38 protein-coding genes, 1 rRNA gene and 1 riboswitch (1 of these 40 running past the window's edge) are annotated in these 54453 nt (G+C 48.5%); of the genes, 9 read left to right on the forward strand and 30 right to left on the reverse strand.

The features are described 5' to 3' along the window. The 4 genes from BN1360_RS02270 to BN1360_RS02285 all read right to left on the reverse strand — a co-directional run. Positions 1-1157 carry the 5' portion of a Tm-1-like ATP-binding domain-containing protein gene (locus BN1360_RS02270; RefSeq protein ID WP_068778288.1) on the reverse strand. 58 nt of this gene lie to the left of the window's left edge, so only the first 1157 of its 1215 coding nucleotides appear in the window; the start codon lies at positions 1155-1157; its stop codon lies off the left edge, out of view. A 127-nt stretch (positions 1158-1284) separates the two neighbouring features. Continuing rightward, the gene (locus BN1360_RS02275) at positions 1285-2490 is read right to left on the reverse strand and encodes a phosphoenolpyruvate hydrolase family protein (protein ID WP_068778289.1); all 1206 of its coding nucleotides are present in this window, start codon (positions 2488-2490) and stop codon (positions 1285-1287) included. Positions 2491-2678: 188 nt separating this feature from the next. Next, positions 2679-3590 carry a carbohydrate deacetylase gene (locus BN1360_RS02280; protein WP_068778290.1) on the reverse strand — a complete coding sequence of 304 codons (912 nt, stop codon included), beginning with the start codon at positions 3588-3590 and terminating at the stop codon, positions 2679-2681. A gap of 84 nt (positions 3591-3674) precedes the next feature. Next, positions 3675-4889 (reverse strand): MFS transporter, encoded by a 1215-nt coding sequence (locus BN1360_RS02285; protein ID WP_068778291.1) that lies wholly within the window; start codon positions 4887-4889, stop codon positions 3675-3677. Positions 4890-5029: 140 nt separating this feature from the next. Here BN1360_RS02285 and BN1360_RS02290 point away from each other — a divergent pair, with 140 nt between their 5' ends. Continuing rightward, entirely contained in the window at positions 5030-5941 is a 912-nt protein-coding gene (locus BN1360_RS02290; protein ID WP_068778292.1) for a LysR family transcriptional regulator, read from the forward strand. A 12-nt stretch (positions 5942-5953) separates the two neighbouring features. Further along, positions 5954-7081 (forward strand): VanZ family protein, encoded by a 1128-nt coding sequence (locus tag BN1360_RS02295; protein WP_068778293.1) that lies wholly within the window; start codon positions 5954-5956, stop codon positions 7079-7081. Between the two features lie 159 nt (positions 7082-7240). Here the strand turns inward: BN1360_RS02295 and BN1360_RS02300 are convergent, their stop codons facing one another. From BN1360_RS02300 to BN1360_RS02310, 3 genes are all read right to left on the reverse strand, one after another. Further along, complete coding sequence (locus BN1360_RS02300; RefSeq protein ID WP_068778294.1) at positions 7241-8014, reverse strand: exodeoxyribonuclease III; 774 nt, start codon at positions 8012-8014, stop codon at positions 7241-7243. Positions 8015-8168: 154 nt separating this feature from the next. Then, the gene (locus tag BN1360_RS02305; RefSeq protein ID WP_068778295.1) at positions 8169-8504 is read right to left on the reverse strand and encodes an antibiotic biosynthesis monooxygenase; all 336 of its coding nucleotides are present in this window, start codon (positions 8502-8504) and stop codon (positions 8169-8171) included. Positions 8505-8596: 92 nt separating this feature from the next. Further along, positions 8597-9823 (reverse strand): purple acid phosphatase family protein, encoded by a 1227-nt coding sequence (locus tag BN1360_RS02310; protein WP_068778296.1) that lies wholly within the window; start codon positions 9821-9823, stop codon positions 8597-8599. A gap of 197 nt (positions 9824-10020) precedes the next feature. Here BN1360_RS02310 and BN1360_RS02315 point away from each other — a divergent pair, with 197 nt between their 5' ends. The 4 genes from BN1360_RS02315 to BN1360_RS02330 all read left to right on the forward strand — a co-directional run bounded on the left by BN1360_RS02315 (position 10021) and on the right by BN1360_RS02330 (position 13792). Next, positions 10021-10734: a polyphosphate polymerase domain-containing protein gene (locus BN1360_RS02315; protein WP_068778297.1), complete on the forward strand. Its 714-nt coding sequence runs from the start codon at positions 10021-10023 to the stop codon at positions 10732-10734. A gap of 1 nt (position 10735) precedes the next feature. Next, on the forward strand, positions 10736-11431 hold the full coding sequence (locus BN1360_RS02320; protein WP_068778298.1) for a DUF4956 domain-containing protein: 696 nt from the start codon (positions 10736-10738) through the stop codon (positions 11429-11431). 21 nt (positions 11432-11452) lie between these two features. Further along, entirely contained in the window at positions 11453-13420 is a 1968-nt protein-coding gene (locus tag BN1360_RS02325) for a CotH kinase family protein (protein WP_068778299.1), read from the forward strand. A 114-nt stretch (positions 13421-13534) separates the two neighbouring features. After that, positions 13535-13792: a GlsB/YeaQ/YmgE family stress response membrane protein gene (locus BN1360_RS02330; protein ID WP_068778300.1), complete on the forward strand. Its 258-nt coding sequence runs from the start codon at positions 13535-13537 to the stop codon at positions 13790-13792. Between the two features lie 86 nt (positions 13793-13878). On the opposite strand, the gene BN1360_RS02335 is transcribed toward BN1360_RS02330, so the two are convergent. From BN1360_RS02335 to BN1360_RS02425, 20 genes are all read right to left on the reverse strand, one after another. Further along, on the reverse strand, positions 13879-15495 hold the full coding sequence (locus BN1360_RS02335; protein ID WP_068778301.1) for a response regulator: 1617 nt from the start codon (positions 15493-15495) through the stop codon (positions 13879-13881). Positions 15496-15696: 201 nt separating this feature from the next. Further along, positions 15697-17043, reverse strand: coding sequence for an ABC transporter substrate-binding protein (locus tag BN1360_RS02340; RefSeq protein WP_068778302.1), 1347 nt, complete (start codon positions 17041-17043; stop codon positions 15697-15699). Between the two features lie 12 nt (positions 17044-17055). Further along, positions 17056-18777: a cache domain-containing sensor histidine kinase gene (locus BN1360_RS02345; protein WP_068778303.1), complete on the reverse strand. Its 1722-nt coding sequence runs from the start codon at positions 18775-18777 to the stop codon at positions 17056-17058. Between the two features lie 172 nt (positions 18778-18949). After that, positions 18950-20545 carry an FAD-dependent oxidoreductase gene (locus tag BN1360_RS02350; protein ID WP_068778304.1) on the reverse strand — a complete coding sequence of 532 codons (1596 nt, stop codon included), beginning with the start codon at positions 20543-20545 and terminating at the stop codon, positions 18950-18952. Between the two features lie 129 nt (positions 20546-20674). After that, positions 20675-22204, reverse strand: a complete 1530-nt coding sequence (locus BN1360_RS02355; RefSeq protein WP_068778305.1) for a DUF4127 family protein — start codon at positions 22202-22204, stop codon at positions 20675-20677. Positions 22205-22219: 15 nt separating this feature from the next. Continuing rightward, the gene (locus BN1360_RS02360) at positions 22220-23059 is read right to left on the reverse strand and encodes a carbohydrate ABC transporter permease (protein ID WP_068778306.1); all 840 of its coding nucleotides are present in this window, start codon (positions 23057-23059) and stop codon (positions 22220-22222) included. Positions 23060-23062: 3 nt separating this feature from the next. Next, on the reverse strand, positions 23063-23962 hold the full coding sequence (locus BN1360_RS02365; protein WP_068778307.1) for a carbohydrate ABC transporter permease: 900 nt from the start codon (positions 23960-23962) through the stop codon (positions 23063-23065). 84 nt (positions 23963-24046) lie between these two features. Next, positions 24047-25351, reverse strand: a complete 1305-nt coding sequence (locus BN1360_RS02370; protein WP_068778308.1) for an ABC transporter substrate-binding protein — start codon at positions 25349-25351, stop codon at positions 24047-24049. A gap of 364 nt (positions 25352-25715) precedes the next feature. Continuing rightward, positions 25716-26576, reverse strand: a complete 861-nt coding sequence (locus tag BN1360_RS02375; RefSeq protein WP_229520762.1) for a MurR/RpiR family transcriptional regulator — start codon at positions 26574-26576, stop codon at positions 25716-25718. A gap of 210 nt (positions 26577-26786) precedes the next feature. Then, complete coding sequence (locus BN1360_RS02380; RefSeq protein WP_068778310.1) at positions 26787-27959, reverse strand: GNAT family N-acetyltransferase; 1173 nt, start codon at positions 27957-27959, stop codon at positions 26787-26789. A gap of 92 nt (positions 27960-28051) precedes the next feature. Further along, positions 28052-29683, reverse strand: a complete 1632-nt coding sequence (locus tag BN1360_RS02385; RefSeq protein WP_068778311.1) for a formate--tetrahydrofolate ligase — start codon at positions 29681-29683, stop codon at positions 28052-28054. Positions 29684-30009: 326 nt separating this feature from the next. Next, the gene (locus BN1360_RS02390) at positions 30010-30498 is read right to left on the reverse strand and encodes a zinc ribbon domain-containing protein (RefSeq protein ID WP_068778312.1); all 489 of its coding nucleotides are present in this window, start codon (positions 30496-30498) and stop codon (positions 30010-30012) included. A 193-nt stretch (positions 30499-30691) separates the two neighbouring features. Continuing rightward, a complete protein-coding gene (locus tag BN1360_RS02395; protein WP_069188271.1) occupies positions 30692-31654 on the reverse strand; it encodes an EamA family transporter in 963 nt (320 codons plus the stop codon). A gap of 78 nt (positions 31655-31732) precedes the next feature. After that, positions 31733-31849: riboswitch (purine riboswitch) on the reverse strand. Positions 31850-31928: 79 nt separating this feature from the next. Further along, complete coding sequence (locus tag BN1360_RS02400) at positions 31929-34085, reverse strand: glycoside hydrolase family 88/105 protein (RefSeq protein WP_068778314.1); 2157 nt, start codon at positions 34083-34085, stop codon at positions 31929-31931. A gap of 213 nt (positions 34086-34298) precedes the next feature. Then, entirely contained in the window at positions 34299-35822 is a 1524-nt protein-coding gene (locus BN1360_RS02405; protein ID WP_068778315.1) for an extracellular solute-binding protein, read from the reverse strand. Between the two features lie 81 nt (positions 35823-35903). Then, positions 35904-36791 carry a carbohydrate ABC transporter permease gene (locus BN1360_RS02410; protein WP_068778316.1) on the reverse strand — a complete coding sequence of 296 codons (888 nt, stop codon included), beginning with the start codon at positions 36789-36791 and terminating at the stop codon, positions 35904-35906. A 25-nt stretch (positions 36792-36816) separates the two neighbouring features. Then, the gene (locus tag BN1360_RS02415; protein ID WP_082789904.1) at positions 36817-37794 is read right to left on the reverse strand and encodes an ABC transporter permease; all 978 of its coding nucleotides are present in this window, start codon (positions 37792-37794) and stop codon (positions 36817-36819) included. A 32-nt stretch (positions 37795-37826) separates the two neighbouring features. Then, positions 37827-37997: a hypothetical protein gene (locus BN1360_RS25810; RefSeq protein ID WP_157259334.1), complete on the reverse strand. Its 171-nt coding sequence runs from the start codon at positions 37995-37997 to the stop codon at positions 37827-37829. Then, entirely contained in the window at positions 37994-39811 is a 1818-nt protein-coding gene (locus BN1360_RS02420) for a sensor histidine kinase (protein WP_068778317.1), read from the reverse strand. Before BN1360_RS02420 ends, BN1360_RS25810 begins: the two co-directional genes overlap by 4 nt. After that, positions 39804-41438, reverse strand: a complete 1635-nt coding sequence (locus tag BN1360_RS02425; RefSeq protein ID WP_068778318.1) for a response regulator — start codon at positions 41436-41438, stop codon at positions 39804-39806. The genes BN1360_RS02420 and BN1360_RS02425 overlap by 8 nt, the downstream gene beginning before the upstream one ends. A gap of 376 nt (positions 41439-41814) precedes the next feature. Between BN1360_RS02425 and BN1360_RS02430 the strand changes: the two genes are divergently transcribed. Together BN1360_RS02430 and BN1360_RS02435 are read left to right on the forward strand one after the other, a co-directional pair. Next, on the forward strand, positions 41815-43038 hold the full coding sequence (locus tag BN1360_RS02430) for an enolase C-terminal domain-like protein (protein ID WP_068778319.1): 1224 nt from the start codon (positions 41815-41817) through the stop codon (positions 43036-43038). A 25-nt stretch (positions 43039-43063) separates the two neighbouring features. Beyond that, a complete protein-coding gene (locus tag BN1360_RS02435) occupies positions 43064-43897 on the forward strand; it encodes an NAD-dependent epimerase/dehydratase family protein (protein WP_068778320.1) in 834 nt (277 codons plus the stop codon). A gap of 117 nt (positions 43898-44014) precedes the next feature. On the opposite strand, the gene BN1360_RS02440 is transcribed toward BN1360_RS02435, so the two are convergent. Further along, on the reverse strand, positions 44015-45337 hold the full coding sequence (locus tag BN1360_RS02440) for a family 43 glycosylhydrolase (RefSeq protein WP_068778321.1): 1323 nt from the start codon (positions 45335-45337) through the stop codon (positions 44015-44017). Between the two features lie 294 nt (positions 45338-45631). After that, on the reverse strand, positions 45632-53017 hold the full coding sequence (locus tag BN1360_RS02445) for an endo-alpha-N-acetylgalactosaminidase family protein (protein ID WP_068778322.1): 7386 nt from the start codon (positions 53015-53017) through the stop codon (positions 45632-45634). A gap of 413 nt (positions 53018-53430) precedes the next feature. On the opposite strand from BN1360_RS02445, the gene BN1360_RS02450 reads away from it, so the two are divergent. Continuing rightward, complete coding sequence (locus BN1360_RS02450; RefSeq protein ID WP_068778323.1) at positions 53431-54291, forward strand: AraC family transcriptional regulator; 861 nt, start codon at positions 53431-53433, stop codon at positions 54289-54291. A gap of 43 nt (positions 54292-54334) precedes the next feature. On the opposite strand, the gene rrf is transcribed toward BN1360_RS02450, so the two are convergent. Then, positions 54335-54451, reverse strand: a 5S ribosomal RNA gene (gene rrf / locus BN1360_RS02455). Between the last annotated feature and the right edge of the window lie 2 nt (positions 54452-54453).

Consider the following 54453-nt stretch of genomic DNA (forward strand, 5'->3'; position numbering starts at 1 on the left):
TGATCATTGATATTCGCATCCAGTTCAATGAGTTCAACCTTATCGCGATCGATACGCTGCCGCAGCGTGTTGAACAGCATCTCATCCTCGGCGGCTCCGCTAAATGCTCCCCCTTCGGTATCCAGCATCGAGACCCCTTTGAGCGGAAGCATTAATGCGGTTGGGCCTTCGGTCATGTTCAGCTTATCGGCAATAATCTCACCCAACTGGCGATTCTCCTCCACCGTCGTCCGCATCAGAGTAACCGATGGATTATGCTTGTACAGGTTGCGAGCCTTGAACTGCTCCGGCACCGTATCATACGGTCCGAAGTTCACCATATCAAGGGCACCGGTCGATACGACCTGCGGTACCTTACAGCGTCCGGCCGCCTCCAGTCGATGCGGGCCTGCAGCTAACACCCCGCCGACCAGTTCATCGCACCATTCAGTCGTGGTAAGATCCAGAACTCCGTCGATAAACCCGCCCTCAATCAGGCTCTCCATCGTTTGTCCGCCCGTTCCGGTAGCATGGAAGACAAGTACCTCATAGCCTTGTTCCTCTAAATACTCACGCGCATAGTCCACGCATGGCGTCGTGACACCAAACATCGTCGCTGCAATCAGCGGCTTTTTATCCTGCGGTGGAGCCGATTCGAACTGGACCATGCCTGCGATCGCATGCACGGCATTCGTAAATATTTGGGTTGAGAAGGAATTCAGCCCGGATACATCCACGATGGACGGGAACATCATAATATCGCTCGTCCCCACATAAGGGGCTGTATTCCCCGACGCAACGGTCGATACCATCAGCTTCGGCACACCGATCGGCAATGCTCTCATCCCCGCGGTTACAATCGATGTTCCACCCGTTCCGCCGAAGGATAAAATACCGTCAAATTTGCCTTCTGCGTAGAGCTTCGGGATCAACTGCTCCATTCCCTGAGCTAGCGCCTCCGTACCGATCGAGCGATCCTTCTTCCCGGCAATTTCATCGATGTTCATGCCCGCTGCCGCCGCGACGTCCCTATTCGAGACATCCGGGGCAAATAGCGGAGCAAACACGCCACAGTGAATCGTATAGGCTTTCAACCCCAGACCTTCAATCACTGATCTCACATACAAAAACTCTTTGCCTTTGGAATCAAATGTTCCCGCAATAGCTATCGTCTTCACCGTATGCCCTCCTTCAATCATTCGATTCAGGTTCCAGCGAAATTGAACCGCAGGCGATCGCCTTGAACCTCTATGTTTTCATAATACAGCGCTTTCAAAGGAAAGTAATCGTACGCTTGTATGATGTTCATGTATATTTGTCTGATGCTTGTTTGCGGAAGGATTGCGGCGTCATGCCGATATACTTCTTAAAGGTCTTGCTAAAATGAACATAATCCGGGTATCCCACCAGTTCGGCGATACTCGTTAGAGACAGCTTGGTATGCCTTATTATATCCTGAGCTTTATGGATACGATACTTGGCCAAGTACTCCGGAAAGGTACACCCTACCTCCTTATTAAACAGCGCGCTAAGATGCGTCCGCGATACATGAATCTGATCCGCAAGATCCGTTAGCGAAATGTTGTTCATATAATTTTGGGCGATATGCTCTTTTACAATGGCAACATAATCATATGGTTCATCAAAAAGTGTCAGCTTACTCATCAGCCGCTGGTCCTGTTCCAATTCCCCCGTCACCTTGAAGCGATATGTGGTATCTACAATAGCTTCCTCTGTCGGAATCCGTTCAAAGCTTGAGCCCCCGACATACCCCATCGCCGATGTATTATCATACATATACTGCACATCAATGGGGGTATGCACAGGGCCTCCATAGATGAGTTTGATCGGGCTTCGTCCCGAGGCATCACATACCGCGAATATTTGCCTGGCCAGCTCCGCGCTGGTCTCCAGCGACAGAACCTTCTTCGTTCCCATCAAACCTCCCGCAGTCACCCCCAGATGAGCACAGATCACATCCGCCCCGGCATCAAGCATAAATGCCGCTTGTTCTGCATTAAATACGAAAGCCATCGTGAACATATTCTGCTGATGTGCGATGCGGATCGCCTCAACTTCCTGCAAATAAGAGATCCCTTCCTCCTCCAGCGCCTCACGAAATTGTCCGTCGATCAAACCAAGGGTGGGGTAATTGATCATTCCGGCAAAGCCACTGCGGCGAATCGTTTCTAGATATGAAGGCAGGTCGATGGTCGGATCGCTTGCACATAAGCCGAATACTACAGGCTTGTCTCTAACAACAGACAAAATCTCTCGTGAACCAAATTCCATCACCATCTCATTAGAGTTGGCAAACGGCATCAGACCCGCGATAGAACCTAGGCCCATCTGTCTGAAGCGTCCCGAGTTCAACGCCAGGATCAGATCAGCCCCGCCTTTTACCGCATATTTTGCAGAGATTCCCGCTCCCGCAGCCACGCCGATAATATGCTCATTCGCATGAATCTGCGCATGCATATGCTCTACAATTCGCTCTCGATTGATTGTCATATTACTCCACCTTTTCCTGACCTCGAACATCCGCCCTGAATGTCCCTTCGTTCTTCTATATTATTTATTATAAAGAAAAATCCTTACTGAGGCATTGTTCCCTCCCCGCACACTTTTCTCACATCCTTTGAGATCAAAAAAATAACCCCCCGATGCCAGGAGGTTATCCTTCTTATATGCCATATTCCCTATTTATTATAGCGGAATGGGACCTTCTTCTCGTTAATCGATCTTTTCCTTTTTTCTCTGGATTGGCGCTGCAGCACCGCATAAGGCTGGGAAGGAAGCAGCCTGCGCGTCCTAGCCGACTTTGAACGATAGCGAGCTCGTGAACGCGCGGAAGGCTTGCGCCGCTGCAACACCCTGTAATTTATCGGCGATACTCCGATCGCGGCCAGAGTATTAGCGACTTCCGGACTTGTGAACAGAGCGAGCTCCTGCTTACGGATATCAGCCCATGGAGAAGGCTCCATCAAAACCTCGTCTTCATACCCCGGATGGCACATAATCTCCGTAATTCCTCCCCGGAGTGACAGTAAGTGCTGCCGCAGACGTTCTCTTCCCTTATCATCACCATAGGTATCCAGCATAATAAAATCAGTCATTTTTGGAGCAGGTACTCCGCTCAATGGATGCGCTACCTGCGATCGTCGCAGTGGAACGCCTTCATTGTAAGCCTTTCGCGCCATTACTTTGTATATTTCTGCATGATCCTGATGCAGCAAATGATGTGAATCAAGATGTGTCGGCCTAAGACCGGTACTAGTGAAGCGATCCCATTGTGCTGCAAGCTCTTTGTGTACATCTCTCCAGTCCCAGCCCTGCGGGGCGGCCCCACTGCGAAATGTCCCGTCTTCCTTGACTAATGAAGGGATACTGGCCGGGTCGGACACTGGCCGACCCATGGTCAAATTGAAATGTAAGCCTACGCTTAAATCCGGATATTGATGAGCCAATTGTACAGCTTCTGGGAACCCAGGCATATTCACCATTAAAGAGGTACTCGTGATCCCGCCGGCATTGAAGGCATCGATAATCCCCCGATTCACGCCCGCAGACATGCCAAAATCATCTGCATTTATAATAACCTGTCGATTCATCTACAACATCCCTCTTCTTGAATTGACCCTGATATATCAATAAATGCGGGATGAAGTCCTAATGAAAGGTACAGATGCGTAAGTTTATCGGATACTGCCCCCATGTGCATATTGCGTCCGGCGAGAGCCAGCAGCAAGCCAAGAGATAAGCACCGCCAGAACAAGCAGTACGCTGGCATAAGCGATCATACCGTTCCAGCCAAAGCGGTGGAAGAACAAACCGCCGGACCAACCGACCAGACTTGATCCTCCGTAGTAGAATAAAAGATAGAGCGCAGAAGCCTGAGCCTTATACTCTCGGCCCGCGGCAATACCGACCCAGCCGCTGGCCACGGAATGACCGGCAAAGAAGCCAAACGCTACAATGGCTACCCCTGCTATTTTCAGGAACAGGATGGAGCTTAGGGTTAGAAGCACACCGATCAATAGAATGCCGATCGCTAGAGCGATGACATGTTGTCTGGAATAACGGTCGGCCAACTTGCCGAACAGGACCGAGCTGCATGTCCCGAGCAGATTGACAACGAACAGGAAGCCGAACACGGTCTGACTCAAATTATACGGCTTACTGGTGAGCGGATAACCGATGTAATTCAAGATCATAATATAGACGCCCATGAGCAAGAAGGCTGTAAGAAACAGACCTAACAAGTTGCGCTGCGAGAAATTATGCTTCAGATTCGCCTCCCATTGCTGCAGACTTGTCTTCCCGGGTGTAAAATTACGAGACGAAGGCAAACTGTACCAGAAAATAAGACTGAACAGCAGGCTGAGCACTCCAAGAATCGTCAAGGCAATCTGCCAGTTGAACAGGTCGGTTAAAGCCCCGATCACAATTCGGCCAACCAGGCCGCCGATCGACGTACCTGCGACATAAATTCCGATCACTCGCCCTATAGCCTTGGGATGGAATTCCTCGTTAAGGAAAGCCATTGCTATTGAAGGGAAGCCGGAAACGCTGATTCCTATCAGAAAACGGATGACAAGAAATAGCGAGAATTGAGGCGTAAATGCTGACAATATGGCTAATACCGAGGTACTGAGCAGCGACAGACTCATTAACAGCTTGCGATCAACACGGTCGGATATCGTTGAGATAATAATGAGGCCGATGGCTAGGCCGATCGTGGCTAGCGATACCGAGGCTCCCGCCGTCGCCGGAGAAATATGATATTCCTTGGAAAATAAGCTGATTAACGGCTGCGGACTATACAAAACCGCAAACGTAACAATACTGCCGAGCAGCATGCTAAGAGAAGTTCTCCGATGCTCAGAACTCCCTAATTCAATGGTATTCATTTCTCTCTCTCCAATCCAATACTTATCTATATATTTGTTTATTGGCTACATATAAGTATAGGACGGGGTAAAAGTATAGTATAATGCATTATTAGTAACACTTTTATATAGTGGATGTAATAAGCAGGAGGAGAGTTATTGTGGAGTGGCAGCAGCTTGAATATTTCCAGACTGTAGCACGGATGCAGAATATCACTTCCGCGGCTCGGGCTATGAATATTACACAGCCGGCATTAAGCAGATCTATTGCCCGACTGGAGTCCGAATTAAATGTGCCTTTATTCGAGCGGAAGGGCCGATCGATTGTGCTGAATCGATATGGGGAGCTATTCCTTGCTCGAGTGGAGAGAATAATGGAGGAATACCAGGCAGGGCGCCGTGAGATTGAACAGCTGCTTGACCCCGAGCGAGGCGAAGTATCGCTGGGTTTCCTGCACACGCTCGGTATCCGCTGGATTCCTGACCTGATTGGCAAATTCCGCGAGAGTTATCCGAGTGTCCGTTTCCAGCTTCATCAGAACAGCAACCTTAATTTGCTGCATCAGCTCCATTCGGGAGAGATCGATCTATGTATGTCCTCCCCGCAGGAGACGCCTCTGAATATTCATTGGACAAAGCTATGGACGGAGGAGCTATTCCTCGCGGTCCCCGTTCACCATCGGCTCGCCGGGGTAAAATCCGTTGCCCTGGAGGAACTGCAGGATGAGATGTTGATTTCCTACAAAGAAGGGTACGGACTCCGACACATTATGGATGAACTTCTGCACCAGGCGGGCATCTCGCCCAAAATTTTGTTTGAGGGGGAAGAGATCCATACGATAGCGGGACTGGTCTGTGCCGGACTGGGGATCGCCATCCTTCCGAAGACGGAAGGCATCAATGAGGACGGCCTGGTCTGGGTAACAATTACAGATCCGGACTGTAATCGGGAGATCGGGATCGCTTGGGTGGAAGGGAAGTTCCTCTCCCCGGCAGCAAACCTGTTCAAACAATTCGTGATCCATACGGCCAATCAATATCATAAGCAAAGAGCAATAACCAAACCTAACTAAGGGTGACCACATATGCTGCAATCTTATTTATTCCCAATTAAATATGCTTTTTTCTCTTTTCCTTTCGCTGCCTTCTTATTTACGATGCCGTTCCTGATTGTGCAGTATCGCAAATACGGCTATATCAACAAATTCAGGTCCTTCCTGCTCTATTTGTTCCTGCTGTATTTAATGAATGCTTATTTCCTTGTAATCCTGCCCTTGCCCGCTTCCAGACACAATCTGCCCATGGCTTCAGGGGGCATACAATGGATGCCGCTCAATTTCATTCACGATATTGTGAAGGAGACCGGGGTCGTCATCAGCAGCCCGTCATCTTACCTGCATCTGCTTAAGGAACGTGCTTTTCTTCAAGTTCTGTTCAATATTTTTCTAACCGTGCCCTTTGGCATCATGCTCCGATATTACTACCGTCTCGGATGGCTGCGCTGTATTCTATATACCTTCCTGCTGTCCCTGTTTTTTGAGCTTACGCAATTGACGGGCTTATATGGGATCTATCAGCATCCTTACCGTGTATTCGATGTAGACGATCTATTGATGAACACGCTCGGAGGAATCTTCGGAGTTCTAATCGCCGACTGGACCTCAAGTCTGCTGCCTAATGTGGAACATCTGGATGCCAACGTAAATCCGGCGGCCAATCGTGTCACGTATTTAAGGCGTGGGATCGCCTACATTATCGACTTCTGGATCTGGACTATCCTTGAAGTGATCCTCGATCAGGCATTCAATCTGTCTCTGTCATTCTTCCTGTCAACCGGCCTTTACTTCATGCTGCTTCCTTACTTGACAGGCGGCTATACGTTTGGCAAATGGATTGTACGCATCAAGTTGACTCGAACCGGACCGAAGCAGAGGGTATCCCTACTGTCGCTCGTTCTACGCTACGGAATCCTATATTGGTTAATCTACGGCATACATCAATTTGTTCCAAAATGGACCCATGATCTGCATCCATTTATCTCGGTAGCAGTTACGCTGTCTATCTTCGCGCTTGATGTAGCCCTCTTTATTCATGTTATCATCTACATGATCCGCAAGGAGCCGCAGCTCTTCTACGAGAAGCTCAGCAGAACCAAGCATGTCGTCGCCTGGGAGCCCCGAGACAAGCATGTACCAGAAGCGGGCAACCAGTGAAATAGAAGCCCGTCCAAACAAACGGTCTCTATGACCTTTTGTCTGGACGGGCTTCTTAGGTTGATATCCATCCAATTGAATCCGCTAGATAAAGCTCTGGGACTCTACTTTTACGCTTCAACTCAGATAATAATTAAGAACTATATCCTTATTGTATTATCAAGCAGATTCAGCTTCGCTCATTTCTAAGCAAAGCTTCACCGGGCAGTGATCACTGCCCATCACATGGCAATCGATGTCAGCATCCTTCAAATATGGAGTGATCCTGGCCGAGGTCAGGAAGTAATCAATTCTCCATCCAACATTCCGTTCCCGAACCTTTGGCATGTATGACCACCAGCTATAGACCTGTTCCCGGTCAGGATAGAAATGACGGAAGGAGTCCACGAACCCCGCGCCAAGCAGCTCGGTCATTTTGCCCCGCTCCTCCAGGGTAAAGCCGGAATTGCCCAGATTCGACTTTGGATTTTTCAGATCGATCTCCTGATGAGCCACATTCATATCCCCGCATACGATGACCGATTTCCTACCATCCAGCTCCAATAAATAGCTGCGGAAGCGATCCTCCCATTCCAGGCGGTATTCCAGCCGGGTCAAATCACGCTTGGCATTTGGAGTGTACACGTTAACCAGATAGAAATTATCGAACTCCAATGTAATTATTCGCCCTTCTGGCTCATCATTTTCCTCTATCCCGTACCATACCGACAGCGGCTTAATTCTTGTGAATATACCCGTGCCGGAGTACCCTTTCTTCTCCGCATAATTCCAGTACTGTTCATACTCTTCGCCCAGCTCCAGTTCTATTTGCCCTTCCTGCAGCTTCGTCTCCTGAACGCAGAAAATGTCCGCATCCACCTCTTTAAAATAATCATAAAATCCTTTATTTACGCATGCTCTAAGACCGTTCACATTCCAAGATACCAGTTTCATAATGTTCTCCTTGCTAGAATATAAGATAGTCTGATTTTATCATATAATCTGTCGCCGGCATCAGTTGACCTTGCTGTAACCTATTCCCACCATCGCGTCAAATAAAAAAACAGCACCCCCACCACAGCGGCACTGTCTCCTTATTATTCATATATTAATGATTGGCGTTAAAGGCTTTCCCTTTCTTCACCACATCAGCGTTATATAAATTTACAGTGGTACTAATGATATAGGAAGGAGGCTGCTGACCTTTCTTCTGACGGTGGCCTTCAATATGCGCGGGGCTCTTCTCCCAATTCTTCCAGGCTTCTTCCGATTCCCACCGGATAACAGTGACTACTTCTTCCTGTTCCTTGCTCTTCTTATTCACCATCACGCTAATATCAATCAGGCCTTCCATTTCATCCATCGGACCAGGCTTGCTGAACCGTTCAATGACTTTATCGCTGTTTCCCTTTTCGATAAGCATCGTTCTTGTCATGATAAACAATGGCAGTACCTCCGAATTAAATAAATATTTTTAATAATTATATTTATATTAGTCGATAATGATTATCATTGTCAACATATCCTCTTTTACTTCTATTTACGTTGTCCAAGCTCAAACCTGTCCAATCGTTGTCCTTCTATATCGTAGGCCTCGTAAGTAAGCGAGCTTTTCGTCACTGTTATAGCGGCGTACATCTGCTTGAAATTTTGAAAATGGACCGCATGATAAAATTGATCCTGCTTCTTCTCATTGAACTTCTGCCCCGATGCATTTGTCGTTACATATACGGTTCCTTCTCCTTCGTTAACGACCTTCCCGTCCTTGATCGGATAGGAGCGGGAGTATTCATGATTATGCCCCTGAAGCACCAGATCGACGTTATAATCGTCGAACACCTTGGCCCAGGCTTCAATCTTCTTGTATCGATTCCCTCCATACACCGGCCGATGAATTGCAACAATTGTCCAGCGTTTGCTGTTGTGACTCAGATCTTCACGCAACCACTTCGTCTGTTCGTCAATATTGGATTCCGTATTCAGCACTACGAAATGCGCTTCGCCATAGTCATAGGAGTAAACTGTCCCCGGCAGCGAACCCTCCGCCCCTTGCTCCGGCAAATTAAAGTGGGCCAGATACTGCGGTGCTTCACCGTCCACCTGCTCATGATTGCCTGTAACTGGCATCAACGGAATAGACGGCATCCACTGGTCCGCCGTGGCGAAGAAATCATTCCAGGCCTGTTCATCCTCTGTATTTTCGGTCAGGTCGCCATTATGAACGATGAAACTCGCCTGCGGAAAATGAATCAGTGCGGCTTCCAGCGTCCTGCCCCATAGCTCAAAATCCGTTCTCGTTATCCCTTGGGAATCAGTAACGTTAATGAATGTAAATTCCTCCACCTCCTCCGCCTCGGTAGTGAAGGTATACGCCTTGCTCCAGCCGCCCTTACTCCCGTTACCCACCCGGTAAATATAGGAGTGACCCGGTTTAAGCCCACTGACTTCCACTTTATGAGAACGAATCCTTTGCCCATCGCCGATATCGATGACCATCGATTCAGCCTGATAAGCAAGTGCACCCTCTCCCTTCAAGGCTGAACCATCCGTACCTTCGGCAATTTGCAGCAGTGCCTCTGTACTATCATCCTCTGTATACCAGGTAAAGGCCCTTGAGGTTCCAGGGTCCCCCTTAAAAGTAGTAACCAATGACTTAGGCTGTGCCGCATGGACATGCTCCAGCCGGATAATCCCCGCAGCACCGGCCAATATCAGCAGGCATACTGCGGCCAGAAGCCATTTATCACGTCTATGTTCCTTCATCCGCTTTCCTCCTCGTTTGCCAATTCTAGAAGTACATGCAAGAGCTTCTCCCTAAATTTTTTGCCATTGTCTTACATTTGTCAACGCAATGTAAACAACTTTCAGTCAACGTTCAGGATACGTTAAGTCAAAAATCAGGATAGGTTGCTAGGATGATGTTTGTACAATCAAGCTCAGGAAAAGAGGTGTCAGAACTAATGAACGCTAAACTTAAATACCGCCATGAACTGAAATATGTAGTTAATCGCCAGCAGTATTTTATTATACGGCAGCGGCTAAGAAGCCTGATCAAGCTGGACGAGCATGCCGGACGAAGCGGGGAATATCATATTCGCAGCCTTTACTTCGATGATATGGACAATACCGCTCTCTACGAGAAATTAAGCGGTGTCCGCGACCGGAACAAGTATCGGATCCGCATATACAATAAGAGCGACAGCCTGATCTGCTTCGAGAAGAAGATTAAGTTCAATAATTATGTCGCGAAAATGAAAGAACCGCTGAGTCGCGATCAGTACAACTCTATTCTTGCCGGCAACTACGAAGTGCTTCATCAACTTGACAAGCCATTCATGATGGAATTATACCAACAGTTAACCCAAAACCTGCTGCGTCCAAAAGTAATCGTTGACTATGTGCGCGAACCTTATATTTGCCGCAGCGGGAATGTCCGCATCACCTTCGATAAGGAGCTCCGCACAGGCCTGAACTGTATCGACATGTTTGATCCGGGCCTGTCCCCGGTGCTGGCCATAGACGACAATCTGATTATTCTTGAGGTCAAATATGATGAATACTTGCCGGAATATATCAGAGCCGCCATTCAGTTAGACGGCCTGATCCAGCAATCCACCTCAAAATATGTTATTTGCAACAAATATCTGAAAATGAATTCATGGGAGGATCATTAAGATGAACAATACAGAATCCACAACATTCAGCGATATTATTAAGAAATCGGTACTAAGCAATTTTTCCTCTTCCGACATCAGCATAACGAAAATTATTATTGCACTGGCTATCGCTTTTGCAATTGGATTGTTTATTTATACCCTGTACAAACGGATTTTTAGCGGGGTACTCTACTCCAAAAGCTTCAACGTCTCATTGATCGGTATGACCATGGTCACGTCCATGATCATTATCGCCGTTAATTCCAATCTCGTCCTGTCACTAGGCATGGTCGGTGCGCTATCCATCGTTCGTTTCAGAACGCCGATCAAAGACCCTACCGATCTTATATTTCTGTTCTGGGCCGCAGCTGCCGGGATTGTCACCGGTGCCGGCTTCTACACCTTAGCAATGATTGGCTCTGTCATCATCGGATTGGTACTGTTTCTGTTTATCAAGAATTCGTCGGTTGAGAATCCTTACCTGTTAGTTGTCAATTGTGACGGTGACGAGAGCGAACAACGGCTTCAGGAGCAGATTGGCAGCCTGGTAAAACGCTACAATGTAAAGCAAAAGACGGTGTCTCAAGACAATATCGAAGTCACTTTGGAAATTCGCCTGCGTAAAGGAGAGGGGAGCTTCATCAATCAAATTTCCGCGCTTCAGGGCGTCCGGAATGCCGTGCTGATCAGCTACAACGGCGACTATGTATCTTAAAACGCGGGGGTGTAACAGAAGATGAAGACTAAATTCTCCAGGTTTCTTCTATGTCTTTGCTCGTTCATCTTGATCTTCGCGATGACCGCCTGCGATACCAACAGCAGTCCAACCATCTCCAATGACACGGAGAAGACAGGAAACACCTCCTCGCCGGTGACTGACAGGCTGGATGAGGAAGTGTTTCCAAAGGACAAAGTAGTAGATGTGAAAATAACGATAGATGAAGATGATTTTCAGGATATGTTGGATCATGCCAGCGACGAGGAGATGAAGACAGCGTCCGTCGATTACAACGGCAAACATTTTGACAATATCGGGATACGTACCAAAGGGAACCTCACCTTGCGCAGTGTTGTGCAGATGGAGGATTCCGACCGCTACAGCTTTAAGCTATCTTTTGATGAATATATAAATCAGACGCTGGATGGCATCAGCAAAATTAATCTGAATAACAATTATAGCGATGCTTCCTACATGCGTGAATTTCTGGCGTATGAACTGGCGGAGCAAATGGGCTTGCCTACCCCTAAATACTCATACGTGAATGTCTATATCAATGACGAGCTCTGGGGCTTCTATCTGGCCGTGGAGCAGATCGGGGATGCTTATCTGGAGCGGCATTTCGGCAACTCCTATGGCGCCCTCTATAAAGGCGAAATGACCGGCAGCGGCAGCGAATTGTCCTGGCTCGGGGATGACCCGAACAGTTACACCGGACTGGTACAGAAATCGAAGACAGCTAATGGAAATATTCTGATCGATATGCTGAATGAGCTTAACAACGGCTCCGATTATGAGAAATATATCGATGTGACAGAAGCATTGAAGTACATTGCGTTGAATGTTGCTACCAACAATTCGGACAGCTATATCGGCGCTAACAAGCAAAATTATTACCTTTATGAAGATGAAGGGGTATTCTCCATCCTGCCCTGGGACTACAACATGGCGTTCGGGGGCATGGGCGGAGGGATGGGAGGCGGTATGAATATAGACATGGGCGGATTCAAGCGCAATACAGATGCCGATGCTCCAGATGCCGATACCCCTGCCAATATTCCGGATGGCGATGTTCCAGGCGGTGATCTGCCAAATAATCCGGATGCCGACATTGAGAATAATGCGGATGCCGCAAAAGGGAACAATACTGGCAATGGCAAGCTGCTGATTGATGAACCCACTCAGGGAGCGGTGGCGGAACGGCCGCTGATCGCCAAGCTGATCGCCGTCGATAAATACAAGGAGGAGTACCACGAGATTTTGAAGGAAGCGACCGAAGGCTATCTTGCCAACGATGCCTTCACAGCGCGGGTTAATCAATTGTCCGAGATGATCAGTTCATATGTTAAAGCAGATCCTACTGCGTTCTATACCTATGAGCAGTATGAACAAGCTTTGCCCCAGTTGATTAACAGCAACTCCTCCCAAGTCGAGAATATAACGCAACAGCTGGACGGGACGATCCCTTCTTCAGGCGACGGTTCCGGCAGCGGCGGAGGTATGGGCGGTGGCATGGGAGGCAGAGGCGGCATGGGCGGTGGCAGACCTACCATGGGTCAAGGCGGTAATGTTCAGGGCGAGCAAGCCCAGCCAATCGCACCGAACGGCGATGTAAACGCCGCCCCAACCCCGTCAGAAGAGACGAATAAGCAAGCTAGACAGAAACAAGGTACGGATGGCAGTCCAACACAGCAGACCACAAATAGCGAGCCTCAGCAGAGTGCTGATCATGGACAGCAGAGCCAAACCGACCAGGTTCAGCCGGATGAGACAAACGCTCCAACGGACCTTCCGGCGTGGAATGGAGAACGGGGACAAGCCGGAATCGAGGGCGGCTTCCCTGGTGGCTTCGGAGAAAGGGGCGGGTTCGGTCAAGGAACAGCGCAAACTGACGGAAGCTCAGGCGAGGCCATAACAGCTGCTATCTCATTAGTCATTCTCGCGCTGGGCTGTATATTCGTAGCACGTTTCCATCGCCGACGCTAAGCCTATTTGCAGTATATTTTTACGAATTGGCACCTTTTTTAGAATATAGGTTTAAAACACCTTGCTTTGGTAAATAGTAAATGCAAACCTACTAAAAAGCAGAGGTGTTCATGAATGGGGTTTTTATGGTCATTAATCATCGGTGGTGTTCTCGGCTGGCTGGCCGGATTAATTCTTGGTAAAGATGTTCCCGGTGGTATCATCGGCAACATTATCGCCGGATTTATCGGGGCCTGGCTCGGCAGCTTCATGTTAGGCAATTGGGGACCTGTCCTTGGCGGTTTCTACTTTGTACCTGCCCTGATTGGGGCGATCGTGCTTGTCCTTATCGTCAGCCTGATTATGCGTTCCATGCGGAAGAACCGTACCTAATTCTCGGGACGGACTTTCCAAAGACCAAAAAAGGCCAGCCCGGAATTGTTCTGGCTGGCCTTTTTTCACGTAAACAGAAGCCGCAATTATACGTTGTTACCGCTCCCTGTCTCAAGGCTCTCTTCACGATACTCTGTAGGTGTTCTTCCCGTGACCTTTTTAAATACCTGCGTAAAATAACGCGGGTCCTGATAGCCAACTAACGGAGCCACCTGATAGACTTTGACATGACTGTTCTTCAATATATATTGAGCCTTCTCAATCCGGTAATTCGTCAAATACTCCAGGAAAGTATAACCTGTCTCCTGCTTGAACAGCATACAGAAGTGGCTGATGCTCAGTCCGGCGATCTCGGACACTTCTTCTACGCTGAGGTCCTTATGATAATTATTGTCGATATAAGACTTCGACTTCGTAATGATCACGTGAACATTTTCTTTGGATTCATTCTGCTCTCCCTCGCGAATCCACTTCCCGAAGCTGTTCTTCAATAACTGAATCATCTCCCGAAGTGCGGCAAGAGAATGCAGCTCCTGCAGCAGACCCTCCAGAGACCATTCAGGAATCAGATTCATATGCTCAAATTCTCTGTATAGCACAACAGTCAGTTCGACAATACTCCGTTCGGCCAGTTCCTTAGAGAAGGTCTTGTCCTCAATGTACGCCCGGGTCTTATCCAGCAAATCCATAAGCTTATCATGGTTCAGCGTGCGAATGCATTCCAGCATGGAGGACTCCAGATGCTTCGGATATTTCGGGTCGCCTGCCTCGCCGGTTCCCTGAAGCGAATCGATAAATACGCCTTCTTCATCACTATAGAAGCGCTGGTACAGCGCTTTGGCCGCGCTCTGGTATGCCTGGCTTAATCGCTCAATCCCGGTAACAGGCTGGCTGAAGCCAATGGAGCAGGGCAATTTGGTATTTAATTTGAGCTGCTGAATAATATCGATCCCCAGCCGTTCCTTCTCTTTATTCATTGAAGCCGGAAAGAGCAGAACCCATTCTCCGCTATGAAAAGGAAATACCGTGAGCGCCCCTTGGGACAGCGACCACTCACTAAGTATATTGCGGATGGCAAATAGCCATAACCTTCGTTCCTCAAGCGACCACACTTGGTTCAGCTTCAAATAATGATCCAGCTGCACGACCGCCATAAAATATTCTTCGTCCAATTCGCTGTTCTCCAGCCAGCGCATATGCTGCAGCGGGCTCTGACTGTGGTTGCCCTCAATCACCTCTGCAAACATCCGTTCACGGGCTAACAGCGATAACACTTGCACCGAATGCAGCAGCTTGTCATTTTCCATCTGCTTATCCAAGGTTTTCTTGGCGCGAAGGATCATCTCAATCAGCTCATCATGATCGATCGGCTTCAGCAGATAATCAAATGCCCCTTCCCGCAGAGCCTCCCGGGCATATTCAAACTCTCCGTAACCGCTAATAAAAATAAATAATCGCTTGGCGTCTTCGGCCAGCACTCTCTTCATCAGCGTGATCCCGTCTATGCCTGGCATCCTTATATCACTAATAATCATATGGGGAGCAAGCTCGCGTACGAGTTGCAGCGCCTCTTCTCCATTCCGCGCTTCTCCGACAATTTCGAGTTCCAGTTCATTCCAGGGAATCGCTACCTTCAAGCTGCGTAAAATAATCGGCTCATCGTCCACAAGAATAACCCGATATTTCCCCTCTCTCTGTTCCACCCTACACACCTGCCTCCAGATTTTTTGAGAAGTAGTTCAAAAAGTCCCTCTTTGATAAGAAATCTGCATCGATGCCATTTAAGGATGGGCGGCCACGGTCCAAAGGTTGGTTTGGCTGCGGTATAGAATTTCATTAAATGCTGATCCCTTATAAATTCTTTTTAGCTTCGGGGCCAAATATCGGACATTTTGAACAAACTCTTAATTCGGTGAAATACTTTTTCGCTGCTTCCAATACTGATCTGAAGTTTGTTGAATTTGCTCCAACGCTTCATTCGGAGAAGCCTGATCCAGAATCATCCCTTCGATCACTTGCAGGAAGGTCTTGCTGACCTCCGGCGATAGGGCATTATCATAAGGTACAAAGGTTTGTTTGCTTCCCTCCATCAGTTTGACAACCTGGGCGAATACCGGGCCAGTTTGCTCGGAATCGAAGGAGATTCTCATAGAAGGAATTCGCAGGCCCTCATATACTACTCTGCTCTGGACTTCCTGGGTATAGAACATTTTAAGCAATTCCAGCGCTGCCTCTCGTTTGCTGCCTTCAAGAGTGGAGGAAAGCCCGATGCCAATCGTATAACCCCCCGCCATCGAACGCGGCTGATCCGCGCGAAGCGACGGAAACGGGATAACTCCCACTTGATTCTGGAAATCTTCCGTTTCCTTTTTGCTATGGAATAGATTAATGTCCCAGTTCCCGTTCAGATACATCGCCGCTCGGCTGCTCGTAAAGGAATCGATCGCTTCCTCGGTCGACAGATCATTGGCCGGCGCGGTGAAGGCCCCTTCTCGAACCCACTTCTTGAAATGCCTAAAGGCTTGTAAATATACGATATTATTGAAGCTCCTGTCCGGCTCTCCCTGGGCCAGCTGCTGGATCAGCGTCGGTCCGGCATACCGGTCCATAAGATAATGGACATAAATCGCCGCGGGCCATCTCTCTTCGTTGCCCAGGGCAAACGGCGTATATCCATAATTCTTCAAGGTCTTGATCGCGGAGTCCAATTCATTTAACGTTCTTGGTGGATTAATGCCAAGCTTCTCGAAGATAAGCTTATTATAATAGAGCGGTTCAGCGTTTCCTTCAATCGGCAAACCGTATACATGATTGTCGAAGGTCCATAATTGAAGATCTTGGAACTCATCTCCGAGCCCATTTTCCTGCACGAATTCCGTTAAATCCATCAGCCGGTTAGAACGGACATAAGGCTCAATTTCTGCTCCGCCAAACAATACGAACATATCGGGCGGCGTCCCCGTTACCATTTCACTCTTCAGCTTCTGTTCACGGTGTACGGTCTGGTCCATCCCTTCGAAGTTAATCTTAACGTTAGGATGGGAGGCCTGATAGGACTCAACGACATCTTCAAAAATATTCAGCATTTGCCGATCATGCTCCTTGATCCAGAAATGGCGGAAGGTCAACGTTATTTTCTCGGTCTGGGGCTCCTCAATGGGTTCGCTTCCATTAGCGATAATGATGAACACCGATACGCCCAGTACTAATCCATACAAAACGATCCAGCCCCAATTCAGTAACCACTTCATTTCTCTCCCCCCTTAAGGCACCATTTTAGGAATACGGATTCGGATGATGGACCCAAACCCGGGGGAGGAACAAATCATAATGCCATAATATCCGCCGAACTGCAGATGAAGCCGCTCGTGGACATTTTTCAACCCTACGCCGTTCTCCCGATATTTCTTCAGAGTGCTCCAATCCTTACTCCATAGGCTTAGCAAAGTAAACTGATCAAAGCCCGGACCATTATCTCTGACATCAATAACAATATCATTCCCATACTCTCCGGCCGTGATCGAGATTATTCCGTTCCCCTCCATCGGTTCTATCGCATGGTATAAGGCATTCTCTACGATAGGCTGAACGATCAGCTTCTGCGTTTTATAGAACTTCAGTTCCTCCGGCACTTCAATTTGATAGGAGAATTTGTCCTCAAATCGGAACTTCTGGATGTCCATGTAATGGCGAACATGCTCCATCTCCATCGCTAACGGAATCATCTCCTGGTTCTCGCTAATGCTTATGCGCAGCAGTTTCCCTAGCGACACGACCATTTTGCTGATATTCCGGTTCCCCTCCAGCACGGCCATCGAATTGATTGATTCCAGCGAGTTATATATAAAATGCGGATTGATCTGCGCCACAAGCGCCTGCAGTTCAACCTCTTTCTTGCGATTCTGCTCCTTCTGCACCTGCTCAATCAGTTCAACGATCTGTTTGCTCATTCGATTGAACCCATCGATAAGCAGATCACGTTCGTCCTCCGCCTTAACCGTGGTCATAATCGGCACGAAAATACCTTGCTGAACCCGCTTCATTCCGTTCACAGCGCTAATGATGCTGCCGACCAGGCGGCGGACAAAGAAACGGTCGAACAGAAAGGCGGAGATCAGCGAGACTAAGACAAGAATGACCGCGATATTGCGGATCGAGACGGATTCCGAAGCAATCATGCGGCTGGGAGTAATGGCCGCCAAATACCAATCCTTATTATAGGAAGGCAAATATGTAATCAGCGATTTCTCGCCAAGATAGTTATCGACGTAATACCCCCGTTCATTGTCATAGCCGTCCGCCAGGAACGGAAACTCCGTCGCTTCTCCAATATGATTGCCCGACTTGTCGAACACAATCTTCCCCTGCTTGTTCACCAGCAGGATATCTCCCTGCTTCAATGTCGCCGCATCCCAAAATACCTGATCGAGCAGATCCGGCTTCACATAGATAACGACAGCTCCGATATCCTCAAGCGAATAATAATCTTTGACTATCCTGGCCTGAATCAGAACCGGATTGCCCGCAGCAGCGGACCCATTCTCGCCCGGACCAACCCAGATAGGCCGCCCCTCAGCCTGTTTCATGGCCTCGAACCAGCTTTGGGCGCTCAATTCCCCGGAGGACATCGCTTCATTATACTGATACAGCAGCTTATTCTTGGAGTAGAGCCCGAAGGAAGTAATCATCGGATGGTTGATCAGGTTGTTAATATCCTGCTTCTGCTCATACGTAATTGCAAAATCCGGCTGCTTCAGCGTCTTCTGTATTGCCGGTTGTGTAATCGCCGAATTGGAGATCGTCGTAAGTTCGCTGAGTGCAAACCTCAGCTTCCGGTCGGTCTCCAGCAGAGATACCCAATAGAAGTTACTCGATTTCTTCTCCATAGTATGAGAGAAGCTGTAATACGAAATCGATCCCATCAGGATTACAGGGATAAACACAAGAAGAATAATAGCCAGCAGGATTTTACGACGGAGCTTCATTTGCGCCCTCCCCCCAGAAATCTACTAACTCTATTATTCTTCGTTACTGAGTTATTTTCCTTGCAGCTGTAGAGAATATCAGCTCTTAATGATTCCCTGGATCAGAATTGGAGACAGCCACCCCTTATTAACAAGAGTGGCTGTCTGCTGGTATTATTCTGTTCTATCGATATTAAAGCACCAGATCGTCAGGCCAGTGGATTTGTACACCTTGCTTTTGAATCAGCGCTTGATAAGCCTGAAGATGCTGCGAATTGGCGTGCACCTCATGCGGCGTCACTTGATTCTGAAGCGCATAGGCCGCTAGATAACCCACCGATTCCCCGATATTCCATTCCGTCGGATGGAGACGGTAGCATCCGTTCGTAATTTGGGTTGTGCCGATGTTTTTGCAGGCGGGAAGCAAGTTTTTGACCCGGATCGGCAGCAGTGCCCCAAGCGGGATCTCATATGGATAGTTCGGAATATAGAACGTCCGGTTCGTGACGGTCGTCAGGTGTACATCCAGATGATAACTGCCGACACCAACGCTATCACTATACCGACGAATCCCTTGGTCCCCGCGAATTTCCTTGCTGACATCCTGCTCCGTAATCGTGTACATAGCTTGAATCCGGCGCGACTCGCGGATATACGGGTATTTGGCCAGTCCGTCCTCTGTACCCAGTACGTCCGTACGCAAGCGAATGCCTGGATATCCACGCCCTCCGTCCGGGCGCGGCGTCTCGGTCTGAAGCCAGTAGATCAGGGAGAGGCTTAACTGTCTGGCATTGGCCAGATGCTCCTGCCGCTCTGCTTCAGGAACATCAATAATCGAACCTAAAAAATAATCGTTCTGCGGCCAATTGATCAAGGTGATATCACTTTCATATAGCCCTGGTTCAAATAAAGCCGGGTCGATGACACGACGATACGTCCACAACGACAGCAGCTCCCGCCCGGAAGCATCCTTGCGTTCGCCTGGGAATAGAGCAAACTCCTTCATTTTCTCCGCGTCATCCGTATCGTTTGCATACCAGCTTAACAGTGGAATATTCGTATGCTTCGGCACGAACTCGCGCCAGAAATCATATTGCTCAGGCTTCTCGATCGTGAAATCGCCGCCTTCTATATAATCGAGCGCAAACACATGGGTAATCGATTGTATATCAAGCGGATTCGCCTCTTCCAACGCATGCGGCTCCCCTGTCTCATGCCTGGACTCCGCACCGACTACATATTCAACACCCGCCAGCGGCAGTACATCTCCACATTCGGTGGCATCAAGGAAGTAGGCTCCTCTGAGAATAACGTCTTCCCTTGAACTTATATGCGTGACGGTTACACTCTCTATCTGATCTCCGTTCGCTGAGGCTGCCGTCGGCCGAAAATGATACATCACCGTAATCCGGCCGCTGTTCACATACGGGGCCAGCATATCCTCGATGACACGCAGCGCCACCTTCGGCTCATGACATAAGCGGCTCACCCAGCCGTTGCCGGGGTTAAGCAGCTCATTATTCTTCGTTTCTTCCGTCATCGGATAGTTGTCTCTATAATACGCACGCACCCGGTCTCGAAACTCGCGATACGTCTCTGTGCAGCCGAACTCCTCGATCCATTGATGTTCATCCGGCGGAACCGCCTGACTTGTCAACTGGCCGCCAAGCCAATCCGTCTCTTCCGTCATAATCACACGTACGCCCGTCTTGGCTGCAGCCAATGCGGCCATACATCCGCCCACACCGCCGCCAAGGACGACGACGTCTGTCATTCGTTCGTTACCCATCTCCCGCAGGCTCCTTCTCCGGCGCATTCAACACGTCCTAAGCTATTCTTGCGCCTTTTCTGTTATTTGCAAATTTGCAGATCCTCGCAGCATTAGCGAAGCTCGAACCCTTGTCGTACTTTATTGTTCTTATTGGATCTCACGAACATGAGTCTTCAACCCGACCTCAAACATCCGACTCCAAGGCATGTAGCAATCGTCAATTACGATCTCGTATTTCCCGTCCGGATCTCGCAAACGTTCCTCTATGAACTGGCTCAATTCCGCTCTGACCCGCTCGGCAATTTGCCCCCGCTGTCCGTCGACTGAAAAGTAATTGAATCCCATACCGGGCAGCACCCGATCGCTTACCTCCCTGCGGACAGAAGCGCAATAACCTCCATCCTCGACATATCGTAATGACAGGAAATCGCGATGCTTCGGTGTATTGCCATACACGGCATAGATCATGCCTTGGGCAATGCAGGTCCCGAGCGTGTTGCCACTAGTGTTCCAGCCTGCATAACCCGCCAGCTCGAACAACAGCTTCTTGTCGCGAAGCAGCTGCAGCAATTCAAGATCCGCCCCGTTGGCATAGGCCACATCGGCGATAACACAAGGCTTGCCGAGGCGACGGACGATATCATCGGCCATCTCGATCAGTTCAACCAGATTCCGGTATACCTGGTACCCCAAATAAGGCTGCCCTTGATCATTCGACTCCATCATGCTCTCGCCCGGTGTGTTGACGCACAGGGCCATATCAGCTTCCGCCAGGGAAGGCGCCATCATCCCTCCAGCCGCCATGATCTGATATTTAACCGATTCATATAACACTCGGTCTTCATATAGAGGGATCACTAACGGCCCTTGCACACTGGCAAAGTGAACATGCACCCGCGGCTTGCGCTGCTCAAAATGGTTGATCATACGGGCCAGCAGCGTGCATCCCACTTCGTCGGCTCCGGGATACATATAGACGGATAGCTGCTGCTGACACTTCTTGACATGCTCACGAATATGCTGCTGGTCGATCGCGGTCAGGCCATAAGGGGCCGAGTCATCCTGCGGGATGATCATAAAGTCAACGGCCCCGTCCTGCACCAATTCGATCGCCCGTTTATTGGCTGCCAAATTGACAGCACGGCGTTCTGTGTAATCCTGCCAGATAGATTCAGGCAAAGCCATCTCAATCTGCTGCAGCTCATGCTGCTCTTCTTCCGCAGCAATGCCCAGCTCCAACCGATGGCGAATATATCCGCGCCGGAAAATCTCCCTGCCCCAATGCTCATAGTAATCCGGTTCCTCATCACTGCTGGAATAGCGTGGGCAGCGCATAATGAGTTGATAAGCAAATACATGCAATGTCGGGTTAATCCGCTTCAATTGACGGAGCTTCTCCAGTTGCTCCCCGCATTGTGCCTCCGTCATCTCATGCAGTCGCGAGGGGATAATCCCTCCGTATAGCAAGGTGTCCAAAGCCACTATCGCTCCGTCTGCATCACGCGCTTGCTCGAATAACCAGGCCCATAGCTGTTCGACATCTCCAGGGCGCTTCTTCAGCCCCATCAAGCTCAAATCCGGGCGAACGACATGGTATTCCGTTCCCGCGGCAAGAAGTTCCGGAAATTCGTAATTGCACGGACGTTCGTCCAGGGGAATATATATTATTTTTCTCATGTAACAAGCTTCCTCCTATCCTTTAACTGCTCCGGATACCCCTTCCATGTAATAGCGCTGGGTGAACAGGAACACGATGATAATCGGTACAACCGAAATGACGGTCCCGGCGGCAATCCAGCCAAAATTATAGGAAAATTGGCCATTTAAAAAGCTGAGCGCGGACGCGATCGGATACTGCTTCGTATCATTAAGCACAATCATCGGCCAGAGGAAACTATTCCACATCCCCATGAACTCCAATAATCCAATTACGGCGATCGCCGGCTTCACAATCGGTAACGCTAATTGCAGCCAAATCCGAAATTCGCTTGCACCGTCCACTTTACCGGAGTCGCGCAGCTCATGCGGCATGCCCATAAACGCTTGCCTCATCAGGAATACGTTGAACACGGTAATCGCTGAAGGAAGTACGACGGCAATAAACCCGCCCATTAAGCCTAAGGCCTTTACCGTCAAATAGTTAACTACCATCCCGGCTGCAGCGGGAATAATCATCGTTGCTACCAGCAGCGTAAAGATTAAATCCCGGCCTTTGAAACGGAATACCGCAAGCGGATAGGCTGTAAGACAAGAAAAGAAGATGTTCATGACAACGCCCATCAGGGCAATGATCAAGGTATTCGTTAAATATCTTGGAAAGTCCATGTAGTTCCACACTTGGACGTAATTATCAAAGTCGATAAAAGTCGGGAAGATCGCCGGCGGAAAGCTGAATACATTCTTGCCGGGCATAAGCGACACACTGAAGATCCACAGGAACGGTCCCATCATAAAAATGGCAAACAGGAGCAAGGCTCCATATAACAATAATAATTTCAAAACACGAAATGGTTTTTTTCTCATATCATGCATCCATTAATATGGATTGACACCGCCCTTCCGGTTGAATCTGAAGATGACAATACTAAGTGCGGCTATAATGACGCTGACAATTAGGCCAAGTGCCGAGGAGTAGCCAAAATTAAATTGCTGGAAGCCTTGCTGATAAATATACAAGCTCGATGTTAAAGTGGAATCCCCCGGTCCTCCCATCGTCAGGATAAACACTTCATCAAACACTCGGATTGCCGCCATTAGTGAGATAAGCGTGCAGAAAAAGACATACGGCTTCAACAGCGGGATTGTAATTTTACGAATCGTCTGAGCGCGGTTCGCGCCATCAATCATCGCCGCCTCTGTCAGATCCTTCGGAATGGATTGCAATCCGGCCAAATAAATCATCATATAGTAGCCGAGGCCCTTCCACATCGTAATGAACATCAGGGTCCAGAGTGCGGTATCTTTATTGGACAGCCAGGTAATTCGCTCTTTCATTAACCCTAAATTGGACAACACATAGTTAATGACCCCGTTCTGGTTGAGCAGCCAGCCCCAAATCAGCGCTACCGCCACCATGGAAGTGACTACGGGGATGTAATAAGCCGTACGAAATAATTTAATTCCTCTGACATTGCTATTTACTAGTATCGCCATAAGAATAGAGAAAATCTGGATAAAAGGAACAACAATTACATATAGCAGGGAGTTGACCAACGATGTAATGAAGCTCCTATCCTGCAATGCTTTGACGAAGTTATCCAAGCCGACAAATTCAGTCTTGCCTATAACGGAGTAATTCGTCAGGGCCAGGGGTACGCTGTAAATAATCGGCCAAAAGACAAAAAGGGCCAGCAGGATCAAACCTGGTGTCATGAAGAACCAAGCCACTGACGCTTCCGACTTGCCGAATCTAGTAAAGAAAGATGTTTTTTTCATAATAGTGCTCCTCCACCACCTTTATAAAAGATAGTTCTATATCTATAAGAATCGGGCAGGACGAGCCTGCCCCACCTGCCCCATTTAGTTGCCCAAAATTTTATTTACGTCGTTCTCTGCCTCAGCCAATTTCTTCTTCACATCAGCACCGTTCAAATAGATTTCCTGCAATGCTTTAGTGATGGTCTGATTAACATCTTTGGCACTCTCCACACCGATGTAGAAATCTTCTGCTTTATCAAGGCTGACTGCGGATACCGTCTTAGCGACCCCTTCCAATGTTCCGTCATTTTCCGAGAAGAACGGATCTTTGGCGCTTTCTACTGTGGAAGGCAATGTATTAGCAATCTTGGAGAATTCCAGCTGATTGGCCGCATTCGTGACGAATACAGCGAAGTCGACCGCTTCTTTCTTATGAGAGGTTGCTGTAGGCACGACGATGTTCATCGTGTTGGAATAGCGGATGCCCGCTTTGCCAACCGGACTTGGAACAGCAAGCATTTTGTTGTATACATCCGGCGCAGCCGTCTTGATCTTGTTAATAAATGGCGAGCTGGATAACGACATAGCTACTTGCTCACTCGCGAAGTATTGCACTTGTTTATCGTAGTTGATAATGTCTTTTGGAATAACGCCGTCTTTCAGCAACTGTAAATTCTCATTGACATACTCTTCCACTTCCGGTGTATTAAAAGCTGCCTTCTTATAATCCTCAGTCAGGAACGGCAGGTTTTCCTCTAACAAAGTCCGTGCTTCCATCGTGAAAATATAGCCGTAGGCGCCGGTCTTTTCCTTGATCTGACGACCCCATTCGTTCAATTCCTGCTTTGTCTTCGGCGGATTTTCCGGATTCAGCCCCGCTTTTTCCACCAGATCCTTATTCATGAACAGGACAGGCAATCCAGTGTACCAAGGAAGCGCGAACGCTTTGCCGTCCATTTCCGTGGAGGAGTAGATCCCCGGGAAATAAGCTGCTTTCTGGTCTGCTGTCAGCTCTTGGTTGAAGTCAACCAAAGCATCCTTGGTTCCCATCTGATTGGCCAGCTCCGTATTCAGGTTCACCACGTCTGGCGCATCGCCGCCAGCAATATTCGTCATGAGCTTGTTCAGTACAGCATCGTAAGGATAATCCTTCCAATCGATCTTGACATTTGGATTCTGCGCTTCATAATCCGCAATCAATTTGTTGAAGTAATCATTAAAGGTCGGCTGCAGCGAGATTGTCCAGAACTCTACAGTGACTTGCTTTTCTGGCTTTGCACCGTCGCTATTGCCGTTCGGAGCCGCCTCCTTATTGCCGGACGAACCCGAACCGCACGCCGCCAATAGACCCGCCATCAACACGGACGCCAACAATAATGAAATCAACCTTCTTCCTTTGAAACTCATGTCCTAACACCCTCTCATCTTTATAATCTATCTTTCTATAGTGGAAGAGAAGAGATGACCTTGAATCCATCAACCCGGTTTTCGTGAAGCGCTTACAAAACGAGCTTGAAAAGCTAGCCCACTTCGTAGACGTTCGGTGAATCTTTCCGGATGGATCGGTCACAATGGAGAGATCTCCTCTCTTGCAAATTCATTGTAACACGCTTTGGAGAAATTCTCCACTATTTATTAAATAATAAAAGATTATTTCTTTTTAGTTGGTAATATGCTTTTCTTTTTCATAAAAAAAGGGATCGGCAGCAAAAAAAGAGCCTAAAAAGGCTCTCTGTACAAGTCATCTTTTGCAATTAAATGCAGCGTCGCTCTAATACAATTTCTCGGAAATAGCTCGGGCTGTTACTTCTCTGGTTCTCAGCGCCTCGTCCTTCATTTGCAGGGAGACGGCCACATTCAGAATATCGATGACAGCCAACTGCGAGATTTTCGCGGAAAGAGAGCTGCCTTGCAGCGGATTCTCTCTGGCGATCATCAGCAAGCTGATATCCGCTACTTTCGTAATTGGCGAACGGGCGTTGCTTGTGATGGCGATGACGGTTGCCCCCGTCTTTTTAGCCAAGGTCAGATTTTCAATTGTATCCTTCGTGCTTCCGGAGATCGAAATGCCAACCGCCACATCCTCTTTGGTCATTAGGGCTGCTTCCATAGCCTGAAAGTGAGTATCCGCTTTGGCGCTGCTTAGTTTGCCAATTCGTGAGAAGCTATGTGCCGCTTGCATCGCTGTCAATCCAGACGAACCAACGCCAAAGAAATAAATACAGCGGGCCCGAAGCAGCGCATGGATCGCTTTGCCCAACTGATCGGAAACGGCCAGTTCTCTTGTCTGCTCCAAGGTGCGGATATGATTGGCTATTATTTTCTCATTTAGCGCGGTCGAATCGTCCTCTTCTGTTATCTCTTGATGCAAATTATCGATCGGCTTCACCAGATCCTGTGCCAATGACAATTTGAAATCCTGGAATCCTTGAAACTTTAACTTCCGGCATAAGCGCAGCACCGTTGTTTCTCCTACATCGGCTTTTTCCGCCAGCTCGGTCACAGAATGATAAATAATATCGGAGGCGTTATCCAGAATATATTGCGCCACTTTTTGCTCCGCCTTGGTAAGCCCGTTCAAATTACTGTGTATATTTAGGAGCGTCTTCCCCATCCCTGGTATGGTTGACAAGTGCCTTATCCCCTTTCAATCAGCCAATTATTGAACTTTATCTTCTTTTTTACTCGTTCGGAAGATTGATTTCTTCTATTTTATCCGAGATTGAGTTGAATAGGCAAGGACAAGACCAGGTTATCGCACCCTTTGGAATCACAATCAACCTCAGTCCGGACAAAAACAGCCACCCCTTTCTTAAATAGAAAAGGATGGCTGCCTATGACATTAAAATGAGTCCATCAGATAGGTCGTCCCATGCGGAATGATGCGCTCCAGTGCAGCAGCGGCTGACTCCTCTCCGGCCAATCGGCCGTAACGGTACATTTCTTGCGGACGTCTATATCCTATAAGCATCGTCGTCAAGGTCTGGATGTCACAAGTGAGCTCGGCTTCGGCCGAAGCTTCATCAAGCTTGCTTAGCTGCCCTCTTCCCTCAGGCGCTACATATAGCTGCCAGACCCCATGATTCCATGACGCTGTCGTATCTTCAATCCGCAGCTTCAGGGTCGTTCCTGCCTGCGCTGCCTGGAATGAATATTCATTAATAAACGGAGCGGCATCGACAATCCGGGCCATGAAATAAGGAATAATCTCCTGATTGAAGCGCGGGTTATCAACCAGGAATGGCAAGAAATCATCCATCGGGACGAATTTGATTACCGCTTGGTTCACCATGGAATCGTGGTTAGCGAAGTAAGTCCACAATGCTTCACGGGCCATCTCGTTATGGTAAACAAACTCCTCGATGGTTAACTCGCGGTTCGCAACATTGTACAGAGCGTACCCTTGCGGAGTGCCATCCTCCGAGAAATAGACAACATCATGTCCATTCTCATCCAAGACCGACCTCTCCCACCAATCGCGATCACGCAGCAACGTACCATTATATCGCTGCGCAAATGGCCTGTATATTTGATCCAACAGGGCAATATCCCTCAGATCCCTTCTGACTCTGCCAACAAAGTTCTTGCGGGCCGGAAATTGATTTACCGGAATCGTATAATTCCGATGCTCGGTCATAAGCTCCCAGCCGAACTTACGATAATAAGCGAAGGAGAAGGGATTCAGACAGGAGATCGTCTGGCCCTGATCTTTCATGACGTTTAACGCCTGGGTAAGCAAACCGCGCACCAAGCCACTGCGGCGATTCTCCGGCCAGGAGGAGACTCCGGCGATGCCGCCCATATCAAAGGGCTTGCCCTGAATATAGATTTGCAGCGGCAGAAGCATAAGCTTCGCCAGCAGCTGCCCGTTCTCAAAGGCTCCCCAAGCCTGCTCCGGCTTGAAGCGGGTTCTTCGTTCAGTCCGTTCCACAGGAGACAGCTTGTACTGAAACGCATATTCTCCCAGATCTGCGCTCAGATCGAATTCTTCTGCAACCAATTGTCTGATTTCCATAGGATATTCCCCCATTTCGTGTCCCAATTGTTATAGTCGGACACCCTATAGGTATAAGAGTACCTTGGAAATCCAGATTGTTCCACCTATATTTACACTAATCCATTTACTTTTCCCGACTCATCCAGATAGATTCGCTCGGCTGCCGGAACCTTTGGCAATCCGGGCATCGTTACGATGTTCCCGGTATGAACGACCACAAAGCCAGCTCCCGCCGATAGTGTAATATCTTTGACCTGTATGGTAAAGCCTTCCGGCGCACCAAGCAATGCAGGCTGATCGGAGAAGGAGTACGGTGTTTTCGCCATACATACCGGCATATTTCCATATCCGAGCTGCTCGATCTGCTCCAGCTTCTTAAGTGCGGATGGAGTCAGGTGCGCGCCGGCACCGCGGTAGATTTGACGGATGATCGTCTCCATTTTAGCCATTAGGCTGCTGTCCTTCGGATATAGAGGGGTAAAGCTTACCGGCTCATGCTGCAAAATATCCCGCAATGTCTCGGCCATCCGCCGACCACCGGCGCCACCTTCTGCCCATACATCCGATACCTCCGCTTTCACTCCAAGACGGCGGCAGTGATCAACAACCAAGGCTACTTCTTCGTCATGATCATGCGCGAAATGGTTAATGGCAACCATAACCGGTACCCTGAATTTGCGGATATTCTCAATATGCCGCTCCATATTGGCGAGTCCTGCCTGCAGCGCAGCTGCGTTAAGATCATCCAATTCATTTTTGGAAACCCCACCGTTATATTTCAATGCTTTAATCGTTACCACCAACACTGCTGCGGCTGGATCAAGCCCGGACTGGCGACATTTGATATCAAAAAACTTCTCCGCCCCCAGATCAGCACCAAACCCCGCTTCAGTCACCACAATATCCGCCAGCTTCAGCGCTGTCTTGGTACCGATCACGCTGCTGCAACCATGGGCAATATTGGCGAAGGGACCGCCGTGAACGAAGACAGGAGTTCCTTCTGCGGTCTGCACCATATTGGGCTTGATGGCATCCTTCAGCAATACTGTCATAGAATCGACGGCACCGATCTGCTCCGCCGTGATCGCCTCTCCCGCCATATTATAGGCCACGATAATCCGTCCCAGCCGCTGTCTGAGATCCGATAGATCCTCGCTTAAGCATAGGATGGCCATAATTTCTGAAGCTGTTGTGATCATAAAGCCCGATTCATGTACGCTTCCGTTGCCGTCGCCAATGCCGCACACAATTCGCCGCAGACTGCGGTCATTCATATCCATCGCATGTTTCCAGACAATTCTCTGCGTATCGATCTGCAGCTTATTTCCGTGATAAATCTGATTTTCAATCATTGCGGACAGCAGATTATGCGCTGCAGTGATAGCATGGATATCCCCGGTAAAATGCAAATTAATATCTTCAGCGGGCAAAATTTCCGCCTTGCCACTGCCAGTCGCCCCACCCTTCATACCGAAGCAAGGGCCGAGGGAAGGCTCTCTAAGCGCAGCGATCGCAGGAATGCCAATAGCATTTAACGCTTGGGAGAGACCGATCGTCGTCAGCGTCTTCCCCTCCCCGGCAGGCGTAGGGTTCATCGCTGTCACAAGCACTAGCTTGCCGTCTGCACAATTCTGCAGATCCTCTCGGATTTGCAAGTCAATCTTGCATTTATATTTTCCGTACAGTTCAAGATATTTCTCATCGATTCCAAAAGATTTGGCTACGTCTATAATAGGCTTCATTCCTTGCGACAACCTCCATGAGCTTAAAATTGCGGATTCTAAAATGCTGCACCGTTATATTGTACATGAACTGAAACACTTAGTATGTGCAAAAAAGAACAATCAATCAAAAACAGGCCGACAACCCTTATTATGGTCATCAACCTGCTTCGATAGTTATCCAGCTATTGTTAATAAGAAGCTTATGCCTGCAGCAGGTACGGGAGCACCTGAAATGTTCCGGAGGAAACAAAACTTGATAAGCATTTGCTCAAGCCCGGCTGACTTCAAGATTCGATGTCGAATAAGCTCAGGATCAGGAGCTCCCTTGCTGCAACCTGATCATTCTATGGGGCTAGCCGATTTCCGCACTTCTCACAAAAAAGATCCGTCTCATTCACAACAGCGTGGCAGGATGCGCAATGCTTCTGAATGACCAGCACCTCGCTCGCGGACTCTTCTTCGACAGGGACTATCTTGGCAATCTCCTCGAATTGATGTCCACAGGACGGACAGAACTTCGTGTCCATCGGTACCACTCTGCCACAGACACATTCCTTCTCATCCTTAATCTCTCTGATCTTATATTCCAATTGCTCGACTTCTTCCTCAAGTCCACGGATCAAATTGCTCTGCTCCTGAACGAGGGACTCAAGCGTATCCAGCTGTTTTTTGGTATAAGCTTCATAGACCTCTTTGCCAATCAATAAATAGCTTTTCTCAATTTCCTTCCGCTTGCTGGAGATTTGCGAATTGATCTTGGCAATCTCCACAGAATCCTTGGCCAAGTCTGCCGCTTTGGCTGCGCCATCCTTCAATTTATCAAAGATCCCCACTTGAATCCCCTACTTTCGAGTTAATGTCAGTTCAATTATTCTATTCCTAATAATACCTGAAAATAACAAAGAAGTTTGTCGATTTTTATTTTTTGCTGTACTCTCTTTTGATCATAATAGAAAATATCCGAAAAGCAAAGCCGCCTCCGGTCTGAATTCGCAGACCGGAGGCGGCTTATAAAAGACCTATGAACTATGTCAACCGTTTCTCGCCCGTAGCTTTCATTCTTAGCTTAGTGAGCTGAGGAAAGATGACGCCAAGCAGAACGACGATAACGCCGATCCATTGCAGCAATGTCACCTGCTCATGGAGAACCAGCGAAGAGAGCAATACCGCAACCGGAAGCTCAATGGCTCCAAGAATTCCGGCCATATCCTCGCCGATATGAGGTACGCCAATCGCGAACAATACGGGAGGTATGAATGCTCCGAAGAAACCGAGCAGGAGCCCGAACACCAGCAACTGGCTCCACAGCAGACCATTAAACAGGAAATGCGGCGGGAATAGTATAAAGACTAACACGAGTCCGCCTGTAATCATCCAGGCACTGCGATAAGCCGGTTTAATCGATGTCATTGCCTTGCCGCTAAAGAGAACAAACATAGAATAGCTCACGGCTGCGAGTAATCCGAACGTGACCCCGATTGCAGAGAAACGGCCTCCTGCCTGCCCTGTCAGCCCGGCGGCCAGCAGCGTTCCCCCAAACAGCAATACAAGTGTGAACAGCATAACCCCATTCGGGCGCTGGCGCTTGCTGATCGCCTGAATCAGCACAGTAATCCAGGTGAACTGGAATAATAGTATAATGGCCAATGATGCCGGGATATATTGCAATGAATGATAATATACCAGACCTGTTATAGCGGTAGGCGTTCCGACTAACATCAGCAGCAATCTCTGCTTCCAGGTCAGCTTCGACGAGGCATCTGCTGTTGCACTTCCCGAGCCTCCTAGCTTCCTCTGCTCTTCCCGCAGTTGGCGTCTCTCTTTAAGCTTGGTATATATAGCCAGCATCCATGCTAATATGCAGCCTGTCAGTAGTTGTGTGCCTACCACTTCACCAAGCTGGTAGCCATGTCCATAGGCAAGTACAACGATGGTCGACAATATGCCATAACTGCTTGCACCGATAAATACGGATAATAAGTACTTCATTTTCATTTCCTATTGCTCCCCCTTGATAGCATTTGAATCCAGGAAACGCAAAAAATCCTAACTACGATATAAGAATCAGTAACGAATTCTCTATATCGTAGTTAGGAAGTTACGGCTTCCTGTAGAAACCCTCGCCCGTTCTAGCCGTCAATCGGCTATCTGCGAGGTTATACGAAAGTAAGATCAAATTCCTTCATGGTCCGGACCATGTCAACACCTCAGACCATAATACATGACAAGAGGGAGACTGTCAATGCATATTCTTCGATTTATTTTATGGCATTTGCAGCCATTCGATCAATCGCTGCAGTTCCACTCCGGCCAGCATAACGATGCCGATCCCATGCGTATCGTTGAGCTGCGGCAGCAGATCATACTTGTAGTACCGGCTGGAATGTGAATAGCCTGAACCGCGGCATACTCCGAATAGATTTCCGCGTGCATCGATACGGTGTCGGGTCAGTCCCCTCCAGGCTTGAATAGCGCTATTGGAATAAGCGGCCTTATCGGTCAGCCAGCCATTTCGTACACCTCGTGCATAAGCATAAATGAACATCGCTGTACAGGATGTCTCCAGGTAAGCATCCGGTTCATTGATCACCTGGCGCCACAGCCCCTCCTCGCTTTGATGAGCCAAATAGCCTGCGCTTAAGGTACGGAACATTTCCAGCAATTCTTCCCGTTCCGGATGTTTCTCTGGCAGAGCGCTCAGCAGCTCGGACAAGGAGAACAACACCCAGCCATTTCCGCGACCCCAAGGTACTCCTGTCGCTAAACCCTGCTCAAAATCGTACACATGGGACATCAGCTGCTCTTCAGGAATATACAAGTATTTCCGGAACAGCAAAAACTGTCGCGCCGCATCATGGATATACTTCTCCTGACCAGTTAGCTCATAGTAACGACATAGGAAAGGGACGCTCATATAGAGGTCATCCGCCCACATCGTATCCTCACCTTGCCCATGCTTGCGATAGAAGGCTCCATCCGTCAGCCGCTCCTGCTTTTCGCTGATATAAGTTCCGATGACTTCGGCCAGCTCCTCTACCCCGCTTATCCGCTTATGGTCCCGGTACAGTTCCAGCATGGTCGAACCAAAGGAGCCACAATCATCCAGGCTATCGATATCTGCAAGGGATTGATTAATTCCCGTACCTTTGTACTGTTCATAATCCCATTTAGTATAAGGATACCATCTGACCGTTTGAGCGACGTGGTCTGCGGCATAAGCGACGAGATCAGATCGTCCCAGCGTTCTGCCCATCTGTGCTAATCCGTACAGCGTTACACCAACAGGGTAATTCCACTTTCCAAATAGCGGAGCCTCCAGGTAAGGCCGAATCCAGGCTCCAGGCATATCCGCTCGCCAGTACGTCCCTTGCCCACCATCCTTGTGAACGCGATGCAGCTCTGTCAGCTCAAGCTTACCCGGGATATATTGATCTGCAAACGGGCCCAAATACAACCAAGCTCCCGAATATCCGTGAACAGGGACTGGCTGCTCCAGTCGAACAGGCTGATCTCCGGACATTACGGTTACTGTCGTCCCCCAGGAAGAAGCCGCAGTATCGCGAATCACCAATTGATGCGAGCCATAGGATAATTCCATCTCCAGCTCGAATTTTCCCGCTTGTTCGCAGCGGTACTTCTCCACACCATCTATGAGTAGTACTGTGGGACCTAAGCTGCTGCCTATAATGCGATACATTCGATTTGCCGCATTATTCGCCTGAAATTTCGACCAGGCGAAAGCTGTTGATCCGTCCGCACTGCCGTATAATCTCTCCAGCGGTGTCATAAGCTGCTGTTCTTCCGTCCATTCAAGATGCGGACACCATTGCAGCGCTCCTGCAAATTCCGACTGCCCGGCAATCGGCAGTTCCTCTACAGCTTCATCGACCGGCTTGCTGAACAGCCACCCTTCTTGACCACTTCTCTCGCTAGAGGCAATGATCGAATTGAAGATTACCCATTTGCTGCTTGGCGTGCCGAAAAGACCGCCAAAGCCAGCCCGCGTCTTCGTAAATTTCAACGCGATGTCATTCCAGCCTGCGTTGAGCAAAGCACGGCATTCCCGCTTTATCTTCGGCCGCTCATCTCCAGGTAAGGAGCGGTAGATCCTTTGGCCGTTAACAAATACCTCAAGCGGTCCCCATGCCGTAGTGAGCCAAGTCATCTCCGTATCCGGATGATCACACCACATCATGCCCCACGCGTAGGAAATTTGTCCAACCTCAGCTTCAGGGAAGCGATCGCCCAAGTTAAACACATAACGAAAGTCATTGGCACGCTGGATGCCTTCGCGGTTAAAAGCGCGATATCGGTAGGGCTCAGCCGGATTGTCGGCTACATAGCGATTCGCCAGTGCTTGCAAGGCGCAAGGGATATCGGCGCCGGTCTTGTCGTAAATGCTCTCCTGTAATCTTGTCATCACACTTCCATCTCCTATCTGCTCGGACCGGCCCTCCGTCAGCAAGCCAGCCTTCGACTTCCAATAATATCGATATCTAAGAAAATCGTAACATAGCGCCAGCAGCGCTTTATAGGAGACAAATGCGCGAATGCTTTCAATATTTATTGAAAAGACGCCCCTCTCCCCCACAATCGATAGGGAAGAGGAGCGTCCGAAATCCTTTTCTAACCCTTATTGTCTGCTAGCCAAGTATTCGTCCACCTGCTTTTGTGCGTCGGTTAGCAGTTTATCGAGGCCGTTCTTCTTCTGCATTTCAATGTATTCCTTGACCGATTTATCAACATCCTTCACTACACCAAATTCAATCGGTCTGCTGAACTCATCAGACGCTTGGTCCCGTTTGGCAATTTCATTCTTTACATTGTCTTCAGCGATAAATAAACCGTCCACTGGGGAGTTCACATTATTGGGCTCGCTGGCAAACTTCGCTTCCTCTTCCCAGAAGCCGGGTCCATAGGTTTGTGTCGGACGCATAAACTGCGGCTTCCAGAACGCCCATTGTCCACCCCACTCCATATAGTTGCTTGTTGAGGAATCCATACCTTCCGGATACACGGCCATTTCGCCATCCAGCTTATAGGTCTTGCCTTCAATTCCGTATTGAAGCAAATCGTACAGCGTTTGGTCTGTCTCTACCATATCCAGAAAGCGAAGGACGAGATCAGGATGCTCCGAATTCCGGTTGATTGCCAGAACATTAGCAAGCGCAGTACGGTTAACATATCTCTTATCCGGGTACAGCAGCGACATCCCTTGTTTAAAGTCAGGTGATACAAAGCCTGGATCAGCATAAGCCCACTCATGCGAAGTAATGGTGAAGAGCTTCTTGCCGTTCCTCCACTGCACCTCTTCCCCCTCCTTATCGATCATCGCATCGCGGTTAATCAGATTTTCGTCATACCAGGTTTTGGCCAATTGAGCGGATTCAAGATAGAAGGGCTGCTGCTCTACCGGCTGAATCGTAACCTTTGGATCATCCAGATAGAAGCCCAGGCCGTGGAAGTTCAGGTCCACCCACTCGTCACGGATCATGTAAATCGACAATGGTGTTGTCCGAGACAGCTTCTCGTTAGGATAGGCCTGCTTAAATTGGCGAAGCAAATGGTCGATATCTTCAATCGTCTTGATCGAATCCGGTTCGATATTAAGTCCGGCAGCCTCGGCCAGATCAGAACGCCAGCCGGCAAATTTACGTTCGTTCATCTTCATCGTCCACGGCAGCCCTACGATTTGTCCGTTTACGGTCGCCGCAGTTAATGTCCCCTGCTCCTGATACTTCTTGTAGAGATTCGGGGCATATTCCGGCAGCAAATCATTAAGCGCCATATAAGATCCTTTGGCCGCCATTTGCTTGTAGGACAGCCAGTCACCATCAAAGTTCATATCCCATTTGTCCCCTGAAGCGGCCATAACGAGCATTTTATCCTTGAAATCACCAAAAGGGATCGTATTGATATCGAACTTGACATTCAGCCCCTTACTTTTAACGTATTCGCTAATTTTGGCCCATACCTCATCGCTAGCCGCCTTTTTGTCCCCGCCGAAGTAGAATTTGAGGGTGACCTCGGGCTCACTGCCCTGCGCTGCACCTTTGTCATTTGAAGAGCTCTGCTTATTTCCCCCACAAGCGGATAATGTCATGCTAAGCAGCAAAACTACAGCAAGTGTTATAAATCCCCGTTTTTTCTTGCTCAATGTAAATCCCCCTTCAATTTTGTATTATCATAGACGGCCTTAGCCGTTGGAACCTTCTGCATGAAGGCGGGGCCTTCATATTCAACCTTTAACAGCACCAACAATCAATCCTTTTACAAAATAACGTTGTACGAACGGGTACAGAAAGATGATCGGTCCAATCGTAACCACGGTGAGCGCCATCTTCATCGATTCCGAAGGAATCTGGGCCGAAATCCGCTGCATTGCCGCCGCGTTGCTGGAGCTCCGCAGAAATTCGACATTGGATATGAGCGTTCGCAATAACAGCTGCAGCGGCTGGAGTTCCTGTTTATCGACAAACATAAGCCCCAGGAACCAGTCATTCCAGTAGCCAAGGGATATAAATAAGCCGACTGTCGCCAGTACAGGAAGCGCAAGCGGCGCGATCAAACGGTAAAATATAAGAAATTCGCCGGCCCCGTCGATTTTCGCGGACTCGTGTATTTCCTCCGGTATAGCGTACATAAAGTTGCGGACCAGAAATAAGTTGAATGCATTGGCCAGAGACGGGAGAATCAGCGCGAATACCGAATCCTTGAGATCGAGATACCGTACGCAAATAATGTACCAAGGCACCAATCCGCCGCTGAACAGCATCGTTATAATAACGTATACCGACAGCACTCCCCGGAGCTTGAAGGATCTTCTGGATACCGCGTAAGCGCCCATGGCGGTAAACAGCAGCGACAGGGCTGTGCCCACGACGGTAACAAAGATACTGATCCCATAGGCATTAACGATCCGATGCGATCCAAGCAGTAGAATACGGTAAGAATCAAAAGTAATGTGCTTGGGTAAAAAGGTGTAGCCATATGCGGCGATATCTTGTTCCGTACTAAGAGAACCTGAGATTACCATGATAAAGGGATACAGGCATGCGAGGCTGAACAAGGCAACGATAAGCATAATGATAAGCTGGCTTAGTGAAAATTTCTTTCTGGCTGTCATTCAGGATGAACCTCCTTCGTACCGATTAGAATATTGCCGAATCCTTATCAATTTTGCGGGCGGCATAGTTGCTGACGAGAACCAGAATAAATGCCACCGTCGATTGCAGGAAGCCCGCCGCTGAGGCCATGCCAATATCCCCGGTCTTGCGCAGGCTGCGATATACGAAGGTATCGATCACATCTGTCGTCGGAAACAGCAGCGAGGCGTCTCCTACCATCGCATAGAACATGCCAAAATCCGCATTCATGATTCTTCCTACGGCCAGCAAGGTCAGGATGATCACCGTCGGCCGCAGCATCGGCAAGCTGATATGGCGGATCTGCTGCCAGCGGGTCGCCCCGTCGATGGAAGCCGCCTCATAATAGGAGCTATCGATCGAGGTTAACGCCGCCAGATAAATGATCGTACCGTAGCCGGTAGCCTTCCAGCGCATTGCGACGGTTAATATCAACGGCCAAAGTCCCGGGCTGCTGTAGAAGTCGATTCCTTGAAAGCCCAGCCATTCGAGCAAGCGGTTAATGGAACCACTTTCATAGTTCAGCAGGTTGTAAGAGAACACTCCTACGACGATCCACGATATGAAGAACGGCAAAAAGGTAATCGATTGCGTCACCTTTTTGAAATACTTGTTGCGGATCTCGTTTAAAATAAGCGCGAACCCTACCTCAAAGATTAAACCTACTACAATGAATAAAGCGTTAAGCAGGATGGTATTGCGGATTGCCCGAAAAGCCGCATCGGATGAAAACAGATAATCGAAATTGTTTAATAGCGGCTGCATCCATGAGCTTCCAAAAATCCCTTTGGAGAAGTCAAAGTCTTTGAAAGCGATGACCAATCCAGCCATAGGCAAATAGTTGAAAAGCAGAAGCAGTGTCGCAAACGGCAGAAACATGACTAACAGTGCCCGGTGCCGATAAATATCCTTCAGTACTCCGGATTTTCGGGGAACAGCAAGGCGGGTGCTCCGTTTGCTTGAAGTGGGGGTTATCGTTCTCATAAGCATGTACCTCTCTGTTAGGTTGGAATGATTTATGTCTTAATGATACCGTCCTGGCTTGCAGAAGGGCATGAGCCGATCTTGTATTTTGGTGGTTCATTATTGGCTTTATGCGATCTCTTGCAGACATAGCAAAGCCGCCCGACAACGCCGGACGGCTTCCCTTGATCTCCGGCTACCCGGATATTAAGCTCTATTCTCATAGTACAGCTGCTGATTCTGGCGATTCTTGATTCAGTTGCGGATTCTCCATCTTCATCACCGGATGCTTCAGCGTTATTGTCGTTCCCGAATCACTGGACGATTGTATCTGCAGCCGATAGGAATCCCCGAAATAAAGGGCTAACCGCTCGTTGACATTCCGCAGGCCAACTCCCTTGGTTCCTGTGGATTGGAGGGCCTCCTTCCTGATATCCAGATGGAGCTTGTCCAATGTTTCCTTGGGAATTCCGTTCCCATTATCGATAATGTCGATGACGATATCATCCTTCACTCTGTAAGCCGAAATCAGGATTTTCCCTTGTTCGAAGTTATCCCGGATGCTGTGTTGAATCGCATTCTCCACCAGAGGTTGCAGCAGGAGGCGAAGGAACGGCAGCGACAGCAGCTCCGGCTCTATGGAATATAGGATTCGGATATTTTGGCCCATTCGGGCTTGCTCAATCTGTACATAAGCCTTAAGCTGCTCAATTTCACGCCGCAAGGTCGTAATCTCTTTGCCCTGGTTCAGGCTAAGCCGCAGCAAGTTGCCAAGCGCCGCTACCATTTCGCTGATATCACTTCGCCCAAGCGTCTCCGCCTTCCAGCGGATCGATTCCAGCGTGTTATACAAGAAATGGGGATTAATCTGGTGGCTCAGCACCTGAAATTCGAGCTCTTTTTTCTTCCATTCTGCGCGTGAGGCTTCTTCAATCAAGGTCTCAATTTGCGTTGTCAGACTAATAAACCCCCGATACAACCAGCCGACTTCATCATTGCGATGGGACCAGGCCGACTGATGATGGAAATGTCCCTTCTCTGCCTTGCGCATCAATTGAACGAGCCGAACAATCGGTTGGGTAAACTGACTGGTCAAGTAAATAACCACCCCAACACAGCACAATAAATAAGCAACAAGGAAAATAAGCATAAGCCGATTGATCTCATCGATCGAGCCCGTCAGCTCACTTAAGGGCGACAGGCTGACGAGGTACCAGGGCTGGCTGTCCAGCTTCAATCTGGAGGCCAAATATTTCTGTCCGTCAATAACCAGCGTCTCGGATATTTCGGTTCCCGCCGTTAGAATATTGAATCGCTCAGCTATCTCCGGCTCCCCCGTCCATTCATTCGCTGAAGAATCATAGATGACTTGACCGTTCTCATCAAGCAGCAGCAGCTTCTGGCCTGCAATATTTCCTGATGGCGAGAAGTAGCGGCGCAGCTGATCCTCTGATATGTCGGCAGAGATAATCGCCCGCGGGTCACGATCATATAGTCCGGTGAATCTTTTTGAATAGGTGAGTAAAGGCTTGGCATACCGTCCGTTGCTGGGCATAGACAGATGCCATAAAGGGCTGATTGTATTCATTGCCAAACGGAACCACTTTTCCTGGTTCAGGATATCGGAAGCCCCTATCGTATACATATAATCGCCGTAGCTTCCCGGTGGGAGCGGATATAAATGAACGCGAAAGGCGTCTACCGCAGAGCTTTGCTGATTAAGGAACGTAAGCATATTGACTGTAAAGGCCCGTTCCTCCTCCAGGCCCGAAGGAGGCTTCTCCAGCAGATCCTGCAACTGTTTATTCCCGATCAAATCGTTCAATTGATCGTTAAGCCGGGATAAATAAATTTCAAAATTCTGACGAGCCTGAATCAGAAAGCTATGTGAAACGGAGGTATTTGCGTTAGAAATGCCTTCTATGGCTTTCACATGCGTATAGTAGGCGAATAGCAGAAACGGAACAATCAGCATGGCAAAGAAGATCAGGATCACCTTGCTCCTTAACGAACTCAGGGCGATGTGCAATCTACTCATCCGCGATCCCCTGCATTCTACGGTATTCTTTAGGCGTCCAGCCTGTTCTTTTTTTGAATAGCTTGGTGAAATGCACCGGATCTTTATACCCCACGAGAGAGGAGATTTGATAGATTTTATATTGCACTTCGCCGAGCATAACTTTGGAATTCTCAATCCTGACCTCGGTCAGATACTCCAGAAAGGTTTGCTTCTTTTCTTTCTTAAATAGCTTACTAAGCCATACCGGAGTTACATGTACCTTTGCGGCGACACTTTGCAGCGTGAGATTATCGGCAAAATGATGCAGAATATATTTCTCGGCTTCCTGAATAATTTGTCCCGGGGAGGAGGCAAGCTCGGCAAAATCGCGAGATAGCTCCAACAAGCTTGACTCTGCCTGTTCCCGCAGTGAATCGAGTGTATCATAGCGCTCCAAGCGGTCCCAAAGCACCATCGGATTTCGCTGCCAGCTCTGTTCCGGCCAGCCCCATTGAGCGGCTTTCTTAAAAATGGCGAGCAGCCATTCAAAAATATGCTGTTGAATATCTTTAATATGAGTATGTGACCAGGAATGGACAAGCTCGTAAAATCTGTTCATCGCTGCATGGATATCCGCTTCGGTGCCATAACGAATCAGATCAAGCACCTCCTCCGGGTTCGTGATTGGCGGATTCTCCTGTTCGGACTCCTGTTCCCAACCGCGGCTCGTCAATAGCTGATCCCCTCCATAGATCGCTTTCTGTTCCAGAATCTCCTCCGCTTCGGCGTATCTTGTATGCAGCTCGGCCAAGATTCCAGAAATCATACATAACGCCGCGCTGGCTTTCACTTTCACGAAATCGCGGATGTTCTGCAGGCATAAGTTCCCCAGCTCCTCGATGATTGCGATTCCCCCGCTCCGGGTGCATTGCAGCACAACGACCCAACGCTGCTTCGAATCTTCATATAGAACAAAGGACTCCAAATAATGCTCTTCCCAAGTTTGCTTCACAACATTGCCGATCCCAAACAGAATCAGTTCTTTCTCCCGACGCATCCCCTTGCGATTCTCCACTGACTTCAAATCGTCGGCCTCAAACAGCATAACTACGGACGGCCCGGTCACCATCCAATCCATATGCAGCGTCTTGAGCCTATGCACGATCCTTGTTTCCCTATAAGGATCATATTCATGCTCCATGATCTCCCGCATCAATTCCCCTTTTATTTTCGGCAGGGCATTGTCAATTTGCACGTTCAGAAGTTCGCGATTTTCCCGGTCCGCCTTTTCTTCCTCCAATTGTGAGATGGCATGGGTAAGTATGCTGCCAAGCTCATCCGTATTGATAGGTTTGAGTATATAATCCATGGCGCCCAGCCTCATCGCCTGTCTAACCATCTCGAAATCGTCGTATCCGCTAATGACGATCGCTTTCCAACCGTCCGGCCGTTGCTCCATTAAGGCTTTGATCAACTGCAAACCGGACATTCGCTTCATGCGTATATCCGTCACAATAATATCCGGCCTCTGTGTCCTCGCTAATTCCAGCGCTGTGTCGCCATCATCAGCCGTTAAGACTTCTTCTATTCCATAGTCTGACCAAGAGAAACCGGCACGCAGTCCTTCCCTGATTTCCCTTTCATCATCCACAATAAGCGCCAGCATACCAGATCACCACCCATGTTCTATTTCTGCTATTATTCAGCAGGCTTACCGAAACTAAGTGACATATATTTTACCCTGCTTCCTAATTGCCGAACAGCAGTTGGGAGGAACTAGCTAACAATCCCCGCAAAAGTTTATGAATGTCCCCTTGCCCAAGCATCAATGAACCATATGTATCGTCTCTTTGTCTGGACCGTTCATCTTTTTATGCCGGATGCTCATCGCTGTCTTCCTCCTATTCATAACTTCGGGTCATCAGCTTCTTTTTTATTGAATTCAAACAAGCTAATAATACAGCAGGAAAATTTATAATCGTCTCCTTGGGGTGAGCCAAAGAGTGGATTACACTAAGCAGGACATGGAAAGGAGGACGCTTATGGCTATTATCAAGAGCATTCGTAGTATTCGTACTCGGTCAGATGGAAGCTGGACTATCGTTCAGGTGAATACCAGTCAGGATGGGTTATACGGTATTGGCTCAGCTTCTGATTTATATAATCCTGAGGCCGTAGTTCAAGTGATCGAGCAGTTATTTGCCCCCTTGTTGATAGGAAGGGATACCTCTCAAATCGAGGATATTTGGCAGACCATGCAGCACAGTGGATACTGGCGCAGCGGTTCCGTAACGCAAACGGCGATCAGCGCCATCGATATGGCGCTCTGGGATATTCTCGGCAAGGAGGCCGGACTGCCTGTCTATCGATTGCTAGGCGGACCAGCCCGGTCTGCGGTTCCCTGTTATGGACACGCATCCGGAGAATCCGTCTCGGAGCTGATAGAGAGTGTGCAACGATACCTGGAGGACGGATATTCCGTGATCCGCTGCCAGCTTGGCGGTTATGGAGGCGGGGGATTCGTTCAGGGAAGCGAAGCGAGACTGCCGGAGAAAGCCTGGATACAAGGCCGTTTTTTCGATGAACAGGCCTACCTGCATTCCGTTCCGGCGATGTTCGAACAGCTTCGGCTTGAATTTGGCAGTGGACTCGGATTGACACACGATGTCCATGAGCATTTATCGCCAATTACCGCGATCCAGTTGGCCAAACGACTCGAACCCTATTCTCTTTTCTTCCTGGAAGATGCCCTGCCGCCTGACCAGCTTGGCTGGTATCGCCAGCTTCGCACCCTAAGCTCGACACCGCAGGCAGTAGGCGAGCTGTTCACGAATCCTCAAGAATGGCTTCCCCTCGTACAGGAACGGCTTATCGATTTTATCCGTATGCGGATATCCAAGGCAGGTGGCATTACGGCCTGTCGCAAAATCGCTGCGGTCTGCGAGGCCTTTGGCGTACGAACCGCCTGGCAGGAAGGAGGAGAGAATGATCCGATAAATCAGGCTGCCGCCGTACACTTGGATCTGGCCATTTGGAATTTCGGGATTCAAGAAATCAATCATTTCCACGAAAAAGAACTTGAAGCCTTCCCCGGACATATCCGGCGAATAGGCGGGTACCTGTATCCATCCGATAAGCCGGGGCTTGGCATTGAGCTTGATGAGACGAAGCTGAACCGTCTGCGGCAGAAGGATTGGGAATGTTCAAGCTACCACCGACCATACCCTCTGGACCGCAAGGCAGACGGCACTATCGTTCGGCCATAACATTGAACTAAGGGGGATCGTATCCATGAACACAATCGCTGTAACCGGCGGCAGTGGCAAGCTGGGCTCCATTGTTGTTAAGAGACTTGAACAGGAAGGCTACTCTGTCCTTTCTATCGATCAGCGTCTTTCCGATAGATTGTCCTGCCGCCAAATTATTGCCGATCTTACCGATATCGGGCAAGTGATAGGCGCTTTGCAACCTGCGGATGCAATCCTGCACCTGGCCGCCATTCCCGCTCCTTTACTGCATCCACCGGCCTATATTTTCGCCAACAATGTTCTCTCCGGCTACAATATCCTGGAAGCAGCCAGACTGCTTGGAATTCGTCAGGTAGTGCTCGGCTCCAGCGAGTCGTCCTACGGTTTCGCCTGGGCTCGCAGTTCATTCTCTCCGGACTATGTACCGCTAAATGAGCACCATCCGCAGAAGCCGCAGGAATGCTACGGGTTGTCAAAGGTAGTCAATGAAGCGTCTGCGGCTGCCTTTAATCGTCATGGAGAGATAAATATCCTGTCGCTTCGTTTCTCCACGGTAATGACAGCTTCCGAATACGCTGCCATCGTTCCAGAACAGCCGGAGCGGTTCAAGAAAACCTTATGGAGCTATATCGATATTCGCGATGCCGCCGATGCCTGTCTTGCTGCTCTGAGATATGAAGATCGAGCAGCAGAGTGCTTCAATATTACCGCCAATGACACCCTTAGCACCTGGCCGACGGAACAATTGCTTGAGCGATTTTATCCCGAGGTAATCAGACAGTTTGCCTTCTCGGGACGGGAAGCTCTCGTCAGCAACTCGCTCGCCAAGAGAATACTTTCGTGGCATCCCCGTTATTCCTGGATCGATGAACGCTGAATCCCAAGTACTGTATTACGTTCATCTATAAAACAAACCCGTGAGGGGTAAACAGCGCGTAACGTTGTCCCCTCACGGATTGATCCTTCTCCACTCGTCGATGAAATTTATGTTCGTCTAGTCCTCCAAGGAATGAATCAGCAAACCCGAAATAGAAATGTCGCCGTTGCCTCCCGACCATCGGATTCTATTCTTGCTCCCCGGCTCCAGTCTGACTGTCAAACTCGTATAACCTGTATATTCATCGCTGCCGCCTGTGGAAAGTGCGTTTACCAGAGAATAGTCCCGGCCATTCACGATTAAACGCAGCTTGGCCAGCCTCTCTGCAGTGGCATACATGACAGCCACCTCGAACCGCCCTCCTATTCCACCATCCACTTCATCCCACTGGGCATAAGCTTCCGGGGCTTGCAAGCCAATGATCACCTTGGTTCCGTCATCAAGCGTGAGTAGCGATGCTCCTCCACCAATCAGGCACGCAGAAGTGCCATATGCTTGGGAACTGCGATTTGGCGAAGCCGCTGCTCCAGCCAGGCTCACTCCTTCGCGAGTCTGTATGACCACGCTAATCGAGCCATCCTGCTCAAAATGAAGCTCATCAATGCATACGCTTCTCAACGTTCCTTCTCCGGAGATATCCTGGTTGTGATAGAATAAATACCATTGCCCCTTAAATTCAACTACTGAGCCGTGTGTCGTCGAACAGCCTGTGGGCTCTAGGAATATCCCTTTATAAGTCCACGGGCCAAGCGGATTTACGCTCACAGCATAACGCATACGGTTATTGCCTGCAAAATTATCCGCATAGGTCAAATAATAAAGGCCGTTCCTTTTGAATACCCAAGCTGCTTCATGAAAGTCCTCCAACCCTTCCATGAGCTTCATGTCTCCTTGGATTGCCATCATGCTCTTATCAAGCTCGCCGCCCTCACAAACTCCACCGCCTCCATAGTATATATAAGCGCGGTTGTCGTCATCGACAAATACCGCCGGGTCGATCATTGCAAAACCACCAAGCCCCCCAATATATCCTTGATCGGTAAAATCACTTGCCGGTTTCGTACTGGTCGCTACGCCAATCCTCCAGGTGTCATTCCAATTCGTCCCACTGGGGTGCGGATAATAGAAATAATAAGTGCCATTCTTGTAAGCGCAGTCCGGGGCCCACATGAATCCCCCTTCCGGCCTTCCCCAGCTTACTTCCTCTGAACTAAGAATCTCTCCTTCATCCTGCCAATCCACCATATTCGCCGACGAAAAAACATGATAGCGATCCATCAGATCGCACCCCCTGGCAGGATCGGTATCGTGTGAAGCATAGATGTAAATCCGGCCGTCGTCCCACACATGTGCCGAAGGATCGGCCGTATAAATGGAAGTAATGACCGGATTCACTGAGGTTGATTTGCCATAACGTATTGGCATTGTATTGTTGCCCATATTATTTTTGTCCTCCCTGTGCAAGACTCATTGACTCATTCTAAGCATAAGCCCGGCACTGATGCTGCACCATAAGACGATATTAAATTTGCTAGGGAATACCGATAGAAATATGCAAGAAATGCTTATAAAAGAGCAGGCAATGGCCAACACAATACCCATTAAGAAGGATATCCACCAATATAAAAAGCTCATGATTGCTTCATAGCACCGCAGAGAGTGTCTCTCTACTTCACTTAGAACAATCATGAGCTTTCACTATATTCATTAATGCCAGTTCTTTCCTATGACGATCTACTTAGCCTGCTCCAAATGCTGCAGCAATCTTGTTAACAGCACAGCAGCTTCTGCACGAGTCAGATTGCCATTCGGATGAAGCTTATGGTCTGGCGTACCTTGCATCAAGCCAGCCTGAATGCTAATCGCCAATGCTTCTTGGGACCATTTACTGACTTGAGCGGCATCCTTGTACTTGGCAAGAATATGATCAGCTGTATCGCTCAGCTTGATAGACTTGCCTTCCAATTCAAGCACCCGCATCATAATTACAGCCGTCTCTTGTCGTGTAATGGACTTCATCGGCTCGAATTTATTGCCTGCATACCCCTTAATCAGTCCTGCCTGAGATGCAGCAGCAATATCATCCGTATACCACATGTTATCGGCTACATCCAGGAATGATGTGGAACCGCCCGGCTTAAGATCCAGTGCACGTGCAAACATGGCTGACAGCTCTGCACGAGATACGGTCTTGTTCGGTGCGAATTCGGTAGCCGAGATTCCCTTAACGATCCCACGCCTTACCAGTTCATCGATCTCCTTGCTTGCCCAATGACCCACGGTATCTGCAAATGGCTTAGGCTTATCTGTGCCTGGGTCTGGCTTCGTATCCGGATCCGTTTGCTGTCCGGGGTCCGGCTTCTGCCCCGGCTCTGGCTTCACCTCCGGGCTTGGGTTCACCACGGGATCCGGTCTTGGCTCCGGATCTGGCGTCACGGTGTTACGCTTAACATTGACCGTAGCAACAGCTTTAATGGCTGTTCCATTCACAGCGCCTTCCACTTGGAAGGAACCTTCCTGCGCATACTGGGATGGATCGATAGCGTTCCAGGTAACTGCAACTTCCTTCGTCTGATCGTTCTCGTAAGTCGCTTTTACGGTTTCGGGAAGTACTGGTGCAATGCCTACTCGCGTATCCACGGTTACAGGATCTATCTTCACAATGCCTGCGCTCGGAATAAGCTGCTTGATGGCTTGCTCAAGTACGACTCTTGATTCATCAATCAGCGCTATGGTAGCGGCCGGATCTTTCATTACTGCAATTGCTTTATCCAATGCAGCGGTTAGCGTCGCCCAGGATTCAGGCTTGTAATCCTTGCTATTCAGCTTGCCAGCGCGATCAATCACTTGCTGAAGCAGCGTCTTGGAATAGTCGATTCCATAACCTTTAATATAGAAGTTATCCAGGATCAATGCACAGTCCGAGGTTGCCTTCTCTTCTCTCTTGGATACTAATTTGAAAAGAACCTGATAGTCATCTTGCTCGCCTGTTGTAAAGATCTGCTTGAACTCTATATAACCGCCGTCCTTGCCAGGCTTGTTCCCCGGATTAGGCAGATGCTCAAGCTGTTCTTGCAGCACCACTTCACCTGTAGAGCGAGATTGCACAAGGACCTCATAGTCGGCCAGGTTCTCCAAGGTGTAGATGAAGCCTAGTTCGTACTCTTGGTTCGGCTGCAGCTTCACACCGGCTTCATTCGACTTTATCAATCTGCCTACATCGGTCTCGTTGATCTTCAAGGAATTCTCTCCGTCAAGAACCCATGTCATCACTGGACCAACTTTCTGTTCCGATGGTTTCACAACCGGGTTGTTGTCGAGAGCATTACTGCGATCGGACGCGATATGAATCTTTCTCGAGCCGCCGCCATACTCGAATGGTCCCCAACCCTCATAGACATTTTCAAAATCTTCGTAAACAACATATCCCTTATTCGTTACATCGTCCTCAACTGTGATATGCTGCCAGATGCGAACATCATCATACGATACTGTGCCCGCCCCAGCTTCAGCTACAAGCTTAACGGTAGCTTCGGTTACCCCTTCAGGCACATGGAACTCTACACTCATTCGTTGCCATGTCGTGTTCACATACTTGAAGGAGGTTTGATGGGAACCATCTGCACCCGTGACTTCATTCGTGTATGTCTCATCGCCGATCACAACCTGAATGCCGGATTTTCTTCCCTTCTGCGTCTGTGTCCAGACACCAACCGTGTAATCCTGACCCGGGATTAATCCCGTTATCCTCTGCGAGATCTCTCCGGCTTGACTGCCGACCTCAGCATATCTGTTCCAATTGGAATTCGTCATTTCCTTGCTAATATCGTATTCAGCATCGCCTTGCACCGTTTTGATTTTGATATGATTCGTGTCATCCACTGTCCAGGAGCCTGGCACGTTAAATCGCTCCGAGTTAAACGCAAAGTCCTTGATCAGACTGCCTGCACCCCAATCCTGTGCGCTTGGCACAAGCTTCTCTGCGTCAGCAGATGCCGGATACAATACATAAGGCTTATTTTTAGCTGCCCGATCAATCGTTATCGTACCATTAACTGCGTTAATCGTATCCACCAATACCTTGCCTTGTTGTGTCAGCTCATACATATTGAATTGCTTCACATCTTTGAATTCATTCGTCAACTGCCAAGTCGTCTCCTTGCCAGTTGTATTCCAATGGTACAGCTTCGCACCTTCGTTCATACCTAACACTTTATTGGTACGAACATCCCATACCCATGGAATCAATGAGTTCGCCTCGCCTGTATGACGAACTGATTCATCTGTTGTCGTTCCGGTATCCTTCCAGGAAGAAATCAGTTTGCCGTCTTTGGATAATTCGATCTTGCCGTTTCCCTTGTTACGTTTGGAGGTGACCCCATCCTCATAAGTGACTTGGTCCGTCTCATGCTTCAGAACACCAAAATGCTGCATATATTTCGTTGGCAGTACTTCGTTAAAAAATACGGTTACCCCCTGCTGCAGATCAGGCTTGGAATCGCCCCATGTGGTCACCCCAGGAATTTTCTGACCTTTATACAGCGCTTGACCAACGAAGATATCGAGATTATTTTTCACCATTCGGGATAACGTGCTGTTATTTCCTTTGTTCGGATAACCCAAGTCCGGACCCCAGTGTACAAAATCTACACCTGGCTCAAGCGGACCTGCAAACTCTGTTCCTACCTTGAGGCCCAGGTCATTTGCATATTGCAACAGCTTATGTGCATTGTAGTCATTGCCTGTATACACATCAATATAATAGAAATCGAGGGCGGGATCGTTAGGGTTATTCGGATCTTTTGTCAGGTTGTACAGACTCTCAAATCGAGCCTTCAGGTCACCGCTCAATACATCCTTCGTCTGATCTACGTAATACGCCGTATCAATCCAATCCCAGCCCTTGCCTAACTTATCCGTTGCTGGTCCGTTCGCAGTAGCTCCATTAAGATTCGAGTAGTTCAATTCGTTCGCATCAAGATGATACTCTGTGGCATTGATATGCACACCGACCCGCAGATTATACTTATCCCCTTCATCGATCAGATAGTTAAAGTCTTTCAGTCCACCTTGCCGTACACCGATGTTGGAGTACGATGGAATGTCATCATCATGACCTTCGGCTTGATAGCCCTTATGAAGGATCATTTGTCCGAATCCGTCCGTATAGTTATACAGCACTTTGCCTGTATCTAACGAATTCAGGAATGTATCATTCGCCTGGCTGGCAAAATTGAAAGCAATATACATCATGCTGTTCTTCATATCCTCAGCACCATATGGCTCGACAAATATTGTCTTGCGATAAGCTACCACAGCATCCTGCCAATCCGTCTTGCCATCCCCATTTTGCTCTTCCGTAATTACAACCTCATACCAAGGCAGCGCTTCGGTTTCATTGCTTTGACTATGACGATATGTCCATGTTCCAGGCTTAACGCTGATCTTGTTCACAAGCGGCTTCTTCTCTGTTGTTACAATCATCTTGTTGCCGCTGCTGATGACGTTATTTTCGACCGCAATCCCCAAACCGTTGGCACTTGCCATCGTCATTGTTGCGCCAAATGTGCCCGCTTGCTTCATCTTTAACATATCATCGACAAGCTCCTCCGAGATGCCATGCCATTCACCGTTGGATTTATTCCATGCATAGGTTGCGCTATCCATGGAGCTATCCACATAGATCAAAGAGCTGTTCAATTGTATGGATCTAACGAGAACATCTTTGCCTTCCTTAATATTCGTAACCTCAAAGCGCACCACGTGGCTCTCTTCAATCTGGAGCTGTGCGGTAATCTCTACGCCAATCTCTTCAATATTCATCGTGTACTCGTATTTATGCTCAGCGACCTTCTTCGATGTCGTCTGCGGCTTATACTCGGTGTTATTAATAATCAGCGTATTCGTCTGCTCCATTCCTGTAGAGATCGTACGATCACCCAGCTGATAATTGGCAATCCCCGGGAAGTCTTGATACAGTGTAACGGTCAAGCCATCTTTGGTGATCGTATCCGTGTCCGAGGTTAATTGAAGCTTCGGCATCGACTCTATTTCAACGATCTTCAGATTGCTGACCGTCATTGTCTTGCCGCCATACCAGGATCGAAGACCAAACCAGCCTGCTTCTTGGGTAATTTCCTCATCCGTTACAGATCCCATATCTGTCTTAACACCTTCTGAGTCCGTAATGCTAAAGGATACGGTGTTGCCTGCCAGACGAAGTTCAACCTTATAGGATGAAGCGGCCTTCATCTCATAAGCAACCGGGAATTTGGTTTCATTTCCGTTCGCATACAGCATCCATTTCCCGTTGATATCATGAATGATGGACACATAACGCTCGCTATCTAGTCCACGCAATACGAACCCATAACGACCGCCATCAGCGCCTGGCGTTGCACTCGTTTGGAAGTCAAACGCAACCCGCTGATTAGCAACCTTGGGACTCGCTTTATCTGCCATTAACGCAACGCCCGGCATGTTAACCTGGACAAAGTCCTTCCCGCTATTCAACACCTCTGCCTTGCTCTCATCAAGAGCAACCCAGCTCGGAGTTGTGTAATCCGGAATATAGATTCGAATTTCCTCTACGGTAATCGCATCGATGCTAACCTGAATCTCTCTGGTTCCCGGGTTGTAAATGCCAAATGCTCCCTGCTGTAATCCATCTGCCGATGCACTGCCTACCCATGTCCCATTTACATATAGACTCCATTCATTCTCAATCAGCTGTACACGGATCAGGTACTCTTTGCCACCCTCGAGATTAGGTGCCGTTCCAATCACCGTCTTGCTGCCGCTACCATCAAGCTGAGAAACCCACTTGCCACTATCCTGATAAATCGTTGTATTCCCGATTTTCACACCGGCAACGCCGTCAGCGACCTTCATCTTCACTTGGTATTCACCGTTAGCGATGGGTTGAACAGCCTGGTTCATCGCTGCCGTCGAAGCTGCAATTGTACCTTGCAGGTATCCATCAGCAACTTGCTGTTCACCAAGTCCTGTCCAATTCAGATCTGTAAGACTCTCATAATACTCTTCATAGATTATCTTATCCGATGCAATGTTCGTATCCAGCTCAGGGAATTGTTCCGTAAAGAGAATATTATCAACATAGATTTGGCCTTCAGCAATAATGCCGAAGCCGCCCAGCCCGAATTGAGTCCCTGCCGGCAGGTCAGCATGCAATTCCGCACCATTGATGCTCAATGTGATGGAAGAGTCTGTATATTGCAAACCTACTTTGTTCCATGCACGCACTTTAGGGGTTGAATCGTTTGCCTTCACCGTGACCAGATCAATGCTGTTCGCACTCTGCTTCAGCACCCACTTCCCATCCTCATAGCGGATGGCAGCATGGTCGCCAATCGTGAATCCGATCGCCGTCGTTGTCGGCTTCACTTCTAACATGTACGTAGCGCTTGGCAACTGTGGCGCATCCAGATTCCAGGCCTCGCCATTCATATTCGTCAGATGCAAAATGCGATTGCTGCCTTCAGCTACGATAGCTGCTGTTGCGTCACTCCACCTGCCTGTGATCCCTTCTTGAAAATCATTGCTGTATTGAACAATCTGTTCAGGCTCAATGATCTGATTCGTATACTGCAAATTATCGATATATAATTCCACCGTGCTGCGAATGCGCATACCAAATCGCCCTGCTGCCTCAGTAAACTGATCGAAGGAGATGTCACCGATCAGCTTTTTGTTCATGTATACGGTGATTGTCTTCTCATTGAAGTTAAACATTAAGTTATTCCATCTGCCCTGGATCGGATATGGAATATTCAGCTTTGAACCCCAGCCTGAGCTTGATTCCGGAATCCAACTGGATGGATCCACCCCGAGTTCATTAAAGATGCTTGCCTCATCATTCATCCGGAAGCCAAATGCAAACCCTTGTCCGTTGCCCAGCTTCGCCGGATTGACGAGCTTAAAGTCCAGCGACAACGTTCCCTTTTGAAGTGGAGGAGAATCGAGGTCCGCGCCTCGTTCCTTCGAGCCTTTTTTCAACGACAGTACTTTATTGCCATTCTGTTCTGTGACCACTTGCGCGTTAAGACCTGACCAATTTGGCACATACGCGGGATCTTCATAGTCTTGAACATAACTGACGATATCCGAAGGCTTCTCCTTCATACCTGCACCAATGATCTTAATATCCTTGATCTCGATCTTGCCAGTTGCATAACGTTTATACACGCCTACTTGGCCGTAATCAGCTATCGTGCCAAGCATCTTACATTCCTGGTTATAGTAAACCTGTCCATCAACTACAACCAACAGCTTTGTGCGATTAAAGCCAATCTGAATATGGTAGTCGGTATCCAGCTTGAGCTCTGGCCCGGTGAATGTTTCCCAATCACCTGTTCCATCCGGGCTTTGAATAACCCAGGTGGTCCCTGCATCATAACGCACAGAAACGCTTGGCTTGTCATCATAAGTCCCAATGACAAAGCCTACATTGCTCTGAACACCACTCTTATAGCGCATCGTAGTGTCAATGGTACCAACCGATAGCCAAGGAGCTTTATCCCAGGTTGCAATACTGGCGTTTTTATCTAATGCTATAATATCTACGGTCAAGCCATTGTTAACGGAAGTACTCCCGTTTCCCAGATGGAAAGTCATCGGTTCGGGCTCCATGGATTGATAGTTGTTCGAATAGGTGACAAGTTCTTGTCCTTCCGGGATGTTGCTCTCAATCTCCTTCAAGAAGCTGTCAAACACATGCTCTGCTTCATACACAACGACATGAGCTTCGGCTTTCAAATCCGTACCCTCAGCCTCCCCTTCGACGGTAAAAGTGCCGGGTCCCAAATATCGCGAGGCATCAATGGAGTCCCAGTTCACATTTACTTCTGTAAACGAACTGTCACTGTAGACAGCCTGCACGACCGAAGGAAGTACTGGCGCGATTCCAGCCTGGGTCTCTACTGTAATTGATGGGATCTCTACTATAGTTCGTTCGATAGGCGTTGGTGGCGGATCTCCCTCGCCCTCCTCTGCTGCGAACAAAGTCGACCCTGGCCATAGTCCCATTTGACTTGAACTGACCACGATAATCAACATCCAGATCACGACTCTCGATATCAAGCCATTATGCTTTGCCTTCACCCGATCATTCCCCCTAATACTGTACTTTAATGTTCAATTTACAGCCTCATTGCTCCCAAACCTGAATGTTTAATCAAGACTTGCCCGATTGGATGATACCTTTGTCAGATCATGCAGTAAAATTTAGAGAACGCTTTCATAAAAGAGTATCCTCCCTGCCCTGCAATCCCTCCGGGTTATCATTTTCCAATCTGCAATACCTTGTATTGCTTTCTAAGTGTAGCAAATCGTTCTCGATGAGTACTTTCATTATGCAGTCGAGATTGAGAAAAATGTTTGAAATAAAGAACTAGATTTGTAAATGATATTGCTTTCAATAATGCCCCTCGATAAAATTGAATAGTAATCGTCATTATCCTTCAATACCATATCATTGCTTTGTTATACCATCAGTCATCATTGGGGGGGTTAGTGTGAAGGCTACGATTGAGCAGCTCTTTCAAATGCAAGATCAGAGTATGATCTATAATGCATTGCCGCGTACATTAAAGCCGGGGTATACCTTTGGACCCCATAGCCACGAGAATGTAGAAATATGCTTGATGAAAGAAGGAGAGTGCGACATCATTATCAATGGGGAGAATGTTACCGTTCGCAAGGGCGAACTGTTGATTATCTTCTCGCATATGATTCACTCTTTTCACGTCAACTCCAATCGCCCTGCCGTATTTCTGCAGATTCATTTTTGTCCGGAAAGCCTTACTGATATTAACCCGCGAGTTAACGAAGGCCTAACGTTTCTGCACTATATGACAGATCGGCACAGCGCATATATATACCAGCCCTTCACCGATCAGCTGCTTTCGTGTGTAGAACGAATCTGCCAAGAGATGAATAATGACACAGAGATGTTTCATATCTCGTTAGCGAATATTTATATTTACGAGCTTCTATTTCTCCTATCCCGCGAGATCGAGAAGAGTGTTCGCAGGAAATTCAACGTTGATAATCCCATCGTGATTCGAGCCATCCATTATATCAACCAGAACATTGAGTATCCCCTGACTTTAGATGAAATCTCGCAAAGCTGTAATGTTACCACAAGATACTTGTCCAAGATCTTTAAGAGTTATATGAATATTACGGTGAATGAATATATTCTCATTGCAAAGATCGAGCTGGCGATGAACTATATATGCAATAGCAACTTAACCGTGACCACCATTTCATCGAAGTTAGGCTTTTCCAGCGGGCAATATTTTGCAACGGTGTTTAAGAAGTATACAGGGGTAACACCCAGGGAGTTTAAGACATTGCGGAATAAGGACATTTAGGATATAAAAAAACCACCACCGATTATCGGTAGTGGTTCTTATCGCTTGGCGGCTTCCTACTCTCCCAGGACCCTTCGGTCCAAGTACCATCGGCGCTAGAGGGCTTAACGGTCGTGTTCGGGATGGGTACGTGTGGAACCCCTCCGCCATCGCCACCAAACG

The organism is Paenibacillus sp. GM2 (assembly GCF_900069005.2).
GTDB lineage: Bacteria > Bacillota > Bacilli > Paenibacillales > Paenibacillaceae > Fontibacillus.

Coding starts and splice junctions, on each gene's coding strand:
- BN1360_RS02325 (WP_068778299.1), top strand. CDS start 11,453: ATGAAGACTAAATTCTCCAGGTTTCTTCTATGTCTTTGCTCGTTCATC.
- BN1360_RS02360 (WP_068778306.1), bottom strand. CDS start 23,059: ATGCATGATATGAGAAAAAAACCATTTCGTGTTTTGAAATTATTATTG.
- BN1360_RS02440 (WP_068778321.1), bottom strand. CDS start 45,337: ATGGGCAACAATACAATGCCAATACGTTATGGCAAATCAACCTCAGTG.
- BN1360_RS02410 (WP_068778316.1), bottom strand. CDS start 36,791: ATGACAGCCAGAAAGAAATTTTCACTAAGCCAGCTTATCATTATGCTT.
- BN1360_RS02320 (WP_068778298.1), top strand. CDS start 10,736: ATGAACAATACAGAATCCACAACATTCAGCGATATTATTAAGAAATCG.
- BN1360_RS02350 (WP_068778304.1), bottom strand. CDS start 20,545: ATGGGTAACGAACGAATGACAGACGTCGTCGTCCTTGGCGGCGGTGTG.
- BN1360_RS02365 (WP_068778307.1), bottom strand. CDS start 23,962: ATGAAAAAAACATCTTTCTTTACTAGATTCGGCAAGTCGGAAGCGTCA.
- BN1360_RS02415 (WP_082789904.1), bottom strand. CDS start 37,794: ATGAGAACGATAACCCCCACTTCAAGCAAACGGAGCACCCGCCTTGCT.
- BN1360_RS02355 (WP_068778305.1), bottom strand. CDS start 22,204: ATGAGAAAAATAATATATATTCCCCTGGACGAACGTCCGTGCAATTAC.
- BN1360_RS02395 (WP_069188271.1), bottom strand. CDS start 31,654: ATGAAGTACTTATTATCCGTATTTATCGGTGCAAGCAGTTATGGCATA.
- BN1360_RS02280 (WP_068778290.1), bottom strand. CDS start 3,590: ATGAATCGACAGGTTATTATAAATGCAGATGATTTTGGCATGTCTGCG.
- BN1360_RS02340 (WP_068778302.1), bottom strand. CDS start 17,043: ATGAAGTGGTTACTGAATTGGGGCTGGATCGTTTTGTATGGATTAGTA.
- BN1360_RS02300 (WP_068778294.1), bottom strand. CDS start 8,014: ATGAAACTGGTATCTTGGAATGTGAACGGTCTTAGAGCATGCGTAAAT.
- BN1360_RS02285 (WP_068778291.1), bottom strand. CDS start 4,889: ATGAATACCATTGAATTAGGGAGTTCTGAGCATCGGAGAACTTCTCTT.
- BN1360_RS02345 (WP_068778303.1), bottom strand. CDS start 18,777: ATGAAGCTCCGTCGTAAAATCCTGCTGGCTATTATTCTTCTTGTGTTT.
- BN1360_RS02400 (WP_068778314.1), bottom strand. CDS start 34,085: ATGACAAGATTACAGGAGAGCATTTACGACAAGACCGGCGCCGATATC.
- BN1360_RS02330 (WP_068778300.1), top strand. CDS start 13,535: ATGGGGTTTTTATGGTCATTAATCATCGGTGGTGTTCTCGGCTGGCTG.
- BN1360_RS02315 (WP_068778297.1), top strand. CDS start 10,021: ATGAACGCTAAACTTAAATACCGCCATGAACTGAAATATGTAGTTAAT.
- BN1360_RS02420 (WP_068778317.1), bottom strand. CDS start 39,811: ATGAGTAGATTGCACATCGCCCTGAGTTCGTTAAGGAGCAAGGTGATC.
- BN1360_RS02380 (WP_068778310.1), bottom strand. CDS start 27,959: ATGGAAATCAGACAATTGGTTGCAGAAGAATTCGATCTGAGCGCAGAT.
- BN1360_RS02435 (WP_068778320.1), top strand. CDS start 43,064: ATGAACACAATCGCTGTAACCGGCGGCAGTGGCAAGCTGGGCTCCATT.
- BN1360_RS02430 (WP_068778319.1), top strand. CDS start 41,815: ATGGCTATTATCAAGAGCATTCGTAGTATTCGTACTCGGTCAGATGGA.
- BN1360_RS25810 (WP_157259334.1), bottom strand. CDS start 37,997: ATGAGAATAGAGCTTAATATCCGGGTAGCCGGAGATCAAGGGAAGCCG.
- BN1360_RS02295 (WP_068778293.1), top strand. CDS start 5,954: ATGCTGCAATCTTATTTATTCCCAATTAAATATGCTTTTTTCTCTTTT.
- BN1360_RS02425 (WP_068778318.1), bottom strand. CDS start 41,438: ATGCTGGCGCTTATTGTGGATGATGAAAGGGAAATCAGGGAAGGACTG.
- BN1360_RS02370 (WP_068778308.1), bottom strand. CDS start 25,351: ATGAGTTTCAAAGGAAGAAGGTTGATTTCATTATTGTTGGCGTCCGTG.
- BN1360_RS02275 (WP_068778289.1), bottom strand. CDS start 2,490: ATGACAATCAATCGAGAGCGAATTGTAGAGCATATGCATGCGCAGATT.
- BN1360_RS02385 (WP_068778311.1), bottom strand. CDS start 29,683: ATGAAGCCTATTATAGACGTAGCCAAATCTTTTGGAATCGATGAGAAA.
- BN1360_RS02310 (WP_068778296.1), bottom strand. CDS start 9,823: ATGAAGGAACATAGACGTGATAAATGGCTTCTGGCCGCAGTATGCCTG.